The organism is Celeribacter sp., assembly GCF_048270365.1.
In the GTDB taxonomy this organism is placed as follows: domain Bacteria; phylum Pseudomonadota; class Alphaproteobacteria; order Rhodobacterales; family Rhodobacteraceae; genus Celeribacter.
This window is the reverse complement of record NZ_JBLWTA010000002.1, coordinates 107,899-161,286: the sequence shown is the minus strand read 5'-3', so window position 1 is coordinate 161,286 and position 53,388 is coordinate 107,899. Positions and strand designations below refer to the sequence as shown.

The following is a 53,388-nucleotide window of genomic DNA, read 5'->3' as shown; positions in this document are numbered from 1 at the left end:
TCCCGAAATGCACATGCGGACGCGCCGCGCGGCGCAGGATCGCGACCGGTTTTCCGCTGCTGACCTCCGCGCCCAAAAGCTCGAACGCCGGCAGGGACAGAACCGGGATGCCCCGCGCAAAGCCAAGCGCATTGGCGAAAGCCGCCGCTGTGCGCGTCACCCCCAAACCGCCGGGGCCGATGTCACAGGCGATGAGGCTTAGGTCTGACAGGGCACCGCCACAGGCCGCAAGCCCGGTTTCCAGCAGCATGCGGTACTCGCGCGACCCGCTCAGCGTCTCATCTTTCGATGAGTCGAAGACGATCTGACCGCCGCGCCCCAAAGCCAGCGCAGGCACGCCGTTTGAGGCCTGAATGAGCAGGGTCATCGTCATTTCAGAGCCTCCAAAACCGGCATCCAACGCGGGGCCTCTGCGGTGAATGTCACCTGTCGCTCTGTCTCCTGATCGCCAAAGCCGATGCGGATCGACAGCGGCGCATCGAAGTAATCGGCAATCCGTTCGCCCCATTCGATCACGGATATTCCGGTGTCGAAATACTCTTCCAAACCAAGGTGATAGAACTCCTGCGCGCCTTTCAAACGATAGGCGTCAACGTGCAGAACCGGCCCTTTCGGTGTCTCGTAGATATTCGCAATCGTGTAGGTCGGGCTGGTCACCGCCTCACCTGAGCCGAGCGCACGGACCAAGGCGCGGGTGAAAAACGTCTTACCCGCCGCCAAGGCGCCATCCAAAAGCACGACATCTCCTGGACGCAAGAGACCCGCCAGCGCAGAGGCGATCTGCGCCGTGTCCTCTTCGGATGCGATCTGTTTGACGAGTGTCTGCGCCACGGATGAGCCCTTTCTTTGCAGGCGATTTAGGACAAAGCGCGGCAAAGGTCCATGGGGGAGGCGTCTACGCCCCAGTTTCAGGCGTCCGTATCAAGCCAGATTGTGATCGGCCCGTCATTGATCAGCGAGACTTTCATATCCGCGCCAAAGATGCCCTTTTCAGACGGCACGCCCTCGGCCACCAGACGGTCAGTGAAATAGTCATAGAGCGCCTTGCCCTCGTCCGGGGCGGCGGCGGTGGAGAAACCTGGGCGGTTGCCCTTGGTCTCGGCGGCCAAAGTGAACTGGCTGACGACCAAAGCGGTGCCGCCGATGTCGCGCACGGAGAGGTTCATCTTGCCGGCATCATCCTGAAAAATCCGCAGCTTGGCGATCTTCGCGGCCAATTTATCCGCCTGCGCCTCGGTGTCGCCGCGCATGGCGCAGACCAGCACCAAAAGACCGGGGCCGCTTTGACCGACAGTCTCGCCATCGACGCGCACGGCGGCTTCTGAAATGCGTTGGATGAGGGCTCTCACGACAGGGTCTCCAATTCATGTTGCCAGTTCATGTTGCCATGGCGGATTTGCGCCCGCGCGGGACACGGTGACCGCCGCAGCCTGTGCCCCCAAAGTGAGAGCGGCGCGCAGCGCCTCTTCGTCCAGCGCGGCAATCGCGTCTTTGGTCAATTTACCCGCCCGTTGCAACCCCGCCAAAAGCCCCGCGTTGAAGGTGTCGCCGGCGCCGACAGTGTCGACCACCTCGACGCGGGTGCTTGCCACATGGGTGGTGCCGCGCGCAGTGACACCTTTGACGCCATCCGCGCCCATGGTGAGGCAGACAAGTTTCACCCCCATGCCCAAAAGAGTGGCGATATGGGCGTCGATGTCACCCTCGCCCATCAGCCAGATGAGGTCCTCGTCGGAGAGTTTCACAATATCGGCGTGGGCCAGCATATGTTCCAATCGTGCACGATAACGGGCCTCATCGCGGATAAAACCGGGTCGAATGTTCGGATCCATCATGGTGACGCGTGTGGCCGCCGCCTGAACAAACAGCGCCTCATAGGCCGCACCACAGGGCTCGACGGGCAGGGAGATGCCACCGCAGAACAGCGCGTCCACAGTGTCGGGCAGGGCGGGCAGATCGGCCTCCGTCAACATCCGTCCGGCGGTGTTTTCATCGTAGAAGGCATAGGTCGCATGGCCATCGACCAGCTTGACGAAAGCGACGGTGCAAGGGCGGTTGGCGGTGACGGCCAGAGATGTGTTCACATGGCTCTCTGCGAGTTTGGCCTTCAAAAGATCGCCAAAGAAATCTTCAGAGAACCCAGAGAAAAAGCCCACTTCCGCCCCAAGCCGCCCCAAAGCGACAGCAGTGTTGAACACGGCCCCGCCTGCGTAGGGCGCATAGGCGTCTTCGCCCTGCGTCGAAGTGCGAGGCAACATGTCGATCAGGGCTTCACCGGCGCAAAGGATCATCTCTTCCTCCATGATTGATCTTTGATAGCGCTAGCATGCAAAGCCCGCCCGAGTAAATGCGCAGCAGAAGCCGCCGCCAGACTTATTGGTTCATCGCGATAATATAGCCGATGACGGCAGCAACAATCGCCCCCGCCAAGACTGCAAAGGCAATCTTCCACGCGGAATAGGGACGTTCGCCCTGCACCCGCCCTGTGCGACCGTTGACGACGAACCGATAGGTTTTGCCGCGATATTTGTAGGCCGCCATCCAGATCGGCAGGAGGATGTGTTTGAAGGTCACCGCAGAAACGGCAGTGTCCATGTCATGCACGCGCTGACGATCCCCACCAATGTCGAATTTCACATCGCGCAAAATCACTCGGTCCATGTAATCGCGCGCGTCCTTGTAGCCGTCTTCCAGAGGCACCGAATAGGCGGTGGCGCGAAAGCCCGCGAGATAATCGGGGATATAGGGTTCAAGTTCCGAGAGATCCCAAGGCTCAAGCCCCTCTGAAAACTGACGCGGCAGGGCGCCGGAGGCCAGCACCAGGACATCATCGAAAAACCGAGAGACACGTCCTGCGGCAGCCCGCCAGCGGGTGTGACGCTTGCGCACGGTTTGGCGTTTGCCGTTTCGGGTGACGCTATGCGAGGTGTAGTAATCGTCGCCACGTTCGCCGCGATACTGCGTGGCCGTTTGAGCATCGAAGGTCCAATAGGGCAGGTAAACACCGGACATCCGGCGCCCTTTGCGGGCATAGGATTTCAACCCGTTGGGCGCGAACCAAAGACTGCCAAGCCAATCAGACATCGCGTCATGCGCCGCCTCTTCGGTCAATCCAAAGGGCAGCAACCCATGCGGTTTGATCTGACGATGTGCGCCGGTGTCCGTGACAACAGGCGTGGCGCAAAACGGACATTCGGTGGCATGCAAATCCGCGTCGAATTCCACCTCTGCCCCGCAGTTCGGGCATTGCGCGACGCGCGTTTCTTCCATGTCTTGCTGGGGGATTTGGGCCGAAAGCGCAGCTTGGAAATCCATCTCACGCGGGGCGCGCGCATTACTGGTGTCCAGCGCTTCGGTGGCGCCGCAATGGTCGCAAGACAACAGCCCCTTCGCCGGATCGAACCGCATATCCGCGCCACAGGTGGTGCAGGGGAACCGATGTTCTACCATGTCGGGTTCGGAGGAAGTGCCTAATTTCATGAGCATTTATCCGGCGTTAAAGAACTTGTGGGATGGAGAGGCAGACCATGGCTCGATTTAGGGAGACAGACAATATGACCGCTCGGGAGATCAAAGGCGAGACGCAGATCAGGGACGCCATTTGTGCGCATACCGCGTGGCGTCGCAAATTGTCGGACTGTATCGACAAGGGGCAATTGGAGAAAACGTCTGACGAGATTTCCTGCAACGACAAATGCGACTTTGGCAAGTGGTTGGCGCAGCTGCGCCCGGATGCGCAAAACCCCGCCATGGAGAAATTCGAGATGATCGCGGGGCTGCACACGCGGTTTCATCACGAGGCGGGGAAAATTGCGGTCGAGGTCGAAAAAAGCGATCGCGATGCGGCGCGCATACTTTACGAGGCGCCGTCTTTTCGGCGTCTGACCAACTCCCTTGTGCTCAATCTCAACGACTGGCGACAGGATTTCAAAACCTTCATGTGAAGGGGGATGGTGTGGAGGCGGTATGAGGCGGCGCATCACCGTTCCTTTTGCTCGACGCTGATGATCTGCGCGATCTGACTGCGCTCCGGTGTTGTGAACCGCAATATCTGGCAAAACAGAAAGAGCCCATGTCCGTCACGGGTCAAACGACCCGTGATCGTGGCGGCTTTGCCCTCCACGGTGATCTGCGTGACCGACAGGCTGGCGGGCGGCGTAAGCTGGCGCAGAGCGTCGAGGATATGCGCACGCCCGACCACGCTTGGGTGGTTCGAGCGTTCCCAACTGGCCATATCCGACAGGGCCTCAGCGGCCAGCGGTCCGGCGCCGCTCATCGCCAGGCCCAGCTCCGCAAGCGCCTGTTCCGAGGGGCTGGGATCGCAGGGATAGCTGACCCGCGGAGACTGGCACCGCGGAGACTGGACACGAGGCGCCGTAACACTGTCTTTTAAGCGTGATTGGCACATTGCGCGCTCCCTCTTCGCAAATTTTGCCCCGCGCAAGGCTGCGTAGGGCGCTCAAATCAGGTGGCTTGGCCAGATTGGCTTAGGCGCCCGGCGGCGGGGGCGGCGGCGCGATGGTGAAGAGCTGAGCCAGCTCCGTGACCTCTTCGGCCTTGAGCCAGCCGTCTTGGCCCGGCGTCCAGACAAAGGTCTCGCGCTTGAGCGCGCCTTTCGCGGCCATTTGACCCATCTCGGCCTTGGAATAAGGCCCTTTGGTCTCGCCGCTCTCTGCGATGTGCCAAACATGTTCGACCGGCGGCGGAGGCGGCGGCGTTTGTGCCGCTGGGGCTGCGGCGGCGGGACGCGCTCCCCAAGGGCCAGTTTGCGCCATACCCATGCCAAGCCCGGCCCCCATGCCAGCCCCCATCGACGCCGCCATGGCGGAGTTTTCCGCACCCATGGCTTCGGCGGCGTTGAACTTCATGTAATTGTCGAGATTTCCGACGATGCCCATCGAGGTGCGCTTGTCCATCGCGGCCTCAACGGCCTCGGGCAAGCTAATGTTTTCAATGTAGAATTCCGGGATGGTCAGGCCGTATTCGGCGACCACTTTGGAGATTTCCGTGGCCACAAGCTTGCCCAGATCGGCGGTGTTCGCCGCCATGTCCAGAACCGGAATGCCCGAGCCCGCAACGATGCGCGAGAAGGACTGCACGATGATGTTGCGGATCTGATAGGAGATCTCGTCCATGGTGAACTCGCCATCCGTGCCGACGATCTCGGTCAGGAACAGCGCCGGATCGGCGACCTTGACCGTGTAGGTGCCATAGGCCCTGAGACGCACCGGACCGAATTCCGGATCCCGGCACATGATCGGGTTTTTCGTCCCCCATTTCAGGTCAGAGAACCGCGTGGTGTTGACGAAATAGACCTCGGATTTGAACGGTGATTTAAACCCGTGATCCCAATGCTGCAACGTCGTCAGGATCGGCATGTTGTTGGTCTCGAGCATGTAAAGACCCGGCGTAAAGACATCCGCCAACTGCCCCTCATGCACGAACACCGCCGCCTGACCTTCGCGCACCGTCAGTTTGGCACCGTATTTGATCTCATGGCCTTCGCGTTCGAACCGCCACACCATCGTGTCGCGTGTGTCGTCTGTCCAATGGATGACGTCGATGAATTCGCCGGAAAGAAAATCGAAAATACCCATGGGGCCTCCTGTTGGTCAAATATCCTCGCCCATCAGCTCATATGCGATCTGGGTCGCAATCGGGCGGGCGGTTTCCGGGCGCATGCCGGGGGCAAGGCGCCGGTCGTAGAGAATGCGCAAAAGCAGCTCGTCGTGCCGCGTCAAAAGCGCAAATTCTTCGTCGTCGTTAAAGATCGAGGGCCGCGCATAGGGGCTATCGTTCGCAAGGCCGAGGCCCTGGGTGATTTCCTCGTGGAAACAGGATTTGCGCAGCAAGTCGGGATGTTCCGCGCGAATGATCGCCACCGCCGAGCGATAGGCACCATCATTGGCCGGATCAGAGGCGACCACCAGACAATAGGACGAACGCGGCATGTTGACGACAGACCGAATGGCGTCCTGACCGATGCCCGGGATCATCTGCGCCAGTCGCGGCCCGATGGCACGGCGTTCGTTTTCATTGAGCACCAGCACGTGGAAATTCGGCTGAGACGAGCGGGTGATCGAATGGCCCGAGGCGCGCGCCAGTCGCGCGATCAGGCTGTTGACAGTGGCTTCGTCCTTGGCCCGGGTCTCGGGCGCAACGGTGGCGCCGAACTCAAGCCCCACACGCACCGGCACCTGCCAACGATGCAGGTTCGAGGGCGTCATCTGCGCCACGAATTGCCCGTTCACCGAGGTGTATTCGTCATTTAAAGCAACAGCTTCGAAATTCGCGGCCAGTTGCCGGGCGTTGAATGGCGTGTCCGGCCCACCGCCATCGGTGCGGAGCAATTCATGGCCCAAAAGATCATTCTCTACCCGCGCGTAATAGCTTTCGAGCGCAAGGCTCTCGCTGCTGCGCTCGGGCGGGGCCTGAACGATCGGCCGCACCGCAGCCGCAGGGCGGGGCAGGGGTTTGACGTCGGGCGCTTGGACGCAGGCGGTGAGCACAGCCAAAGGCGCGAGCAGGGCCAGCCCGCTCACGCCTTTGCCAATCCTATGTCCCACCCGCGTGCGCATTTACGCAGGCACAGAGGGGCCAGAGGCGTTGCCGGTCGCCTTGGCAGAGGCCAGCGTGTCGCGCAGCTTCGTTTCCATCGCCTTGAGCTCGACCTCGGCTTCTGCGCGTTTGCGCTTGCCTTCGTCGGCGATCTGCAGGCTCTCTTCGATGGTGGCGACGAGTTCCTCGTTGGCGGTTTTCACGGCCTCGATGTCGAAGACACCGCGCTCCATTTCCTCGCGCACGACCTTATTGGCCTCGCGCAGGTTCTTGGCGTTGGCGGTGAGCAATTCGTTGGTGAGATCGGTCGCTTCCCGCACGGATTTCGCGGCTTCCGACGAGCGCTGAATGGTCACGGCCTGTGCCAGTTGGGTTTCCCAAAGCGGCACGGTGTTCACCAGCGTCGAGTTGATTTTCGTCACCAGAGATTTGTCGTTTTCCTGCACCAGACGGATTGAGGGCAGGGATTGCATCGTCACCTGACGGGTCAGTTTCAAATCGTGCACCCGGCGTTCAAGGTCATCGCGCGCGGCGCGCAGATCGCGCAGCTCCTGCGCCTTGATCACCTGATCTTCTTCGGGGGCGGCATCGACGGCGGCGGCCAGCGCCGGAATGTCAGTCTCGTCCAGCTCCTTGAGCTTCAATTCGCCCGCCGCGATGTAGATCGCCAACTGGTCGTAGAAGGTCAGGGTTTTGTCATAGAGCATGTCCAACGACTTGATGTCCTTGAGCAATTTATGCTCATGGGTCAGCAGGTTGTCGGTGATCTTGTCGATCTGGCTTTGCACATCTTCGAAACGCGCCACGAATTTCGCCATCGGCGCGGCGCGGCCCAGAAGTTTCTCCCACCAGCTGCGCTCACGGCGCACGTCCAGTTCAGAGACGGAAAAGCCGCGAATGGTCGTCACGATGGAACGCAAGCTATCGCCCGCAGGCCCCACGTCCTTGTTCTTGACGTCCTGCAACATCGCCTGCGAAATCACCTGCAACTCGGCCTGCGCCGCAGAACCGAAGCGCACGATGGAGTTTGTGTCATGCATGTCGATCTCGGATTTCGCCTTTTCGACCTCGGCCGCCACAGGGGCCTCGATGGTCGTCGGGTCGATCAGCTCGCCCTTCGGCTCGGCCAGCACGACGGCGGTGACCTCTTCGACGTCTTTCAAGGCCGCTTCGGCCTGTTGGCGGATGGTGTCGGACATGTTCGGTTCCCCTAATTCAAACTCATGACGTGATATTTTGTGTGACGCCTTCGCGCGCCAAACGGTCGCGCAGCACCTCGATCTCGATGTCGAGGTCCGTTTTATCGTCCAAAAGCAACTTTTTATGACGGGCGTCGAAATTCGCCTCTAGATCGTCCAAAAGCGCGAACCAATCGTCGCGCGCCTCGACATTGCGGCTTTTGCTCCAGAGATCGGCAAATTTCGCCGTCGCATCGCGCGCGCCCAAGAGATAGACGCCAAGATATTTGCGCGCCGCCGTCAGATCGCGCGGGTCGTCCTCGACCGTGCGGAACATGGCCCGTGCGGTGGCGATGAACTTTTCCAACCGATCCTGTGCCTGCCGGTCGCCGGTGCGCTCAAGTGCTGTGCGCATGGCTGTGAGATGTGCCTCGGCCTCATCCACCGCCTTGGCGACACGGTCCTGTTGGAACAGGTCGATTTCGTCGAAGCCCTTGTTTTTCAACGGGTCCAGGCCAAAGGCGAGGCTATGCAAAATGACGCCCAGCACGGCGAAAATCACCGTTTCAAGCGGCCCCCAGCCAAACCAGCCGACGAGGCCCAACCCCAGCCCGGTCAACACGGAGCCAAAGATTTTACGCGGAATGGCCGGGCGGCGAGACACTTTGCGCGCCTCGTAAGCCTCTTCGGCCTTCAACCCCTCGCGGGTCAGGAATGCTGCGCCGACGAGACAGCCAAGCGCCGCCAGATAGCCGGCCATGGTGACAGGCTCCGCCGTAAAAGCCTTCCACGCCAAGGGGATAGCCGCAAAGAACAACAGGTTCGAGCGCGCGCCGACGCGGGTCGGTTTCTTGCCATCGAACGGACGCGCGGCAGGGGCCGCCGTCTCGCGGTCCCCGTCTGTGAGGGGCCTGTCGGACAGATTGCCTTTCGGGGAGTGAGTGGACCCGTAGCGTTTCGCCATCACAGGCCCTGCGCCTTGATCGTCACGTAAAACGTCAGCGCAACCAACAGATAATAGGCGAGTTTTGAAAACACGCTGTCGCTCATGGGCACCCTTTCCAAAGCGGTTCTTGCCTTAAGATATAGAAAGGAATCGCACCCGGTGAAAGGGTGAAGGGGAGCGCTTGTCGCGCTTTCCCCCTCAGTTTTGGTTCAGCGGCCTGATTTCGGCGGTTTGCCGCCTCTGCTACCGCCCGGCTTGCCTGAGAAACCGCCGGGTTTTCCGGAACCGCCAGCAGATCTGCCTGCGCCGCCGCCGTGGGATTTGAACCCGGCCGAGCGCGGTTTGCCGTCGCGCCCGCCGCCGTGGGATTTGAAGCCCTGGGATTTGAAGCTGCCCGGCTTGCCGCCGCGCTCCTCATTCCGATCGTCCCGCTTGCCGCCCGGTTTGCCACCAAAGGGTTTGTCGCCCGGCTTGCCGTCACGTGGCTTGCCCTTGAAGCCTTCGCCGCGCGGTTTGAATTCGCCATCACGATCCCGATTGCCACCCGGGCCGCGTTTGCCTTGGAAGCCTTCGCCACGCGGTTTGAACCCACCGGGTTTCGCATCTCCGTCCTCTCGGCGCTTGAAGCCCTGGCTGCGCGGTTTGAACCCTTCGTCGCCGTCACGTTTGCCTTTGAACGGCGGTTTGCCGCCCCGGTTGCCATCACGCTCGCTGCGGTCCCGATCCCCAAAGGAGGGTTTGCCACCCGGTTTGCCAAAAGGCTTGCCGCCTGGTTTTTCGCCCGGTTTTCCCCCCGGTTTACCACCGCGGGCATCATCGCGACCCCGCACCTCTTTGCGCGGACCGCCCGGCTTGCCACCACGCTCGACGGTGCGTTTGACTTTGCCGCCTTCGCCGATCTCAAGGTCCATGCCAAGCTGATCACGCAGCACACGACCGCGCACTTCCTCGACCTGACCCGGCTGCAAGGTGCCCAAACGGAAGGGACCGTAAGAGAGGCGGATCAGGCGGTTCACGGTGAGGCCGATGTGCTCCATCGCGCGGCGAATCTCGCGGTTCTTGCCCTCGCGCAGACCGACGGTGAGCCAAGCATTGGCGCCTTGTTGACGATCAAAGGCCACTTCCATCGGTTGGAAATGCTCGCCATCAATGGTGACGCCCTTGCGCAGCGGTTCCAACATGGCTTCGGTTGCGGTGCCTTTGACGCGCACGCGATATTTGCGCAGCCAGCCGGTGTCGGGCAATTCGAGTTTGCGCTTCAGCTCGCCATCGTTGGTCAACAGCAAAAGCCCCTCGGAGTTCAAATCCAAGCGCCCGACAGACATCACCCGCGGCAATTCTTTCGGCAGCTGATCGAACACCGTGTCGCGCCCCTTTTCGTCCTTGGACGAGGTCACCAGACCCAGAGGTTTGTGATAGAGCCAAAGCCGCGGCGGCTCCGGTTCGCCAACCTCTTTGCCATCGACGAAAATCTTGTCCTTCGGCAGCACATTGAGCGCAGGCGAGGCGACAACGCGCCCGTTCACCGTGACGCGGCCCTCTTCGATCAAAGCCTCGGCTTCGCGGCGCGAGGAAATGCCGGCGCGCGACAGCACCTTGGCGATGCGGTCGCCGGGAGGGGTCTTTTTCGGAGTGTTGGGCGTGTCAGTCATGGGAATGGCCTTTCGTTGGCGCGCTCATACTCCGCGCGGGGCCTTATGGAAAGAGAAAAGGCGGCCCACACCGGGGCCGCCACACTCAATCCTGCTGGTTTCTGAGCCTTAGAAGCTCATGACGTAGGAGACGCCAAAGACCCAAGGGTCAATCTCGGCCTTGCCGATTTTGGCGCCGTCGAGTTTTACATCGCTGTCGATGTCGATCCAGCGCACATCGGTCCGCAGGGCCCCGCGTTCGCTGATCTGGTAATCGAAACCGGCATGAAGCGCGACGCCCCAAGAGTCGGAGAGATCGAGATCGCGGCCCGCGATGGCGCCTTTGGCGGTCTCGTCGAAGAAGGCGGTGTAGTTCACACCGACGCCGAGGAAGGGGGTCAAGGTCGAGCCGGTGTCGAAGTGATATTGCAAAGAGACCACCGGCGGCAGGTGTTGGGTCGAGCCGATCTCACCCATGCCAGACGCGCGGATGTTATGTTGGAACGGCCAGGCGCCCAGGACTTCGATGCCGAGGTTGTCTTTGATGAAATATTCAAAGGTGACGGTCGGGCGCAGGTTGTCGCCGACATTGAGATCGGTGGTGCCCAAAATGGTGCCATTGTCGGAGTTCGGCATCACGCTGCCGAGACCGAGACCGAGGGTCATCGTGCCAGCCTCTTGCGCGAAGGCAAATGTCGGCAGGGCGAGGGCGAGGGCCACGGTGGCGGCCATTACGGAAGTCTTGTTCATCTTGTATGTCCCAAACTGTCTTGAGCGCGGCGTTGCGCGCCTTTGCACAGATGTCAGGGGCAGTGTCTTAAAACTTTGATGTGCATCAATTTAGGTCCCGCTGCGGCAATCTGTCATGTCCGCGCTCGTCTTGGGCGTGCGGTGGGCGTGCGGCGGGCTTGCGCTCGACAGATTTGCACGGCAGGAAAGGGCATGTCGTTTCGCTCTTATATGGATGAGGCCTTGAAAGAGGCCCGGCTGGCACAGGCCCGTGGCGAGGTGCCCGTGGGCGCCGTTGTCGTGTCGCCCGAGGGCGAGATCGTCGCGTGGGGCGGCAATCGAACCCGGGAAGACAATGATCCGACGGCGCATGCGGAGATCGTGGCACTTCGGGCGGCTTGTGCTGCCTTGGGGCAGGAGCGGCTTCCGGGGTTTGATCTTTATGTCACCTTGGAACCCTGTCCGATGTGTGCAGCGGCAATTTCCAACGCGCGCATTCGCAGGCTCTATTATGGCGCCTCCGATCCGAAATCCGGCGGCGTGGCGCATGGCGCGAAAATCTACACCCATGCGCAGTGCCATCACGCGCCGGAGATTTATGACGGGATCGCGGGGGCGGAGGCCGAGACGATGCTCAAGGCGTTTTTTGCCGCCAAGCGTTAAGCGCCGATCACCATGTAGCGGCCGATGCCGTAGACGTAGAAGCCCGCGAAAAGGATGTTGATCCATTTGAGCTGGCGTTCGCTGTGCAGCCATCCCATCGCCATCCAGATCAGGCAAAAGGGCAGGGACAGGAACAGGTTCAGCGGATACCAATTCTGCACGATCGCCACGGTGGAGGTGATGCCGAGGACGAGGGCGGTGTTTTTCAAAAGCCGCTCGTGGCGCGACAGGAAGATTTCGAACATATTCGGACCTGAGGCAAAGCACAGCAAGACAACGCGCGAGAATGCGGTTGGGCCTGCGGAGGTTTCACGGATGTGGGAGGCGGTTCGCCTGAACGCGTCTTAGCGCAAATGCGGGCCTGTCACAAGGCGAGGGGCGCGGCCAAAGCCTCCCCAAAAACTTCCAAAAAATGCAAAACCCCGCGTAGGGACCCCCTATAGCGCCCGTATTATGAGTATCGACGCCGCAAAGGAGTAACCAAATGCGCATCCGATACCGCGCCCTGATCGGGGCAACATTTTGCGCCACGATCTGCACACTGGGGCTGGCCGTGCCTGCCATCGCCGCGACGAATGTGATGGCCTATGACTCCAACGGCGACAGCGTGCTGACCCGCGCCGAGTTTCAGGAGCTGCAAATCGACAGCTTCAAGGTGCTCGATGCCGATGGCGACGGTTCTGTCACCTTGGCCGAGATCGACAGTCTCGCCGCCGCCAAGGACGTCAATGTCTCCGGTAAACGCGTCATGGTGCGCGACACCAATGGCGACGGGGCGGTGACGCAGACCGAGTATCTCGCCGTCGCCCCCGGGTTCCAAAAGGCGGACGTCAACAACGATGGTGTTCTGGCCGGCAAGGAAATCACCCGCGTTTCGAAGTTTCTCGCGCAGGCCGGATACTAACCGCGGGGGACTAATCACCTCACCCGTCCCGCAAGATAACACCTGAAAGCCGGATCTTGTTTCCTCACCCCCGCGACAGCGGATCAATAGACATGGCCAAATGGCCGAAACCAAAGGACTTTAACGATGAAAACTGTGACCAAATCCCTCTGCGCCCTCTCCCTGATCGTGCCGCTCATGGCCGCCACGCCGGGTTTTGCCCGTGGCCTGACCGTGACCACCAACAACGGCGGCGAAGTGTCGAAAGAACACACCTGCATTCAGGGCAACCAGATCGTGAGCTGTGAATCGGTGACCACCGGCACGACGGCCACGGGCGAAAGCGTCTCGCGCGGTGTGGTGCGCACGACCGACGGCAACGGCACCGATGTCACCGCGACTGTGACGGGCCCCGCAGGGGGGACCACCCGCGAGCGTGGCCTCAACGTATCCCGCTGACGCGGGGTCTGGCCCGGATCGCCATTTCCATCCCCCCTCTACTTCACGGGTGGTCCGGGCCAACATTTTAACGCGTCACTTCTGTGTTTCATGGTACCTCTGTTGACATCTTCTCGCCCCTCTCAACCGGAGCCGCAGTGATGACCGCTCATCAGCCTCCCACGCAGGCAGATGCAAAAGCCGTGATGGCGGCGCTGGCCCGGGGCGAGCGTGCGGCCTTGGCGCGGTTGATTGCGATCTACGGCCCGGGCATCCGGCGCTATGCCGCGCAGTCGCTGACCGTGTCCTCGGAGGCCGAAGATGTCGCACAAGAGGTGTTCTTGCGTGCCTGGCGCTATGCGGAACGCTACGATCCCTCCAAGGGCGCTGTGTCGTCCTGGCTCTACAGGATCGCGGTCAATCTGTGCATTGATCACAACAGGCGGGGGGGCTTTCGGCGGTTTGTCGGGATCGACAGCATGCCGGAGCCGGAAGACGACACGCCGGGGGCGGAGGTGGAATACGGCGCGCGCCAGAGATTGGCGCAGACCCAGGCCGTGATCCGCACATTGCCGACCCGGCAGAAACAGGCGATCCTGCTCAAGGCCGCAGGGGAGCTTTCGGGGGCGGAGATCGCAATGACGCTCGGCACGAGCGAGGGGGCGGTGGAACAATTGCTGGTGCGCGCTCGAGCGACGCTCAGGGCCCGGCTGGAACTGGAGGAGTGATTCATCATGTCGGATCATGACAACACGACGACGGCGAGCGATGCGGAATTTGACCGCGCGCTCTCCGAACTTTTCGCCCACCCCGAGGATGAGGATGTCGCGGAACTGTCCCGCGCGGTCCTGAGCCAGACCGTCACCGTCAACCGAACGCGCCATGATCCCCAAGGCGACGTGCTCTCCGAACCTTTGCCCTGGGCTTTGGGCTTTGGTGGGCTGATGGCGATTGGCGTGGCGCTGGGCTATGTCCTCTCGTCAAGTGCGATCGGCGACGGGGTTCTGGCCTGGTTTGCCTTTGGCGATCTCTTGTCCGTGATGGGGGGCTTCTGATGTCTCATGCAAAACGCCCGCATCGCGTCTCCAAGGGGCGCATCGCCTTGATCGGCGTTCTGGCCGTCTCGCTTTTGGGCAATGCCGTTGCCTTGGGCGCCGTCTGGCGGTTTCAGCAGGTGCGCGTCACCTTGATGGGCGACGACGCCGGACCGCCGCCCGCGTTCCCCAGTGACATCCGCCGCGATTTGCGGGCGCATTTGCAGGACAACCAAGACAGCCTGTCGCCGAAAGTGCGCGCCGTCATCGACGCCCGTCGCGACGTGGTCGAAACCGGCACCGCCACGCCATTTGACAAGGTCGCGACAGAGGCCGCAATGGAAGAGTTCCGACGCGCGCTGGACGAGGCGGTGCGCGAGGCGCAGGAGCTTGTGCTCGACGTGTTAGAGGCGCGCGCGTCGGAACAGTAGAGCTTAGATCTCAATCGGCACCAGAACCTCGGGCACCTTCACCACACCGTCTTTCAGCGCATAAACAAGCTCATCGCAGCTCTGCGCCAAAAGCGGGAAGGTGCCCCAGTGGCACGGGATCACCGTTTTGAAATCAAAGAACTTTTGACACACATAGGCGGCGCGTTTCATGTCCATCGTGTAATGCCCGCCCGCGCACAAAAGCCCGATGTCGGGTTGGTGCAGATCGGCAAACCATTCCATATCGGCCATGATGTCGGTGTCGCCTGAGACATAGATCGTGTGGCCCTCGCCAGAGATCATAAAGCCCGCTGGATCGCCCGCATATTGCGGCGCGCCGTCTTTGAAATCGATGGAGGACGAGTGCACGGCATTGACCATGGTGACGGTGACCGCATCGTCGCCCTCGCCAAGCGTGATCGTGCCGCCCTTGCCAAATCCCGTGACCTGCGCGCCCTCTTTGCCGAGGATGATCGACAGCTCGTGGATGCAATAGATCATCGCATCCGTGGTTTGCGCGACGGGGAGGGTGGTCGAGGCATGATCGCCATGACCATGGGTGAGGAAAATCGCTGTCGCACCCGTCGTTGCCTCTGCCTCGCGGCCCTCGGGGAAGGCCGGATTGCCCGCCAGCCACGGGTCGATCAGAAGGACTTGATCAGAGATCTCGATGCGAAAGCCGGAATGGCCAAGCCAGGTGATTTTCATCAGATGTCTCCCTATGTTTCGCTCAGAAGCTAGCACAAGAAAGCGACAGGTCCATGTGGAACGAACAGATTGATGCCTATTGCGAACGGACGGATTTCACATTCTGGTCGGAGCCGGTCAATGCGCTGACAAATGCGGCGTTTTTGATCGCGGCACTGGTGATCTGGCCGCGCGCGAGGGCCTATCCCATGTCGCGTGCTTTGGCGGTCGTGCTGTTCGTGATCGGCCTCGGATCTTTCGCCTTTCACACCACGGCGACGCGGTGGGGCGCGATGGCGGACACGCTGCCGATCCTTCTGTTCATTCTGCTCTATGTCTTTGCGGCGACCCGGGATTATTTCGGGCTTGAGACATGGAAATCCGTGCTTGTGACGCTGCTGTTCTTTCCCTACGCCGCCGCCACCGTACCGCTGTTCTCGAACCTCGGTCTCGGCAGTTCCGCCGCCTATGCGCCCGTGCCGATGCTCATTTTTATCTATGCGATCCTCCTGCGGCACCGCGCGCCCCGCACCGCACGTGGTCTGACTGTCGGTGCGCTGATCCTTTGTCTCTCCATCGCCATGCGCTGGCTCGATGAGCCGATCTGCGCAGGTCTCCCCTTGGGCACGCATTTCCTCTGGCACATCCTCAACGCGCTCATGTTGGGTTGGATGATCCATGTTTATCTTACGCATATGCTTGAAGGCCGCGCGCTGGGGCGCTAAAGCCTCATGTGACCAAGATTACGGAGCATTGCCCCATGTCCATCGACATCGATACCGCCCGCCGGGTGGCCAAGCTCGCCCGCATCCGCGTCGAGGAAGACGCGCTTCCGGCGCTGGCCTCGGAATTCAACGCTGTGCTCGGCTTTATCGAGCAACTCTCCGAAGTGGATGTCGAAGGCGTTGAGCCGATGACCTCGGTGACGCCGCAGCGTCTCAAACGCCGCGAGGACGGTGTGACGGATGGCAATATGCAGGAGAAAATCCTGAAAAACGCGCCCGACGCGCGCGAGGGCTTCTTTGCAGTGCCGAAGGTGGTGGAATAATGTCTGATCTCAATAAACTCACGCTCTCTGCCGCCCGTGACGGTCTGCGCGCGAAAGATTTCACCTCTACTGATCTGACCGAGGCTTGCCTGTCAGAGATCGAAGGCGCCGGTGCGCTCAATGCCTTTGTGCACAACACGCCCGAGATCGCCCGTGAACAGGCCAAAGCCGCCGATGCGCGCCTCGCCGCTGGCGATGCGCCTGCGATGTGTGGTCTGCCGATCGGGATCAAGGATTTGTTTGCGACCAAAGGCGTGCCGACACAGGCGGCCTCGGCGATCCTCGAAGGCTTCAAACCCGAATACGAGTCCACCATCACGTCGAAACTGTTTGACGCGGGCGCCGTCATGTTGGGCAAGCTCAACATGGACGAGTTTGCCATGGGCTCCTCGAACGAGACCTCGACCTATGGCAATGCGGTCAACCCGTGGCGCCGGGGCAATGAAGAGACCCCGTTGACGCCGGGCGGCTCCTCGGGTGGCTCCTCTGCGGCCGTCTCCGCCGATCTTTGCTTGGCGGCGACCGGCACCGACACCGGCGGCTCGATCCGCCAGCCTGCCGCGTTTACTGGCATCGTCGGCATCAAACCGACCTACGGGCGTTGCTCGCGCTGGGGTGTTGTGGCCTTTGCCTCCTCTCTGGACCAGGCCGGTCCGATGACCAAATCCGTGCGCGATGCGGCGATCATGTTGGAGGCCATGTGTGGTCACGACATGAAAGATTCGACATCCGCCGATCTGCCCGTGCCGAACTTCGAGGCGCTTTTGACCGGCGACATTCGCGGCAAGAAAATCGGTATCCCGAAAGAATACCGCCTCGAGGGCACGCCGGATGAGATCGTCAAGCTTTGGGACGATGGCGCCGCGATGCTCAAGGACGCAGGCGCCGAGATCGTCGATATTTCTCTGCCGCACACCAAATACGCGCTGCCGACTTATTACGTCATCGCACCGGCTGAGGCCTCGTCGAACCTCGCGCGCTATGACGGCGTGCGCTACGGCCACCGCGCCACGCTGGCGGCGGGCGATGGCATCGACGACATGTACGAGAAAACCCGCGCCGAAGGGTTCGGTCATGAGGTGCAGCGTCGCGTGATGGTCGGCACCTATGTTTTGTCGGCGGGCTATTACGACGCCTATTACAACAAGGCGCGCAAGGTCCGCACGCTGATCAAAAAGGACTTCGAAGACGCTTTTGCCGCCGGGATCGACGCGATCCTGACGCCCGCGACACCGTCCCCGGCCTTTGGTCTGGGCGAGGTCTCCGATTCCGATCCGGTCCAGATGTATCTGAACGACGTCTTCACCGTGACCGTGAACCTCGCGGGTCTGCCGGGCATTTCCGTGCCCACGGGCGTCTCGACCTCCGGCCTGCCTTTGGGGCTTCAGCTCATCGGCAAGCCGTGGGAAGAGGGCGATCTGCTGAATATCGCGCATTCGCTTGAAGGCGCCGCAGGCTTTGTTTCCAAGCCTGAAAAATGGTGGTAAGAGGCGGTTCAATTCGCCTCTTTTGGAGCTTTTGCCCCCATGCGCCTGACTGTTGCTCTGATCTCTTTGGCCGCGCTTGCTGCCTGTGAAACCCCGGTTCCCGACAGCGGCTCCGGGGTCGGTTTCGGCTCTTATGCCGACTATCAGGCCAACCGCGAGGCGCAGTTGATTGCGGGCGGAGAAGGCAGCGTGGCAGGGCGGACAGCCTCCAGCCTCGACACTCAAGCGATCTCCGCCGAGGCCTCTGCCGCCATCGACGCCGCAGAGGCCGGAAGTGCCGCGCCCACGGGCCCGGCGCCCTCCGCCGTCACCAATGCGGTCGGCATCTCATCCGAAAATGACTTCTCTGCCGTGTCTTCTGAGCGTTCGATCGAAGAGGACGCCGCCCTCGTCGCCGCCAACAAAGAAGCCTATGTGACGATTCAGCCGACGGCCCTTCCGTCGCGTCCGAATTCGGATGCGGGTATCATTGTGGAATTCGCGCTTTCGACCACCAACAGCGTCGGTCAGGCGCTTTATTCCCGTCTGATCCCCGGCGCCGAATCGCGCGCCGCGCGCAATTGTGCGAAATACCCGTCCCCCGATCTGGCGCAGGAATATTTCCTGAAACATGGCGGGCCTGAAAAGAACCCGCAGGGCCTCGATCCCGATGGCGATGGCTTTGCCTGTAGCTGGGACCCGGCGCCGTTCCGTCTGGCCGCCAAACGCTAAGATGCCCTCTGAACTTGTGATCCAAGAGCACCCGTCGCCGAATTTCGGCGAACGGCGTGACGGCGCGCGACCTGATATGGTGGTGATCCACTACACGGCCATGGCAACCGCCGAGGCGGCTCTGGAGCGGCTGTGTTCCTCTGAGCATGAGGTGTCTGCGCATTATCTGATTTGCGAGCAGGGGCAGGTGTTTCGCCTCGTCGATGAAGAAATGCGGGCTTGGCATGCCGGTGCGGGGCAGTGGGGCGATGTGACAGATGTGAATTCGCGCTCCATCGGGATTGAGCTGGCGAACGCGGGCACGACGCCCTTCGCCGCCGCGCAGATGGACGCGCTGGAGGCGCTTTTGGCGGATATTCTGGTGCGTCACGCGATCCCGCCGGAGCGGGTGATCGCCCATTCCGACATGGCGCCAGAGCGCAAGATCGACCCCGGCCCCCGGTTTGACTGGAAAAGACTGGCTTTGCAGGATTTGTCCGTTTTTCCGAAAGGTGTGGCGGAATTCAAGCCCGATGAAGTTCGATTTGTACAAGACTTGCAGGCCTTCGGATACCCGGAAACGCCACTTGAGGCGCTCTTGCCCGCCTTTAGAAGCCGCTTTCGCCCGCATCATCACGGACCGCTCGATGGTCGCGATATGACACTGGCGCGCGATCTCGCCACCCGCTTTCCCATTGACCATGGCAAGCTGACCGCCTAAGTCGCACTTCGACGCGGATGGCCGGATAACCGCCGCTTCTCTCGGGGTTCGCTTTGGGGGGAGGGGAGGAAAGTCCGGACTCCCTTGAGCAACGGTGCCGGGTAACGCCCGGCGGGGGCAACCCCAGGGACAGCGCCACAGAGAAGAGACGGCCTTCTATACGGAGGTCATGGTGAAACGGTGGGGTAAGAGCCCACCGCGCGAGCGGCAACGTGAGCGGCACGGCAAGCCCCACCGGGAGCAATGCCAAATAGGGGTTCTACGCGGGGTCTGTTGTGCGCAAGCATACCGCCCGCAAGGTCGCTCAAGCCTGAGAACCCGGGTTGGCAGCTTGAGCCGTCTGGTAACAGCCGGCCTAGAGGAATGGTTATCCACGGCGGGTTTCCCGCTGAGACAGAATCCGGCTTACAGGCTGTCCGCGTCATATTTAAGGGCTCTGCCCTCTTGGCCGCTCCGCGCCCAATTCACCCGGGATACTTAGAGACAAAAGAAGGCGGATTTTGCCCGGTTGGCAGATGGAATTTTTCATCGCACTATGGGGCAAGTTGTTTTGAGAAAAGGGAGATCCCCCAATGAGTTTCGTGAAGACATTGACAACCTTGGCGATCGGCTTTGCTGCGGCCAAAGGCGCTGAGAAGATGAAGAAAATGGGGGGTATGGACGGGGTGCGCGAAGCGATGCGCCAGTCTGGCGCCCCCGGCGGCATGGCCGATCAGATGGGCCAGATGGCGGAGAAATTCGGCTTTCCTGGTGGGTCAGAAGCCGTGCGCGACATGATGGGCAAGTTTGGCAATCAGGCCGCAGATATGTCCGAGGCGACCGAAGCGGGGCTTGGCTCGCTGTTTTCTGCTATGTCGGGTGCTGCGGCGACAGGCGCCACGTCGATGTCTGATATGTTCGCCTCCGTGACGGCGGGGACGCCTGTGGGGGCGGCCGCAGAAGAGAATGCGAAACTGATGATCCGCTCGATGATCATGGCGGCGAAGGCCGATGGCGAGATCGACGCCGAAGAGCGCACGAAAATCCTCGATCAATTGGGCGATGCCTCTGAGGAAGAGATCGCCTTTGTGCAGGCCGAGTTGGATGCGCCGGTCGATCCGATGGCCTTGGCTAAGGACGCAGGCACCTCTGCGGGCGCGCAGGTCTATGCGGCGGCTTTGATGGCGATTTCGGTGGATACCGAGGCGGAGAAGACCTTCCTCACAGGGCTGGCGCAATCCTTGATGCTGGATCCGGCGAAGCAGGCGGAGATTCATCAGTCGATGGGCAAGCCAGTCATTTGATGTCTTCACGCGAGATTGCTTTGCAATCCGCTCCAGACGGGGCGGCCTGACCGGCCGGACGACAGTCATCGCCTTCCCGTACAGACCTTTCAAGTGGAGGGGCGGCCTTGGAGCCGCCCTTTTTGTTTATGCAGGCTGTGCGGCGCGGCTTTCTTGGCGCAGCAGGTAGAAGGACGCGGCGAGGATCAGCAGCGACCCGATCCACATCGATCCCGGCGGCACAAAGCCAAAGGCCAAGACACCAAAGCCCACGTTAAGCGGCAGTTTCAGGTGATCGAAGGGCTGCAAATAGGCGGCATCGGCGACGGCATAGGCCTTGGCGATGGCATATTGCGCCAGAGCGGTCAGGAGCCCCGCAGCGACGAGAATGAGCGCTGTGAGGCCGCCGCCCAGGGCGATGCCGTCTCCCAATGCGAGGCCGAAGTTCACCGGGCTCAACACCAAGAGCAGGTAGACGGTGAGGCTCTCCGGCGTCTCGGATCGGGTCAGGCGTTTGGTCAGCAAAGAGGTGAGCGCCCAGAAGGCGGCGGCTCCGACGGGGTAGAGCACGAAGAGCGAAAAGCTTTCCGACCAAGGCGCGAGGATGATCATGCCGCCCGCGAAACCGACGGTGACGGCGATCCAGCGCTCGGGCGTGGCGGCCTCGTCCAGGAACAGATTGGCGCCCATTGTGACGAAGAAGGGCGAAAGCATGATGAGCGCGATCGCCTGCCAGATCGGCACATGGGCGAGGCCCGCGATCCAGAGCTGGACCCCGATGACGGCGGCGGCGATGCGCAGGAGATGAAGCATCAGATTGTGGGTCTTCATCGCGCGCAGACCCTCGCGCACCACCCACGGCAGGGAAAACAGCAAGGCGATGAAATATTGCCAAAACGCCATGCGCGCGGAGGGCACATGGAGCATCATCGTGGCATATTGGGTCAAAAGGTTGATGACGGCAAAAAGCACACCGGCTGCGATCATCAAAAGGGCACCGGCGCGGGCCGGACCAAGGGAAGTGAGAGTCATGTGTCGTCCTTTCTCCACACATAACTCAAGGCACGAGGGCAGGGCGCACGCGGTTAGGCGACGACCTGTCTTCTCTCTTTCATCCGGACTGTGACCGTCGGCTCCGGGATCTCACCGAATCTGCTATCCAAGCGTATCCGGTGAGGATGCGCAAGCGCTCGCGGGCTGATAGGAGGCTTAAACAGGCCCCTAAACACCGCCGGTGGGGAATTTCGCCCCGCCCTGAGAGGTTACACGACCGATTTGGTCGCAGGACCGATTTAGGCGTCGTGCAAAAGTTACGCAAGCCATAGCAGGCGCAGAACCTCTGTGCGTCAGGAAACTCCACGCTTGTGACTGTTTTCTGTCGAAACCCCATTGACTCAGGGGCCGAAGTCCTTAAAAGGCAGGCTTCAAGGATTCCACGGGCTGGCGCTCGAACACAACTGTGCCCCCGTTGCACGCGATAATTGGAGTAATGAAAAATGGCGAAGCCGACGACGATCAAAATCCGTCTCAACTCGACCGCGGACACGGGCCACTTTTACGTGACCAAAAAGAATGCCCGCACCATGACCGAAAAGATGGTCGTAAAGAAATACGACCCGGTTGCGCGTAAGCACGTCGAGTACAAAGAAGGCAAAATCAAGTAAGCCCTTCCGACATACCAAGATGCAAAAGCCGCGCAACCCGAGAGGGAAGCGCGGTTTTTCTTTGCCAGCTTCTCTCGCCAGCGGACCAGAATTCCAACCCGTCCAACATGAGGAGAGAGAGATGTTCGGATGTTTCGATGATGATTTGAGAGAGCCGGAGCGGCCTGACAGCTCCTGCTCGTTGCCCAGTAGCCTGAGCGAGGCTCTGGCGGTGCGCGCGCAGGAGATTCGCAAGAGCGTGCCGTTCACCGTTCGCGTCGCCATGCCGGCCGATACCGCGGAGATCGACACGCTCTTTCGTGCCTCCTACGGTCAGCTCCTGAAACAGCATTATCCGGCTGCCATTCTCGACGCCGCGCTTCCGGCGCTGTTGCATACGGCGCCAAGGCTCTTGAATTCCGGCACGTTTTTTGTCGCCGAAACCGGCGGGGGTGAAATCATTGCTGCAGGCGGTTGGACGCAGGCCACGCCCTTTGGCGGCGTTGGTCCGCGCGAGATCGGCCACATGCGCCGGGTCGCGGTGCACCCGGATCACACTCGGCGTGGTGTGGGTTCGGTTCTGCTTGGGCATATCCTCGAAAACGCGACGCTGACCGGGGTCGAGCGGATGTGTTCGCTCTCGACGCTGACGGCGCGGGCCTTTTATGAGGCGCATGGGTTCGAGGCCTCTGGGGATGTGGATCTGGCACTGAAGCCCGGTGTCTACCTGCCCGCGATCCAGATGGCGCGCGATCTCTAAGACCCTTAAGAAGCAACAAAAAAAGGCCGCTCCGAAGAGCGGCCTTTTCGTTTTGAGTGATCCGATGATCAGTCCCGGTTGCCAAGGAATTGCAGCAGGAACATGAACAGGTTGATGAAATCGAGATAGAGGTTCAGCGCCCCCATGATCGCGGATTTCGCCAGCCATTCCCCGTCCATCGCATGGGCGTGGGAGATGTAGTCGGTTTTGATCTTTTGCGTGTCGTAGGCGGTGAGACCCGCGAAGATCAGCACGCCGATCGCAGAGATTGCGAACTCAAGGCCGGAGGACTTGAGGAAGATATTGACGATCGAAGCGAGGACCAGGCCGATCACACCCATGATGAGGAAAGAACCCCAACCGGAGATGTCCTTTTTGGTGGTGTAGCCCCACAGCGACAGGCCCGCGAAGGCCGCCGAGGTCACGAGGAAGGTCTGCGCGATGGAGGCGCCGGTGAACACGAGGAAGATCGAGCTCAAGGACAGGCCCATCAGAGCGGCGTAGACATAGAAATAGGTCTGGGTCGCGGCAGCGGAGAGGCGGGACACGATGGCGCCAAAGCCAAAGACCATGGCGAGCGGTGCGAACATGATCACCCATTTGAGCGGCGACACGTAAAGCGCGTAGCCGAGGCTCGTCAGGTATTCATTGGCGCCGATCTGATATTCGGTAGGGGTGGCGCTCACGGCGAGGTTGGACAGAGCCCAAGCGGCCAAAGCGGTCACCAGAAGACCCACGGACATCGTGCCGTAGACCTTGTTCATATGGGCGCGAAGGCCGGCGTCGATCTCAGCCGAGCGTGCGCCGACACCAGCGTTGATCGTTCTGTAGTCAGCCATTTTCTATCTGTCTCCTGTGCGTAAAAATGCGTGTTCTCCGCCGCTTGCGGAGATATCTCTCCCGATATTGGCAGTCCTGCCCCGGATTTCAAGCCATGTCAGGGCGGAAAACGCATTGTTTTCGACAGATTTCTAAGGGGGCTTTATGGGACTTGAGGGCAAAAAGTGACCGCGATACCAAGGGCATCGCGGTCGGGGGACCTCGGGAGGCAACTCTGCGACGATCCGACCGGGTCAGTCTGTCGCAGGTTTTATATGTGGCTCAGCGCATCCAGTTGCGCGGGGCATCCCAAACCGGGCGCTGAGATTCCTTGAGCGCTTGTTCGCGGGTCAGACCGATGTCCTTGAGGATCGCATCGTCAAGGCTTGCCAGTGCGCGGCGCTGTTTCGAGAGGGCGAAGATGCTGCGCAGGCGTCCGAAGACGGAACGAGAGGGGCGAGCACAGGCGGCGCCGCGCGCCCCTGCGGAAGTCGGTGCAAAAATCGACGAAGACATCGGCGTTCCTTTCTGTTTCGTTGTGGGTGCCGTTGGTGTAATCATTTTTCTTGATGCTTTATCTCTGATTATGGGAGATAAGTGAAATGAATGATTGTTTGAGATAACATCAAGGATGTTGATGTGGCTAGAAACCTCGACCTGACCGCCCTGCGCTCTTTTGTCACCGTGGCCGACACCGGCGGGGTGACCCGTGCGGCGGGCGCGCTCAACCTGACGCAATCCGCCGTCTCGATGCAGCTCAAGCGCCTCGAAGAGAGTCTGGACGCCAAGCTTTTGGACCGCAGCGCCCGCAAAATCGCCCTAACGGCAGCGGGCGAACAGCTTTTGTCCTACGCGCGGCGGATGCTGGAGTTGAACGACGAGGTCTATAGCCGTTTGACCGCGACGGAATATGAGGGCGAGATTGTGCTGGGGGTGCCGCATGACATCGTTTACCCGTCGATCCCGCTGGTGCTGCAACATTTTCATGCCGATTATCCGCGTATGCGGGTGAACCTGTTGTCGTCCTTCACCATGCAGCTCAAGGAAAAATACGCGCGCGGGGAATGCGATGTGATCCTGACCACCGAGGACGATCTGGATGCAGGTGGCGAGACGCTGGTCGAACTGCCGCTCGTGTGGATCGGTGCGCCCAATGGCGTGGCCTGGCGTCAACGCCCGCTGCGGTTGGCCTTTGAGCATCGCTGTATCTTCCGCAAGGGGGTTCAGGAGGCGCTGGACAAGGCTGGCATCCCTTGGGAAGTTTCCATCGAAAGCGACCAGACCCGCACCATCGAGGCCTCTGTCTCCGCTGATCTGGCGGTGCATGTGATGCTCGAAGACACCGCGCCGCCCTATTCGCAGCCGATCCAACACGGCGGGGCCCTGCCGGAACTTGCTTCGAAAAAGATCAACCTCTACAGCTCCGACATGATGTCCGGCGAGGCAGCGGATCGTCTGCGCGATCTGTTGCGTCAATCCTATCGCAACCACCGGGGCTCACGTTTGGCGGCGCAGTAGAGGCCGGTTGAGGGCGGAGAGGACCCGCATAGAGGGCGTTGGCCACGAGGGTGTGTTGGGCCGTGGGCCGGCGCTGAAACATCTGAACGATGCGCTATTTTCCAAATCCGAAAAGGATGAGATCGTTGTGCGAGGATTGCCTCTTGGATCGCACCACTTTTGCGCTCAGGGCTCCAGCACCACTTTCCCCGTCGCCTTCCGCGAGCGCAATAGCTCCAGCCCCTCGTCGAACCGCTCCAGCGGCAGGTGATGCGAGATATGCGGTTTGATCCGGCCCTCTGCGGCCCAGTCGAACAGCTGCTTAAGCGACGCGCGCAAGGGGGCGGGGTTAAAGCCCAGGTAGCTGCCCCAATAAAAGCCGATGGCGGTGATGTTTTTCACCAGCATGTGGTTGGGTTTCATCTTTGGCAGATCGCCGCCCGCAAAGCCGATCAACAGGATGCGACCATCGGGGTTGGTGGCGCGGAAACAGGCCTCATATAAAGGCTCGCCCACCGCTTCATAGACCACATCGGCGCCGCCAAGGGCCTTGATCTGTTCGCGAATGTCGGGCGCGCTGGCGTCGATCAGGTGATCGGCACCTGCCGCTTTGGCGATGGCGAGTTTCTCTGCGCCGCGCGCAATCGCGATGACCTCGGCGCCCATCAGCTTGCCGATCTCCACCGCCGTCAGGCCCACGCCGCCCGCAGCGCCCGTCACGACCAGACGTTCGCCCGGTTGCAGCCGCGCCTTGTAATCGAGCGCCATATGCGAGGTGCCATAGGCGATCTGAAGAGCTGCGGCTTCGGCAAAGCCCAAGCCCTCGGGGATCGGAAGGCAACGGTCGGCGGGGAAATTGCCCGCATCGGCGAGACCGCCCTGACCGGAATAAACCGCCACACGTTGCCCGAGGCGGAGCCCCGTGACATCGGCCCCCAAGGCGGTGACGTCGCCCGCCAGTTCCAGCCCCAATGTGAAAGGCGGCTCTGGCGTGTCCTGATATTTGCCCGTGCACATCAGCGTGTCCGCGAAATTGAGCGCGCTGGCGTGGATCGCGACGCGCACCTCCTGCGGTCCGGGCGGTGGCAGAACGATGTGCTCAAGGGCAGGGGCGCGATCAAACCCAGCGACGCGGCAGGCGCGGATGGTGGGAGAGGGCGGTGCGTCGGCGATGGGTGTCTTGCTCATGGTAAGGTTTTGGCGACTTGCGGGCGCTCTGTCCATGTGAAATCCCATGTGCGGCGGGTGATCGCGGCGAAATCGACGTGTCAAAGCGAGTCGTTTCGAGGCGTCGAGAGAGTCGAAAACTGTCTTTTAGTATGTGTGGTAAGGTGTATACAATTCGCAAAATGCAAAAAGTGATCAAAAAACACGCGTGGGTTTAGCGCTTATATTGATGCCAAATGGCGGTACTCACCATATTGTTACGAATTAAGGCTCTGTTTACGCGATGAAATACAATGTCTTATGGGCATTTTATCAAATCCTATCGAAAAAGACAGGTTGAGAGATCAAGCCGAGAGATAGAAATGTGCTATACACGCATAGGTTATTGCGCGCAGAACGATTACGAAGGAGCGGTCAGAATGAAACACCCCGTGGACGTCCACGTTGGCAAGCGGATCCGCCATCGCCGTTGGATGGTTGGCATGACACAACAGCAGCTTGCTGAGAAAGTCGGGATCAAATTCCAACAGATCCAGAAATACGAAACGGGGATGAACCGGGTGTCTGCGTCTCGCCTTTGGGATATCGCCGAAGCACTGGCTGTGCCGGTCGCCTTCTTCTTCGAAGGTATGGAAACGCCGATGCCGTCTCAGATTGTGGCAGATGCGAATGAGGCCAGCGTGCCCGCCGACATCCTCGCCGACAAGGAAGCCCTCGAACTCGTGCGCTCCTACTACGCGATCCCTGAAAATCAGCGTCGCCGCCTGTTTGAACTGGCGCGTGTTCTGTCCGACGTGGCCTGAGGTCAACTCGGCCGAACGCCTGGTCCAGGTTGCGCCTGACGATATACGACCCCCGCGTTTCGACGTCGGGGTCGTTTCTTTGTGGGCGCGTGCTTTTTGAGCGCTGCCGATCTTGCAGGACGATGTGGCATGAGCAGGCAGGCCCCGTTTTTGACCTGCCCTTGACCTGTCCTTGACCCGCACCTCCGGACAGGCTACCCGCGAAGGCAAAGCCTACAGGAGTTCCCATGTCCACGACCGGCCTTTCCCCGCAAGACCACGCCTCGATCATCGCCACCGCCGAGGCCGCCGCAGAGGCCGCGCGTGAGATCACGCTGCGGTACTTCCGCGGCACGGCGCTCGACACCACATCCAAACTCGACGCCGGTTTCGATCCGGTGACGGTGGCGGATCGCGGATCCGAACAGGCGATGCGGGCGGTGATCGAAAGGATGCGTCCCGAGGATGCCATCTTAGGCGAAGAATTCCCGATGAAACCCGGCACCTCCGGTCTCACCTGGGTGCTCGATCCCATCGACGGCACGCGCGGGTTCATCTCCGGCACGCCGACCTGGGGCGTGCTGATCGCGGTGCGGGACGCTGACAATGTGCTCTACGGCGTGATCGACCAGCCCTACATTGGCGAACGCTTCGTGGGCGGGCTGGGCACGGCCACTCTCACCGGGCCGCATGGCGCCCGCGATCTGGGTGTGCGTCAGGGCGTTTCTCTGGAAGATTCAGTGATCTTTTCGACCTTCCCCGAAGTGGGCAGCGAGACCGAAGGCCAAGCCTTCCAATACCTCGCCGCGCGCTGCAAACTCACCCGCTACGGCATGGATTGCTACGCCTATGCGCTTTTGGCCGCCGGTCAGATCGATCTCGTGGTCGAGGCCGGGTTGCAGAGCTACGACATCCTGGCCCCCATCGCGGTGATCGAGGCGGCGGGTGGCATCGTCACCGATTGGCAGGGCGGGCCTGTTTTGGAAGGTGGGCGTGTTTTGGCGGCGGCCAGCAAAGAGTTGCATCACGCGGCATTGGCGGTACTCTCGGGGTATTGATGCCGCCTTCGGAGGTAAGCCCATGCACCGTTGTTTCCTGATCCGCAATGCCGATGTCATCCTGACGATGGACGACGACCAACAAGAGATCAAAGGTGGCGACATTCTGGTCCGTGACGGCGTAATCGAAGCGGTCGGCAAAGGGCTTTACGACGATGACGCACAGATCATCGATGCCGAGGGCTGTCTCGTCACGCCGGGCCTCGTCAACACCCATCACCATCTCTATCAAACGCTGACCCGCGCCGTGCCCGAGGCGCAGGATGCGCTGCTGTTCGGTTGGCTCAAGACGCTTTACCCGATCTGGTCTAAATTCGGCCCCGAACATATGCGGGTCTCGGCGCTTGTAGGTCTGGCGGAGCTGGCGCTCTCGGGCTGTTCGACCACCTCGGATCACCTCTATCTCTACCCCAATGGCGCGCGGCTCGATGACACGATCGAGGCGGCGCAGGCCATCGGGATGCGGCTTCACGCGACGCGTGGGTCCATGTCCATCGGCGAAAGCGCGGGCGGTCTGCCGCCGGACAGTCTGGTCGAGCGCGAAGCGGATATTTTGAACGATTGCATCCGGGTGATCGACGCCTTCCACGACCCGAACCCCGGCGCGATGATCCGTGTGGGCGTCGCGCCCTGTTCGCCCTTTTCCGTTTCACGTGAGCTGATGCGCGACAGCGCCATTCTGGCCCGCGACAAGGGCGTGATGATGCACACCCATCTGGCCGAGAATGACGAGGACATCGCCTATTCCTTGGAAAAATTCGGCATGCGGCCAGGGCAATATGCCGAGGAGCTGGGCTGGGTAGGCCCCGATGTCTGGCACGCCCACTGTGTGAAACTCGACGTGTCGGAAGTGGAGTTGTTCGCCAAGACCGGCACCGGCGTGGCGCATTGCCCCTGTTCGAACTGTCGTCTCGGCTCTGGCGTGGCGCCGGTGCGCGGCATGCGGGATGCGGGGGTGAAAGTGGGGCTTGGCGTCGATGGTTCGGCCTCCAACGACAGCGGCAATCTGATCATCGAGGCCCGCACGGCGATGCTGTTGCAACGCGTGACATTCGGGGCCGACAAGATGAGCCCGCGCGAGATGCTCTGGATCGCCACGCGCGGCGGCGCGGAGGTGCTTGGGCGGCATGACATCGGCATTCTTGCGCCCGGCAAACGCGCGGACATCGCCGTATGGGACATGGCGGATGTCGAAGCCGCCGGAAGCTGGGACCCGGCCGCTTTGCTTTTGGCGGGGCCGATGATGGTGAAAGACCTGTTTGTCGAGGGCCGCCATGTGGTGGCCGACAGCTGGGTGACGACGATGGATGTGCCTTCGGTGGTGCGGCATCAAACGCGTTTGGCGCAGGGGCTTATGGACGGCTGAGCGCATTCCGAATTGAAGAAAACTGCAATCGAGTGGGGAAAATATGAAAACGACACTTTGGGCTATGGTGCCGATGATATTGCTGGCGGCCTGTGGCCCGGAAACCGGCGCAGGCTTTGGCGAGCTGACACCCGTCACCACGGCGGCCACCGCAGCACCTTCCGCGATGGAGGAAGAGGCGCAGATCCTCGCCATGATCAACGCAGAACGGTCGAAAAAGGGGCTCGTGGCGCTGAGCTACAATGCGCAACTGGCAAAGGCTGCGGAGCGGCATGCCAATGACATGGCGGCAAAGAACTACTTTTCCCACACCAGCAAAAATGGCGCCAAGGTCGGCGATCGCGTGCGCGCGGTGGGCTATTGCTACGGCTACCTGTCGGAAAATATCTCCGGCGGCTACCCGACCGCGCAACAGGCGGTGCAGGGTTGGATGAAATCCGACGGCCACCGCAAAAACATCCTCTCCTCGCAGGTCAATGAGATCGGCATCGGCACTGGCGCGGGCGGTATGCGTGTGGCGGTCTTTGCACGCGGCTGCTGAGGATCGTTAAAATCCGCGGGGAGTGTCACGTGACCGGGCGGGATATGCCGTGATCTCGCCCGAAAATCGTCCATTTGACGGCGCAAAACAGGGCAACCACAGGAGGCCCTTATGACAATTTTGCGCGCACTTATGATGACACTGGCGGTTGGGATCGGCGCAGGCGCGGCCCAGGCCGCCGATGTGCGCCCCTTGCCGAAAGCAACGGTTTCGGTGGCGGTGAGCAATCCGCAGACGACGACACAGGATTTGCTGACCGCGATGAATGCAGAGCGGCGCGCGAAAGGCCTGCGCAAGCTGCGGCTTGATCCGGCGCTGTCAAAGGCGGCGCAGGCCCATGTCAACGACATGATGCGGCGTCAGTATTTCGCGCATATCTCGCCCGAAGGCGCCCGCCCGATCCACCGCGCGGCGGAACAGGGTTATAAGGGATGCCTTGTGGCCGAAAACCTGTCCTACAGTTGGAAATCCGTCGATCTGGCCATGGCGGGCTGGATGAGGTCCGACGGCCACCGCGCCAATCTATTGAATCGCGACATGCGGGACGTGGGTATTGGCATCGGGCCGAACAATCTGTTTGTGGCGGTCTTTGCCAAGCCCTGTCGGTGAAAGGGACGGTGAGGTCGCAGCGGCTTAAACCGCCGCCCGTTCTCCCATGACATAGCTTGCAATCACCGCGCGGTCGTCGCCCATCATGATGGTCGGGAAGATCTCTTCCCAGATCGTATTCGCGGTGATGGCGCGTTGGGCGATGGCGGGGGTGGACGCCAGGTCGATCACCGCGAAATCCGCTTCCATGCCGGGCGCGATGGAGCCGATTTTATCTTCCATCCGCAGGGCCTCCGCCGAGCCGCGCGTGGCGAGCCACAAAAGCTGCGCGGGGTGGAGCGCGTTGTGGCGGAGCTGGCCGATCTCATAGGCGGCCGCCATAGTGCGCAGCATCGAGAACGACGAGCCGCCGCCGGTGTCGGTGGCAAGCCCCACACGTAGCCCGTCGGCCTTGCGCGCGCCCATGTCGAAAAGGCCGGAGCCGATGAAAGTGTTCGACGTCGGGCAGTGAATGAGCGAACAATCCATGGCCCGAAGATGCGCAATCTCGCGCGGTTCGAGGTGGATGGAATGGCCAAACAGCGCGCCTTCGCGCACCAGCCCGAAGTGTTCATAGGTATCGAGATAATCCCGCGCCTCGGGGTAGAGGCCTTTGACCCATTCGATCTCGTCGGTCTGCTCGGAAAGATGCGTCTGCATCAGGCACGTAGGGTGTTCGTCCCAAAGTCGCCCCAAAGCGTCCAACTGCTCCGGCGTCGAGGTCGGCGAGAACCGCGGCGTGATCGCATAGGTGGCGCGGCCTTTGCCATGCCAACGCGCGATCAGGGCCTTGCTGTCGTCATAGGCGGATTGCGGCGTGTCGCGCAGGAATTCGGGCGTGGTTTCCCAACGGTCCATACAGGTCTTGCCCGCAACGATCCGCATATTGCGGCGTTCTGCGGCCTCAAAGAGCGCATCGACCGAACCGGGATGCACCGTGCAAAAGGACGTCACCGTGGTGGTGCCATTCGCCAGCAGGAGATCGAGATAGCGCCCGGCGATGTCATCGGCATAGCCGCGATCCGCGAATTTCGCTTCCTCGGGGAAGGTGTAGGTGTTGAGCCAGTCGATCAGCCGCTTGCCCCAACTCGCGATCATCGCGGTCTGCGGGTAATGCGCGTGCGCATCGATAAATCCCGGCACGATGAGCGCGGGGCCATGATCGAAGACCTCGGCGTCGGCATGTTTCGCCCGCATGTGATCGCATCCGCCCAGAGAGACCACCTTGCCGTCCCGCACCAGAATCGCAGCGTCTGAAAGGACCTGAACGGCCTCCTCGGCGGGAATGTCGAAAGGGTCACCGTGATAGGTGACGACCTGTCCTGCAATCAGCTTGTCCATCGGGATCCTTTTTGGCAAACGCGCTCTTAAGTCTATGGGCAGATTAGGCACTGGATTGGGGAAGGTAAATCAATCTTGCCCCTGTTTCTCGCGGGAAACCTGTCTTATGGTCGCCACGAAACACGATTGGGCAAGCGATGGTCGAAGAAGAAACGCAGATCGAGGATGAGGCCGAACACGAAGATGGCTACGCGTTGAGTGCGAAAGCGCTCAGTGCCATTCTCTATGCGGTCGACACCGGCGATCGAGCCAAGCTCATTGAGCTGATGGAGCCGCTGCACGCGGCCGACATCGCCGACTTGCTCGAACAGGTGAATGCCTTTGACCGGCGTCGGCTGATTCTTCTCTATGGTGCGGAATTCGATGGCGAAATCCTCTCGGAACTCGATGAGGGCATCCGCGACGAGGTGATCCACGTCCTGCGGCCTGACGTTCTGGCCGAAGCGGTCCGGGACATGGAATCGGACGACGTGGTCGATCTGGTCGAGGATCTCGACGAAGAGGCGCAGGAGGCGATCCTTGCGACGCTCGAAGACGCGGATCGCGTCGCGGTTCAGCAGTCGCTGTCCTACCCGGAATATTCCGCCGGTCGTCTGATGCAGCGCGAAGTCGTCATGGCGCCGGAGCATTGGAGCGTCGGTCAGGCTATTGATTTTATGCGCAAATCCGAAAGCCTACCGGACGATTTCTACCACGTCGTGCTGATCGACCCGAAAATGCACGCGGTGGGGCACGTCACGCTGGGCAAAATCCTTGGCGCGCCACGGGCGCAGCCTTTGACGGAACTGTTGGAGCCGGGCTTTCGCACCTTCCGCGTCGATGAGAGCGAAACCGACGTCGCCTATGCCTTTAACCAATATCACATGATCGCCGCCCCAGTGGTGGATGCGGACGACCGTGTCGTCGGCGTCATCACCATCGACGACGCGATGAACGTGTTGGACGAAGAGCACGAAGAGGACATCATGCGCCTCGCCGGTGTGGGTGAGGGCTCTCTGGCCGACCGCGTGATGGACACGGTGAAACAGCGCATTCCGTGGCTCGCTGTGAACCTCGTGACGGCGATCCTCGCCTCCTTGGTGATCGCGCAATTCGAAGACACCATCGCGGAATTCGTGGCGCTTGCGGTGTTGATGCCGATTGTGGCCTCCATGGGCGGCAATGCGGGCACGCAGGCGCTGACGGTCGCGGTGCGCGCCATCGCGACGCGCGATTTGACCGGCGCCAACGTCTGGCGGGTCATTCGACGCGAGGTGCTTGTGGGGCTTGCCAATGGGATCGTCTTTGCCGTGATCATGGGGGTGGTCGGCATCCTCTGGTTCGGCTCTCCTGCGCTGGGCGCGGTGATTGGCGCGGCCATGGTGATCAATTTGGTGATCGCGGGGCTTGCGGGCATCGGCATCCCGGTCGTTTTGGAACGTCTGGGCGTCGACCCGGCGCTGGCCTCGGGGGCCTTTGTGACCACGGTGACGGATGTCGTTGGCTTTTTCGCCTTCTTGGGACTGGCGGGGGTGGTGCTTCTGTGACGGGTTTGAACGGTACAACCACGGCCCTAAAGACGGCATTGAGGACGCGCGCCAAAGCGGCACGCGACGCGGCGCATGCGCAGAGCGAAGCCCTAGGCGGGGCAGCGGCACGGCAAGCGACCCAGCTTTTGCTCGGATTTCTGACGCCCCATGCGGGCAAGTTGACGGCGGGCTACATGCCCTTGGGCAGTGAATTGGACCCGCGGGCGGCCATGGCACGGCTGCACAGCCGTGGCCTCGTCGCGGTGCCGGTGGTGGAGGCCAAGGCGCAGCCTTTGCGCTTTGATCGCTGGACGCCGGACATGGAGATGGTGTCGGGCGCTTTTCGGGCGCTGATCCCAGCGCAGTCTGAACCGGTGGTGCCCGAGGTGGTCATTGTGCCGCTTTTGGCCTTTAATCGGGACGGGCATCGTTTGGGCTATGGCGGCGGGTTTTACGACCGCACGCTCGCCAAGCTGCGCGCCAGTGGACCAGTTTTTGCCGTGGGCCTCGCCTATGCGGGACAAGAGGCGCATGACCTGCCGGTGGAGCCGACCGACGCGCCGCTGGACGCGATTGTGACCGAGAGAGAAGTGCTCACCTTTTGAGGGGGCAAAGAGACCAAGAAAGGCTATGGCCCTATGAAAATCCTGTTCCTCGGAGATATTGTCGGCAGCGCGGGCCGCAAGGCGGTGATCGAACGCATGCCGGCGCTTCGCAAGGAGTGGGGCCTCGATTTCGTTGTGGTCAATGGCGAGAATTGCACCAATGGCATGGGCCTGTCGGGCGATCACGCCAAGCTGCTTTTGGAGGCCGAGGTCGATTGTCTGACGCTGGGCGATCATGCCTTTGACCAGAAAGACATGATGCAGTTTTGCGAACGCGAGACCCGCATCGTGCGCCCGATCAATTTCGCCAAGGCGGCGCCGGGACGCGGTGTGCGGATTTTTGAGGACGCCCGTGGTCGGCGCATTCTCGTGGCGCAGGTGCTGGGGCAGGTCTTTATGAAACGCGCCTTTGACGATCCGTTCTCCGCCCTCGATCAGGTCTTTATGAGCCACAAATTGGGCGGTGCCATTCAGGCTGCGCTCATTGATGTGCATTGCGAGGCGACGTCGGAGAAAATGGCGATGGGGCATTTCTGCGATGGCAAGGCCTCGGTTGTCGTCGGCACCCACACCCATGTCTGCACGGGTGACGCGCAAATCCTGCCCGGCGGCACGGCTTATCTGACGGACGCGGGCATGTGTGGCGATTACAATTCGGTCATCGGTATGGACAAGGCCGAGCCGCTGCGCCGTTTTGTGACCGGCATGGCCAAAGGCCGCTATGAGCCCGCGAAAGGCGAGGCAACGCTGTCGGGGGTTTATGTCGAAACCGACGACCGCACTGGGCTTGCCACGCGGGTGAAGCAGATTCGGGTCGGTGGCCGCCTAGAGCAAAGCGCGCCGTAACCCTCAGGGCGCTAAATGCACGAATTTTATTCCACTTTTGATCAATTGGCTGAAATATCCTTTTGATCTCAGGGCATTTTGTCGCTTGTGATAACGGGCTCCGACAAGGCATATTGGTGCCAACCGGAACAAGCACGTGAGACACGATGGACCTTTTTCAGTTCAGTCCGATGACAGAGGCGGTGATCGCCCTCGTGGTCGTGGGCTTTATGTTCGTGCTCTTCATGCGAGAGGTTTTTCCGACCGAGGTCGTCGCGATCACCGGCGCCGCGCTGATGATGGTCTTGGGCATTTTGCCCTATGACGCGGCGCTTTCCGTCCTGTCGAACCCGGCGCCCTGGACCATTGCCGCGATGTTCATCGTCATGGGGGCGATGGTGCGCACTGGGGGGCTTGAGTGGTTCACGCGTCAGGCCGGGAATTACGCCGAGACACACCCGTCCGTGGCCATCGCCATGTTGCTGGTCGTGGTGGTGGTGCTATCGGCTTTCGTGGCTAATACGCCGGTTGTTGTCGTGATGATCCCCGTGTTTATCCAGCTTTCGGGGAAACTGGGTGTTTCCCCCTCCAAGCTTTTGATCCCTTTGAGTTATTCGGCCATCATGGGCGGCACGATTACGCTTTTGGGCACCTCCACAAACCTGTTGGTCGATGGTGTCGCGCGGGCGCAGGGGCTTGAGCCCTTCACGATTTTCGAAGTGTCCCTTTTGGGCCTCGCGGTGACCGCATGGGGCATGGCCTATCTGTTGCTCTTCGGGCGCCATCTTTTGCCGGAACGCGACAGTCTGGCTGCCATGCTGTCCTCCGGCCGCTCGAAAATGAAGTTCTTCACCGAAGCCGTGATCCCGCCGGACAGCAACCTGATCGGGCGCGAAGTCTCCGGCGTGCAGCTTTTCAAACGCGAGGGCGTGCGCCTGATCGACGTTATTCGCGGCGACAAATCTTATCGCCATGAGTTGGAGGGCTTCACTCTCGATGTTGGCGACCGGGTTGTGCTGCGTTCGAGGATCACGGAGCTTCTGAGCCTTCAGCGTGACAAATCCCTCAAACGCGTCGATCAGGTCTCTGCGGTGGAAACCACCACGATGGAGGTGCTGATCACGCCGGGCTGTAAAATGGTCGGGCGCGCGCTGTCGTCCATGCGGCTGCGCCGTCGCTATGGTGTCTACGTTCTGGCCGTGCACCGCCGAAATCAGAACCTTGGTCAACAAATTCAAGACCTTGTGGTCCGTGTCGGCGACACGCTTTTGCTCGAAGGTACGCCCGCCGATATTCAGCGCCTCGCCTCTGACATGGACATGGGCGATGTGTCGAAACCCACGGAACGCGCCTATCACCGCAGCCACGCGCCGATCGCGCTGATCGCGATGTTCTCCATCGTGGTGCTGGCCGCTCTGGGTGTAGCACCGATCCTCATGCTCTCGGTGATTGCCGTGGCGGTGGTGCTGACCACCCGCTGCATCGACGCGGACGAGGCGTTTTCCTTTGTCGAAGGGCGGTTGCTGGCGTTGATCTTTGCCATGCTGGCGGTAGGGGCAGCACTCGATGCCTCGGGCGCTGTCGAGCTGATCGTCGATGCCGTGGCGCCTCTGCTGCAAGGTCTGCCGGTGTTCTTCGTGGTCTGGGCGATCTTTTTGATGACCTCATTCCTGACCGAGCTTGTGTCGAACAACGCGGTCGCCGTCGTGGTGACGCCGATTGCCATCGGGCTCGCCAACACCATGGGGCTCGACCCGCGCGGGCTTGTGGTGGCCGTGATGATCGCGGCGTCCGCCTCTTTCGCGACGCCCATCGGCTATCAGACCAACACGATGGTTTACGGTCCCGGCGGCTATAAGTTCACCGATTACATGAAGGTCGGCATCCCGTTGAACCTCTCGATCGGGGTTTTGTCGGCTGCGCTGATCCCGCTTTTGTGGCCCATGTGAGGTCCATGTGAGGTCCATGTGAGGCTAACGTAGGCGATTTGAGTATTTTTCCCACGGAAAAGACTGCCTCAAAGCCATGTGGTGGCCTTGCAGGTCATGGGGGCGCTGCTTTATAGAGGCGCGTAATCTGACTTTATCGACATTTCCGGAGGCGCCACATGGCCGGCCATTCTAAATGGGCAAACATCCAGCACCGCAAAGGGCGTCAGGACGCCGTGCGCTCGAAGCTGTTTTCGAAACTCGCCAAGGAGATCACCGTGGCGGCGAAAATGGGCGACCCGGATCCTGAGAAGAACCCGCGTCTGCGTTTGGCGGTGAAAACCGCGAAAACCCAATCCGTGCCGAAAGATGTGATCGACCGCGCGATCAAAAAGGCTTTGGGCGGTGATGCGGAGAACTACGATGAGATCCGTTACGAGGGCTATGGCCCGGAAGGCATCGCTTTCATCGTCGAGACCATGACCGACAATGTGAACCGCACCGCGTCCAACGTGCGCTCGGTCTTCACCAAGGCGGGCGGCAATCTGGGCACTTCCGGTTCCGTGGCTTTCATGTTCGACCGCGTGGGCGAGATCACCTACGACGCCGAAGTGGGCGATGCGGACACGGTGATGATGGCCGCGATCGAAGCCGGCGCCGAGGATGTCGAAAGCGACGAGGAAGGTCACTGGATCTACACCGCCGATGGCGATCTGGCAGCTGTCTCCGATGCGCTGGAAGCCGAGTTGGGCGAGTCCAAGGAAAGCAAACTGATCTGGAAGCCGCAGAACCGCACCGAGGTGAACCTTGAGACCGCGCAAAAGCTGATGCGTCTGGTTGAGGCGCTGGAAGACGACGATGACGTGCAATCAGTGACGGCGAATTTCGATGTGCCGGACGATGTCGCCGCGCAACTCTGAGCCTCGCGTTTAGAACAGATAAAAGCCCCGTCTTTTCAGGCGGGGTTTTTCTGTTGCACGAGATGGGTTTTTGCGGCGCGTTTTACGGCCTCGGTGAGGTCCGTGAGCCTCGGCGCGCTCAGCCGCGAGACGTGCCAGTAAAGCGGGATGTCCCAAGGCTCAGGCGAGAGGGCCATAAGGCGCCCGCTGTCCAGATGCGGCCGCAACAGCGTCAGAGGGTTCAATCCCCAACCCAACCCCGCAAGCGCTGCATCGACAAAGCCGTGCGTCGACGGGATGCGATGGGCGGGCAGGGGGATGCGCCGCCCGGCCTGATGCGCCGCCCATGTGTCTTGCAGCCGGTCCTTTTCATCGTAGATCAGCGAGGGGGCGCGGGCGAAGGCCTCTGTCGTTAGCCCCTCCGGGAAATGCCGGGTCACGAAGTCGGGCGTCGCCACCGGCAGATAACGCAACGCGCCCAGAGGCAGGAGATCACAGCCCGAGACAGGCGTGTCGCGAGACGAAACGGCGGCCATCACCTCGCCGCGTTTGAGCCAATCGGCGGAGTGGTCCTGATCGTCGATCTGAAGCTGAAACAACATGCCGGAGACGGGCGCCATCGCGGTGCAAAACCAGGTGGCAAGGCTGTCGGCATTGACCGCAATTGGGACGGAAACTGCGGCACTTTCTCTCTGGCCAAGATCGCGGGACAACTGGCGCTCCAAAAGCCCAACCTCTTCCATATGCCGGGCAAGCCGTCGGCCCGTCTCGGTGCCCACGCAGGGCGTGCCACGGATCACCAACACACTGCCCAACCGCTCCTCCAGCGCCTTGATGCGTTGCGAAATGGCGGAGGGCGTGACGGAGAGCCGCTCCGCCGCGCCTTCGAAAGAGCCACTCTGCAAAACGGCGGCGAGGGCGGTGAGCGCGGGGTAGTCGGATGAGTTAAGCATATCTAATTTAGACATAGTAAGATTAATTTGTCTAATTCATTTAAGCCGCGTAACTCCGCCTGACAAAGGAGTTTTCATGACACAAGACATGCTGCACGCCGCCCTCACAGGGCTTCTCACCGGGCTGAGCCTCATCGTCGCCATCGGCGCGCAGAATGCCTTTGTGCTGCGCCAAGGCCTCAAGCGCGCGCATGTGCTGCCCGTCGTGCTGATCTGCGCGCTCTCGGATGCGGTGCTGATCAGTTTGGGCGTTTTCGCCTCGGCGCAAATTTCCAAGGCCTTTCCGCCTTTATTGCCACTCCTGCGCTGGGGCGGTGCGGCGTTTCTGATCTATTATGGCGCCAAGGCGGCCCTCTCTGCCTGGCGTGGTGGCGCGCATCTTGAGGCCGCGACGGGAGAGGGGCAAAGCCGCACGGCTGCCATGCTCACGGCACTGGCGCTGACCTGGCTCAACCCGCATGTCTACCTCGATACGGTGGTGCTTTTGGGGGCGATCTCCGCGCGGTTCGGTGAGGCGCGAGCGGGCTTTGCGATGGGGGCGGCCAGCGCATCTTTGCTGTTCTTCTTCGCTCTGGGATTCGGCGCGCGGTTCCTCGCGCCGATCTTTGCCCGTGACCTGTCCTGGCGCGTGCTCGACGGGGGCATCGCGCTTGTCATGTGGTCCATCGCGATCAGCTTGATCACGGGCGCTTAGAGCCGCGAAAACCGATAGGGTGCGGGATCGACACAGGTTTCGGCGGCCGTCGCCAGGTCCGCCACCAACGCCGTGCCCGCCGCCGCGATGATCCCGCTTTTGGTGCTTGGTATTCCGGGCGAGGCGCTGACCGCGATGATGCTCTCGGTGTTTTACGTGCATAACGTGGTGCCGGGACCCGCGCTGTTTCAGGACCGGTTGGATTTCATCTATGCGCTGTATATTGCGCTTTTGGTGCTGAATGTGATCGTCATCCTGTTCATGCTGGTGTCGTCCAATTGGCTGATCCGCCTGATCCGAATCCCGACGCGGTTTCTGGGCATGATGGTGCTGATCCTTAGCTTTGTGGGGGTCTACAGCCTGCGCAGTTCGGTGGTGGATTGCGCCATCGCCTCTGGGTTCGGGGTGCTTGGGCTGGCGCTCAAACGGCTGAACCTGCCCTCCGTGCCGATCATTTTGGGTATGGTTCTGGGCGGGATGGAGGTCAAACTGCGCGCCGCCATGGCCCGTGTCGACAGCCCGCTGGATGTCGTCAACCGTCCGATTGCGGCGATGCTGGCGCTGGCGATCCTTGGGGTTCTGGTCTCGCATGTTGTGTCTGAGATCCGCGCGAAACGGGCCTGAGGCGTTAGGTGCGGGCCTTTTTGCGGGCCTCGCGCCAGGTGATAAAGGACACCGCGCCGATGATCATCGCTCCGCCCAAAAGCACATAGGGATCAACGCTTTCGCCGAACAAAAGATAACCGAAGCTCACCGACCAGATCAGCTGGGTAAAGGCCACGGGTTGCAGGAGAGACTGCGGCGCACAGGCAAAGGCGCGGGTCATGGCGTAATGACCCATCGTGGCGAAAGCGGCGGTGAGGAAGAGCAAGATCAGTTCATGGAGCGTAGGCGTTTCCCAATGCAAAAGCGCGAAGGGCGCGATCACGATGGGCACCGTCACCGACATGAGAAAGACGACGACGGAGGCGGGGAGCTCTTTTACCAGCCGGTTGGCAATGAGGTAGGAGCCGGCAAAGGCCATGGCCGAGAGCATCATCGACAGATGGCCGGGGTCGATCTCGCGAAAGCCGGGGCGTAAAATCACGAGGCCGCCGAGAAAGGCCACGATGAGCGCGGTGATCCGGGGCAGGGCGATCTTTTCGCCGAACATCACCACCGCGCCGATGGTGATATAGATCGGGTTCATGAAGTTGAGCGAGGTGACTTCGCCCATCGGAATGCGCGTCATGGCGTAGAACCAGCACGTCATCGCCAGCGCATGAAACAGCGCCCGGCCAAAGGTCAGTTTCCAAAGCCGTGGCGTGAAGCGCACCTGACGCACGGCGCCGAGGGCGGGGATGAGGAAAACCAGCCCTAGAAGAAAGCGCAAAAACGCGCTTTCGAGCACCGGAAGGCCATTGCCGACATATTTCACCAGCACGTTTACCATGACGAAACACAGCGTCATAAAAAGCATCCAGAGAATGCCTTTCATCGTATTTGTGGAGGTGTCGGGTGTGCTGGGATGTGTCGTGGACATGCGCGGAGACTGGCGACAATGGCCTCCAAAGGCAATCCACGCAATGCGCACGGCGCGGCCCGCAAATCTGCACTTCTGTCCTCTCGTCGGGCCTTTTGCCGAGAAAACCGCTTTTATTGATCCGCGTCAAAGCCTGCGGTGGCCTGACCGTCCAGACTGGCCACAACAAGGGACAGGAAAGAGGAGACGCGCAATGTCCAACACCCCGCACCAACTGGCCGCCGATTTTCCCGATCTCGCTGACAAGATCAGCGATTTGAAGGCAGCTGATCCGCATTTCGCGCATTTGATGCAAGACTACGACGCGGTGAACGATCAGGTGCATCTGGCCGAAACGGATGTGAAGCCAATGGAAGATCTGGCACTGACCGAATTGCGCAAGAAACGCATGCATCTGAAGGACGAGATTTACAAGGCTCTGTCCGCGGTGGCCTGAGGTCCGATAAGGTCTTTTGAGACTGTTTGATATGCGAGAGGGCGCGTTAACCGAAAGGGGACGCGCCCTCTTGTGTTATGAGAACAAATCGTGCACAAGTCGTGTGTGAGGTTGGGTAAACTACCATATGTTGCGGCTTTCTGGGCTGCGATGGGTCTCGGGGTGACCCTTTTTCCTTTCGAGACGGCCGAGGCCGTGAGCGAAAGGGAGACGGACGAGGTGCAGGCTGTACAGACCGCAAAACGTGCCGCAAATCCTATCGAACACAGCTCTCTCAAAGGCGCGATCCTGTCCGGGCGTGACGGGGCGTTGCGCGTCGTCGATGGGGATACTTTGGCCATCGGGACAGTCAAAATCCGTCTTCACGGAATCGACGCGCCGGAAATGTCGCAAAGCTGTAGCGATATGCGCGGCGACAGCTGGTCCTGTGGCTCCTGGTCGAAGGCCGTGCTGGAGCGGCTGGCGGCGGGGGGTGTGGCCTGCGTGGAAAAAGACCGTGATCGCTATGGTCGCTCGGTGGCCGTGTGTTACGGCGCAGAGGGCGATCTGAATGCCGAAATGGTGCGCGCGGGCGCGGCCTATGCCTACGCCAAATACAGCCGCGATTATGTCGTGGACGAAGAGGCGGCGCGGACTGGCGGTCATGGCCTCTGGCGCGCCGCAAGCCAGCCGCCTTCCGAGTATCGCGCCGAGACCCGCACCGCGCTTGCGCCACAAACACCGCCGTCGGACTGCGTGATCAAGGGCAATATTTCCGGCTCCGGCAAGCTTTACCATATGCCTGGCGGGCGTTGGTACGAGGGCACGCGGATCAATGAAACCTCGGGCGAACGCTGGTTCTGCTCCGAAGACGAGGCCCGCGCCGCCGGTTGGCGCAAGGCTAAGGGATAAAGAGGTGAGGGGATAATGCATTCCCCCCTCTTGCCAGACCGATTTTTTTCCCCTAAATGAGCCGGACTCGGGTCGTTAGCTCAGTTGGTAGAGCGCTTCGTTTACACCGAAGATGTCGGGAGTTCGAGCCTCTCACGACCCACCATTTCCTTCCTTGTTTTACGTTTCCGCGTCGATGCACGTTGCATCTTAAATGTCTGTATGTGCCGTATGACGGAATAGGGAAATTCAATGCCCCGTTATGAAACGTCAGAGTCCTACGCAAACGCGTCTCCGAGCAACTTCTACAAGCTCGCCGCAAAGTGTGGCTTTACGAATTCCTGGAATGTCTATTGGTTTTACTCTGCGACAGAGGGCCTGAATTTCGGTGACTGGATCGGCCCCTATCTTTTCCACAAGATCACGGGACGCAAAGCGCGGCGTGTCAAAGGGAAGGGGTCCTTGGGTGATGTTTTTCTCAGCTGTGGCAGCGTCTTAGGGCATGTGAAGCAGGCACATAAGGCGATTGTCTGGGGGAGCGGCGCTCTGACGGAAAAGACCCGCTTTCCTGAGCCCAAGGAAATCCATGCGGTCAGAGGGCCGCTCTCGCGCGAGATTTGCATCCGTCAGGGCTATGATTGCCCCGCGATTTATGGCGATCCCGGCAGTCTGATGCCGCTCTTTTTCGACCCGGAACGACCTGAGGAGAAAGCCGATCTTGGCATTATTCCGCATCACTCAGAGGTCGAGGATGTCTGCGCGCAGTTTGCGCAGATGGATGGGGTGAATATCATTGATGTGCGGCGGCCCTTGGAGACGGTGATCTCCGACATCTTGGCTTGTCATGCCATTGTGTCGACCTCCCTGCATGGGGTGATCATCGCGGATGCCTATAAGGTGCCAGTCGCCTGGGCGACGTTTCATGGTCAGCTGCGTGGCGGTGATTTCAAGTTCAAGGATTACTTTCTCGGGATCGGGCTCACAGAGATGCCAGTCCCGGTTGATTTGAAAGTGGTTCAGGACAAGGACGCTTTGGTGAAATTGGCGCGTGAGCGAGAAAGTCCCGATCTGACCGAGGTGCAAAAGCGTTTGCTGACACAGTATCCGACGCGCTATGGCCGCGTCGATGAGGTGCTCAATGCGCTTCCTGAAGCAGCAAAAACAGGCGACCTGTGAGGGGGCCTGTTGTGTCATCTGGGGGCTGGCACATCTCCGTCCAAAGTTTTTTCTCGCCCCCGACACTTTTTCGCGATTCCCCGCTTGACGAGGGCGCGCCCCGGCCATAAAACGCCCCTCACGTTCAGGACACGGTCCTGATCGGGCAGCGGGCGGTTGTAGCTCAGTTGGTTAGAGTGCCGGCCTGTCACGCCGGAGGTCGCGGGTTCGAGCCCCGTCAACCGCGCCATCGCTGCCAGACTATAGCCCTTCGGGGCACGCCTTAAAAAAGGCACAGCCTGAAAAGGTAATGCGCGGTTGTAGCTCAGTTGGTTAGAGTACCGGCCTGTCACGCCGGGGGTCGCGGGTTCGAGCCCCGTCAACCGCGCCACTTTTCCTCAAAATATCAGTCTTGCACTCCAATGATCACCATTCCCTCACTGGAATGTTGTCTTTGCCGTCTTGTGCCTTTGCTCCAAAGCGACAGTATGGTCTGAACGGACATGCGGGGGAGCTGGGGGGAGACATGGGGACATCATATGACAGCACGCAGGCCATGCGCGTCATGGGGCTTTTGGCGCTGACCCTCGTGGCCTTCGCCGCCAATTCGCTTTTGACCCGCGCGGCGCTCACCGATCCGGCCAATGGTGCGCTGTCTTTCGCGGGCGTGCGCCTTGCCTCCGGGGCTCTGGTGCTTTTGCTCATTGGCACGTTCCGAGGCGACACGCTGTTGCCAAGACGTCAGGATGCCCCCGCCATCGCAGCCCTCTTCATCTACGCCGCCGCCTTTTCGCTCTCTTACCGTGCCATGTCCGCCGCCAGTGGCGCGCTGATCCTTTTCGCCGTGGTGCAGGTCACCATGCTGGCCGTCGCTCGTGCGCGCGGGATGCGGATCGGCGCCTTGGGCGGGGCAGGGGTCATCTTGGCCATGGCTGGGCTGATCTGGCTGCTGCTCCCCGGTCTGCAAGCACCGACCTTGGAAGCCGCACTGCTCATGGCCCTTTCCGGTGTGGCCTGGGGCGTCTACAGCCTGCTGGGCCAAGGCGCCGGAGAGCCCACCGGGCGCACCATCCGCAACTTTATCGGCACCCTGCCGCTTGTGCTTCTCATCTTCCTCCTCAGTCCGCCACAACTCACCGGTTTCGGCTGGCTCATGGCCTTGCTCTCAGGCGGCGTGGCCTCCGCACTTGGCTACATGCTCTGGTATCGCGTCCTGCCCATGATCGCGGCGCCGCTGGCCGCCAGCGCACAGCTGTCCGTGCCGCTGATCACCGCCTTGGGCGGGGTGCTCTTTCTCGGTGAGACATTGGGGCTGCGGTTCGTCCTCGCCTCCATCCTGATCCTCGGCGGCATCTACCTGACCAGCAAACGGCGCATCTAGTCGATCCGATAGGGCAGCGTCCCGCGGTCGTTCGGGTCGATGTTCAGGCGTCGCTCCAGAGGCGGGATCGAACGTTGGTGACAGTCGCGGCGTTCGCAAATCCGACAGGAAATCCCGATGGGCTCAAAGGCCGCCGGTTTCGACACGTCGAGATCGTCGGCATAGACCAGCTCCGAGGCGTGGGTGACCTCGCAGCCCAGCCCAATCGCGTAGCGACGCACCGGCGCATGAAAGGCGCCGCCGGGTTTCGAGACATCGCGGGCAATCGACAGATAGCGCACCCCGTCCGGCGTCTCCGCCAGTTGACGCAGGAAATGTCCGGGTCTTTCAAAGGCTTGGTGCACATTCCACAACGGGCAGGCGCCGCCATAGCGGGCGAATTGCAGCCGTGTCGCGGAGTGGCGTTTGGTGATCGTGCCGGCCTGATCGACGCGGACGAAATAAAACGGAATCCCCTTGGCGCCCGGGCGTTGCAGGGTCGACAGCCGGTGCGCGACCTGTTCGACAGAGGCGCCAAACCGCTCGGCCAGCATTTCAAGATCGTGCCGGGTTTCCTGCGCCGCTTCCAAAAACGCGCCATAGGGCAAAAGGGCGGCCCCCGCGAAGTAATTGGCAAGGCCGATGCGCGCGATTTGGCGGGATTCCTCGCTTTGGAGACGCGCCAAATCAAGCGTCGCGTCGAGCAATTTGCCCTGCGTGACCAAGGCCAGTTGGTGCAGGATCTGGAACCGTCGCGTGGCGGTCGAGACGCGCGAAGATATCGTCAACTCGCCGGCGCGCTCGTCATAGCGGCGCAGTTCCTTCGTGCCACTGCGCAGCGTGATGCCCTTTTGCTCGAGCGTCTCGATCGCGGCGCGGACCACGTCCCGGGCCTCGCCGTGCGGGCGGGCAAAATTCTCGGCGGCGCGGTCGATGGCATCGAGGTAGTTGTCGCAATAGTGAAAGAAATCGCGGACCTCTTCCCAGGGGCTCGCGCGCGCAGGGCTGTCTTCGCGGTCCAGCGCTTCGTCCATCGAGGCGAGGCGCTCGGTGGTCTGGCGATAGGCGCGGTGCAACTCAAGAAAGGCGCGGGCCAGTGCAGGCGCGTTCGAGGCCGCAAGCCGCAGATCGGCCAGAGGCGGCGCGCCATCGGCAAAGACCGGATCGGCCAGCGCCTCGCGCATATCTGTGACCATACGTTCCGCGTCGCCCGAGGACAGCTCGGTGACGTCAAAGCCAAATTCCTGTGCGAGCGCCAGAACCACGCCGGTTGAGACCGGGCGGTTGTTGTTCTCCATCTGGTTGAGATAGGGCAGGGAGACGCCAAGCTTTTCGGCAAAGGCACGTTGCGTGAGGCCGAGCCGTGTGCGGGTCTCGCGCAATTTTGCGCCGGCATAGAGTTTCTGCTGGGCCATTTTTCCTCACTTTTGCCCCTCAAGAGGGGGCGAGACGCCTTTTGCAAAACAAGATTTGCCACTGCAAACCCCGTCTGGCAAGAGGAGAAACGCCGCAGCACAGGTGTGCAGTGTGTGGCGATGAGGTCAGTTGTCCACGAAGCTGCGTTCGCGGTGAATGACCCAGAGTGCCGCCAGAATAGACGAGAAAGACGCACAGAGCATGATGACCAAAAGCGGCATCGCGCCGCCGTCTTCGGTCAAAACCGTGCCCGCAAAGGCCGACAGGATGGCGCCGCCACCGATGAACATCGAACCTCCCAATCCCGCCGCGGTGCCCGCCAAATGGGGGCGGACAGAGAGCGATCCGGCGATGGAATTTGGTAGCTGCATGCCGTTGCCCAGGCCCAAAAGTGTGATGAGCGCAAAGAAACTTTCGGCGGTTGCGCGGTCGATCAGAAAGAGCACGAGCGAGGCAAAGACGCCCAGCGAACAAATGCCCGCGCCAATGAGGATCATCGTGTTCATGCCAAGACGGGCGGAGAATTTCCCGGCGAGGAAATTGCCGAAGAAATAGCCCACGGCGGGGGCCGCCATGTAAAGGCCAAGGCGGTCCTCGGTCAGGTGGAAAATATTGGAGCCCAGAAAGGGCGCGCCGCCCAAAAAGGCGAAATAGGCGCCAGAGGCGGTGGCGGCGGAGATGGCGTAGCCGAGAAAGCGTTGCGAGCGCAGCAATTCGGGAAAACCACGCAGGGTGTCGCGTACCGATCTACCGGATTTGGGCGCGGTTTCGCCCGAGTCGAAGATGACAATCACCAGCAAAACAAGGCCAACGGCGAACAAAAGCCAAAAACTGCTCTGCCAGCCGAAGAGCTTGGTCAGATAGCCGCCCACGGTCGGCGCGACCATCGGCACAAGCGACATGCCCATCGTGACATAGGCGATCATCTGCGCGGCCTCTTCGCCGGGCACGATGTCGCGCACGATGGCGCGGGACAAGACCATGCCTGTGACGATCCCGGCCTGAACCGCCCGCATCAACAGAAAGATCTGCGCTGATGGGGCATAGATCGCACCGAGGGTTGCGGCGAGAAAAATTACGATGCCGCCAATCAGAACCGGGCGGCGTCCAAGGCGATCGGAGAGCGGCCCGACCACCAATTGCAACGCAGCATTCACGGCGAGAAAGATCGCGATGGAGAGCTGCATCACACTATACTCCGTGCCGAAATACTCGGTCATTTCCGGCAGTGCAGGCAGGAAGACGTTCATGGTCATGGCGGGGATACCGGCCATTAGGACGAGCGTGAAAATATGCGGCGGCGTGCGCCTGTCGAGAAAGCGTGAGATCGGTTTTTGAGCCATTGCGTCACCATAGGTGGGTCTGTTTTTCTGTCTACGGAGATTCTGGCGCAGCGCGGATTGGTTTTTGCACAGGTTGCGAGAGATGCTGCGCACAGGCATGGGACTGCGCTGCGCGACAAGGGTGTTTCGAGGAGCTAAAATTTGCATTTTTGCGATTTTCAGTCGCTATGCTTTGCATCTTTTGCAAATCTGCCAGACTCCGCTATGAAATATTATTGCTTCCGCCTATGGTGCGGATGAAATGACGAGGAGGCCTACCCGTGAAAGACATCATCAAAGAACTTCACGATCGCCGCGATGACGCCCGCCTGGGAGGGGGGCAGCGTCGCATCGACAGCCAGCACGCCAAGGGCAAGCTGACCGCGCGCGAACGCATCGAATTGCTGCTCGACGAAGACAGCTTCGAAGAGTTCGACATGTTCAAAACCCACCGCTGCACCGATTTCGGCATGGAAGCCAGCAAGCCCTATGGCGACGGTGTGATCACCGGCTGGGGCACGATCAACGGGCGGATGGTCTATGTCTTTTCGCAGGATTTCACGGTCTTCGGCGGGTCTTTGTCGGAAACCCACGCCGAGAAAATCGTCAAGATCATGGATATGGCGGTGCAAAACGGCGCGCCGGTCATCGGTCTCAACGACTCGGGTGGTGCACGGATTCAGGAAGGCGTCGCCTCGCTCGCGGGCTATGCCGAAGTGTTCCAGCGCAACATCATGGCCTCCGGCGTCGTGCCGCAAATCTCCGTCATCATGGGGCCGTGCGCCGGTGGGGCGGTCTATTCGCCCGCGATGACCGACTTTATCTTCATGGTGAAAGACACGTCTTATATGTTCGTGACCGGCCCCGACGTGGTGAAAACCGTGACGAATGAGGTGGTGACCGCCGAGGAACTGGGCGGGGCCTCCACCCACACCAAGAAATCCTCCGTCGCCGACGGCGCGTTTGAGAATGACGTCGAAGCGCTCTCCGAAGTGCGTCGCCTCGTCGATTTCCTGCCGCTCAACAACCGCGAAAAAGCGCCGGTGCGCCCGTTCTTTGATGAGCCAAACCGGATCGAAGCCTCGCTCGACACGATCATCCCGGACAACGCGAACACGCCCTATGACATGAAAGAAGTGATCCACAAGATCGCGGACGAGGGCGATTTCTACGAGATTCAGGAAAACCACGCCAAGAACATCATCACCGGTTTCATCCGCCTCGAAGGCCAGACGGTCGGCGTGGTGGCGAACCAGCCGATGGTGCTGGCGGGCTGTCTCGACATCGACAGTTCGAAAAAAGCCGCCCGTTTTGTGCGCTTCTGTGATGCTTTCGAAATTCCGGTGCTGACGCTGGTCGATGTGCCGGGCTTTTTGCCGGGTACGTCTCAGGAATATGGCGGCGTGATCAAACACGGTGCGAAACTCCTGTTTGCTTACGGCGAAGCCACTGTGCCGAAAGTGACCGTGATCACCCGTAAGGCCTACGGCGGGGCCTATGACGTGATGGCATCGAAACACCTGCGCGGCGATTTCAACTACGCCTGGCCGACCGCCGAGATCGCGGTGATGGGCGCCAAGGGGGCGACCGAAATCATCCACCGTGCCGACCTTGGCGATGCCGACAAAATCGCGGCCCACACGCAAAACTACGAAGACCGGTTCGCGAACCCCTTTGTGGCGGCGGAACGCGGGTTCATCGACGAGGTGATCCAACCGCGCTCGACCCGCAAACGTGTGGCCCGGGCCTTCGCGAGCTTGCGCAATAAAAAGCTCGAGAACCCGTGGAAGAAACACGACAATATTCCGCTCTGAGGCGGAATGCTATGAGCCGTTCTCGCTGGCATATGTCCGAGGTGGACGGCGCGCTCATCGTGGCGCGCCGGAGCCCCGCGCATTTCGATGTCGCGGCCACGACCGTGATCGAAGGCGGGGCGGATCTGCGTAAATCCCGCGTGGCGCATCAGGTGCGTCAGGACATGTGGCGGGCGCTGCAATCCCTGCGCGGGCTGGCGCCCGTGGTGCGGGTGGCGGTGCAAGGCGCAGATTTGGAGATCACCGCAGGCGGCATGATCGCGGGGCGGTTCCCGAAACAAGACAGCGAAGCCCGCATTCAGGCGGTGCTGGATAATCCCGACAACCGCGCCCGTTGGGTCCGGTTCGCTCAAAGAAATACCGTGAGAGACACGAAGACAGAGGAGGCCATGACATGATTGCAAAACGGATCACATCTGCGGCTTTGGCCTCTGTCGTGGGCTTTGCCGCCTTGGCGGAATTGACGCCTGTCGAGGCCGAAGGTTTGACCGTGCCCTCCGGCCAGCCTGTGACATTCTATGACACGGTGATGGATCAGCCCGCCATGGGGCTGACCGCGCGGTTTCGGTTTTTGGCGCCTGAGCTTCCACGCTATTTAAAAGATCTGTCTTATGAAGAGCTTGAGGCCGATCTTTCGGCGCTATGCGTGAGCTACGCCTTGCCGCGCCTCAGCACGCCCACGCCTGCGATGATCATTATTTCGCTCTCCGAGGCGCCCGCCGAATTCGGCTCCACCGACCCGGAGGTGGCGCAGGTCTTTGAGGCCTACCGCCCGGTGGATGGCCTCTGTGAATGGGAGGCATTTTGATATGGCGCCGAAGTTCCACATGTTCTCCAATGGCCCGCGTCCCGTCGCGCCGTTTTCGCATGCGGTCGAGGACGATGGTTGGGTCATTCTCACCGGCCAGATGCCGACCGACCCGAACGCCCCCGACGCGCCTCTGCCCGAAGGCATCGAGGCGCAGACCCGGCGCGTGATGGACAATCTTCTGCTCATTCTGGGCGAATTGGGGCTTGGCGCCGCGCATATTATGCAATGTCGCTGTTTCCTGACAGAGTTCGAACGCGACTACGCCCTGTTCAACGACACCTACAAAAGCTACTTCCCTCTCGATCGGCTTCCGGCGCGCACCACAGTGGGCGTGACCGCGTTGGCCGTGGGCGCACTGGTCGAGATCGACCTGATTGCGCGCAGACCTGATGAGGGAGACAGCTGATGGCACGCGACTACATGCTCAAACACAAGGGGTTTCCGGGGCGTTTGCCCGGCTCCGATTATCAATTCGTCATTCGACGCGCCAACCCGAAAGGGGTGACGCCTCTGAAAGCGTTGGAGCGTTACAAGGACCGCAAACCGGCCGACAAACGCGCAGATGCCGGATTCATGAAAGCGCTCTGGGAGCATTTCGGTGAAGAACAATTCGAACGCGGCAATCTCGATGCCGGGCGTCTGTCCTGGCTTTTCGGGCGCGAAGTGGTGCCGGCTGACGCGGAAGATTTCGATCCGGCGTCCTATGAGGCGCTTTTGCAGATCGACCTGCGCCGCGCCATGGCCTCTTTCCCGGAAATCTTCGCCGAAGGTGAGGACGAAGAGATGCCCGATTGGGACGAAATGTGGAACGGCGACAATGATGAGGACATGAGGGACTGATGCGCGGGTTTTCGCTTGGCATACCGGCATTTGCGCGAACTGCTGCCCATATGGACGGGCAGGGCGGGCATGGCCTTGTGAGCGAGCGGATTACATCCCATCCTTTCCTCATGGCAACGACGACCAGCAACGTCGGAGCCTGTTCTGAAAACCGTTACCCTTCCCCTCTGGCGAGGTCCGTGCCCCCCCCGCGCGGCCCTCGCCACTCTTTCTTTTCAGGCCGCGTTCTGAACGGGGATGTGATTGGCGATGAGGCTGGGCATGGACTTGGGCGTGGTTTCGCCCATCCCCGCGGTGCTGGCGAAATTCTCTTTTCGATGGGGTTGACCTGGGCTAGCATTGGCTCAGTCATAACCACATCAAGAGCAGAAAAATGCGCAAATCCATTCTTATCCTTTCCCTCGTTTCCGTCTCCGCCCTTGCGGGCTGTTTGCAGACAGACGGCGAACGTGCCCTCGCAGGTGCCGCCGCTGGTGCCGTCGTCGCCGATGCGACCGACAACAACGCGCTCACTGGCGCGGCTCTCGGTGCGCTCGCAGGCACCTACTGCGACGACGCAGGCATCTGTAACTGATCATAACCGTCTGAACGGCCGTCTGACGCGGCCTTTGGATCGGAGTGTTGAGAGCTTCTCGGACGTAACTGTCCGGGGAGCTTTTTCGTGTTTGAAACTGACGATCCGGCAGCGGGCAGCCGCCCGTCGGGACTGATTTAAGAAAGGGAGAGGGCAGGACATGTTCGACAAGATCCTGATTGCGAACCGCGGCGAGATCGCTTGCCGGGTGATGAAAACCGCCAAGAAAATGGGGATCAAGACGGTCGCCATTTATTCGGATGCGGACAAACACGCGTTGCATGTGCAGATGGCGGACGAAGCGGTGCACATCGGTCCGCCGCCGGCGAACCAGTCCTATATCGTCATCGACAAGGTGATGGACGCGATCAAACAGACCGGCGCGCAGGCCGTGCATCCGGGCTATGGCTTTTTGTCCGAGAACTCGAAATTCGCCGAGGCGCTGGCTGCCGAAGGCGTCGCCTTTGTCGGCCCGCCGAAAGGCGCGATCGAAGCCATGGGCGATAAGATCACCTCGAAAAAACTCGCTCAAGAGGCGGGTGTCTCGACGGTTCCCGGCTACATGGGCCTCATTGAGGATGCCGACGAGGCGGTGAAAATCTCCAACGAGGTCGGCTACCCGGTGATGATCAAAGCCTCCGCCGGCGGCGGTGGTAAAGGCATGCGGATCGCGTGGAACGACGAAGAGGCCCGCGAAGGCTTTCAGTCGTCCAAGAACGAAGCCGCAAGCTCCTTTGGAGACGACCGGATTTTCATCGAAAAATTCGTGACCCAGCCGCGCCACATCGAAATTCAGGTGCTCTGCGACGCGCATGGCAACGGCATTTACCTCAACGAACGCGAATGTTCGATCCAGCGCCGCAACCAGAAAGTCATCGAAGAGGCGCCGTCGCCCTTCCTCGATGAGGCGACCCGCAAAGCCATGGGCGAACAGGCCGTGGCACTCGCGAAAGCCGTGGATTACACCTCTGCGGGCACGGTCGAATTCATCGTCGATGGCGACCGCAATTTCTACTTCCTCGAAATGAACACCCGCCTTCAGGTGGAACACCCGGTGACCGAGCTGATCACCGGCGTGGACCTTGTGGAACAGATGATCCGCGTCGCCAATGGCGAACCGCTTTCGATCACCCAGGACGATGTGAAAATCAACGGCTGGGCGATGGAAAGCCGCCTCTACGCCGAGGACCCCTATCGCAACTTCCTGCCCTCCATCGGGCGTTTGACCAAATACCGTCCGCCGGAAGAAATCGTCACGAAAACCAATGTCGTGCGCAATGACACCGGCGTCTATGAGGGCGGCGAAATCTCGATGTATTACGACCCGATGATCGCCAAACTCTGCACCTGGGGCCCGGATCGTGCGACGGCCATCGAAAACATGCGCAACGCGCTGGACGCGTTCGAGGTCGAGGGCATCGGCCACAACCTACCGTTCCTTTCCGCCGTTTACGATCACCCGAAATTCGTCTCCGGCGACATGACCACGGCCTTCATCGCCGAGGAATATCCCGAAGGTTTCGAAGGCGCGGAGCTGCCCTATGAGGACCTCGAGCGCATCGCCGCCGCCGCCGCCGCCATGTACCGTGTCGCGGAAATCCGTCGCACGCGCATCTCGGGCCGGATGGACAACCACGAGCGCACCGTGGGCACCGATTGGGTGGTTCAGATCGGCGATCACGATTTCCCGCTGACCATCGAGGCCGACAAAAACGGCTCCACCGTGTTGATCAACGACAAGAAACATCGTTGCGAAAGCACTTGGGTGCCGGGCGACACTTTGGCGCTGATCGATATGGATCACGGCACTTTGACGCTGAAAGTCGGCAAAATCCCCGGCGGGTTCCGCATCCGCAACCGGGGCGCCGATCTCAAGGTCTACGTCCGTAGCCCGCGTGCCGCAGAACT

The 53,388-nt window shown here is 60.9% G+C and carries 61 protein-coding genes, 3 tRNA genes, 1 other RNA gene, 1 pseudogene and 1 riboswitch (2 of these 67 cut by a window edge); of the genes and pseudogenes, 43 read left to right on the top strand and 23 right to left on the bottom strand.

The annotated features are described in order from the left end of the window. The 5 genes from ACN0X0_RS03430 to ACN0X0_RS03410 form a co-directional block, all read right to left on the bottom strand. Positions 1-373, bottom strand: partial view of a hypothetical protein gene (locus ACN0X0_RS03430; protein ID WP_417278012.1) — the 5' portion only. It extends 230 nt beyond the left edge of the window; 373 of the gene's 603 nt are visible here — the first part of the coding sequence; its start codon is at positions 371-373; its stop codon lies beyond the left edge, outside the window. Next, complete coding sequence (gene tsaE / locus ACN0X0_RS03425) at positions 370-831, bottom strand: tRNA (adenosine(37)-N6)-threonylcarbamoyltransferase complex ATPase subunit type 1 TsaE (RefSeq protein WP_417278011.1); 462 nt, start codon at positions 829-831, stop codon at positions 370-372. Before tsaE ends, ACN0X0_RS03430 begins: the two co-directional genes overlap by 4 nt. A gap of 77 nt (positions 832-908) precedes the next feature. Next, entirely contained in the window at positions 909-1,349 is a 441-nt protein-coding gene (dtd, locus tag ACN0X0_RS03420; RefSeq protein WP_417278010.1) for a D-aminoacyl-tRNA deacylase, read from the bottom strand. 15 nt (positions 1,350-1,364) lie between these two features. Continuing rightward, positions 1,365-2,291: a carbohydrate kinase family protein gene (locus ACN0X0_RS03415; RefSeq protein ID WP_417278225.1), complete on the bottom strand. Its 927-nt coding sequence runs from the start codon at positions 2,289-2,291 to the stop codon at positions 1,365-1,367. An 82-nt stretch (positions 2,292-2,373) separates the two neighbouring features. Further along, positions 2,374-3,480: a primosomal protein N' (replication factor Y) - superfamily II helicase gene (locus ACN0X0_RS03410; protein WP_417278009.1), complete on the bottom strand. Its 1,107-nt coding sequence runs from the start codon at positions 3,478-3,480 to the stop codon at positions 2,374-2,376. Between the two features lie 74 nt (positions 3,481-3,554). On the opposite strand from ACN0X0_RS03410, the gene ACN0X0_RS03405 reads away from it, so the two are divergent. Further along, a complete protein-coding gene (locus tag ACN0X0_RS03405) occupies positions 3,555-3,944 on the top strand; it encodes a CZB domain-containing protein (protein WP_417278008.1) in 390 nt (129 codons plus the stop codon). 35 nt (positions 3,945-3,979) lie between these two features. On the opposite strand, the gene ACN0X0_RS03400 is transcribed toward ACN0X0_RS03405, so the two are convergent. The 7 genes from ACN0X0_RS03400 to ACN0X0_RS03370 form a co-directional block, all read right to left on the bottom strand. Next, positions 3,980-4,408, bottom strand: coding sequence for a hypothetical protein (locus ACN0X0_RS03400; protein WP_417278007.1), 429 nt, complete (start codon positions 4,406-4,408; stop codon positions 3,980-3,982). 79 nt (positions 4,409-4,487) lie between these two features. Continuing rightward, positions 4,488-5,597, bottom strand: a complete 1,110-nt coding sequence (locus tag ACN0X0_RS03395) for an SPFH domain-containing protein (RefSeq protein ID WP_417278006.1) — start codon at positions 5,595-5,597, stop codon at positions 4,488-4,490. A 15-nt stretch (positions 5,598-5,612) separates the two neighbouring features. Then, positions 5,613-6,578, bottom strand: a complete 966-nt coding sequence (locus ACN0X0_RS03390; protein ID WP_417278005.1) for a DUF2927 domain-containing protein — start codon at positions 6,576-6,578, stop codon at positions 5,613-5,615. Continuing rightward, positions 6,579-7,757, bottom strand: a complete 1,179-nt coding sequence (locus tag ACN0X0_RS03385; RefSeq protein ID WP_226549445.1) for a toxic anion resistance protein — start codon at positions 7,755-7,757, stop codon at positions 6,579-6,581. A gap of 22 nt (positions 7,758-7,779) precedes the next feature. Further along, positions 7,780-8,700 (bottom strand): 5-bromo-4-chloroindolyl phosphate hydrolysis family protein, encoded by a 921-nt coding sequence (locus ACN0X0_RS03380; RefSeq protein WP_417278004.1) that lies wholly within the window; start codon positions 8,698-8,700, stop codon positions 7,780-7,782. 191 nt (positions 8,701-8,891) lie between these two features. Beyond that, positions 8,892-10,334, bottom strand: coding sequence for a pseudouridine synthase (locus ACN0X0_RS03375; protein WP_417278003.1), 1,443 nt, complete (start codon positions 10,332-10,334; stop codon positions 8,892-8,894). Positions 10,335-10,442: 108 nt separating this feature from the next. After that, on the bottom strand, positions 10,443-11,063 hold the full coding sequence (locus tag ACN0X0_RS03370; protein ID WP_417262749.1) for an OmpW/AlkL family protein: 621 nt from the start codon (positions 11,061-11,063) through the stop codon (positions 10,443-10,445). Positions 11,064-11,255: 192 nt separating this feature from the next. On the opposite strand from ACN0X0_RS03370, the gene ACN0X0_RS03365 reads away from it, so the two are divergent. Next, positions 11,256-11,705 carry a nucleoside deaminase gene (locus ACN0X0_RS03365; protein ID WP_417278002.1) on the top strand — a complete coding sequence of 150 codons (450 nt, stop codon included), beginning with the start codon at positions 11,256-11,258 and terminating at the stop codon, positions 11,703-11,705. Here ACN0X0_RS03365 and ACN0X0_RS03360 read toward each other — a convergent pair. Then, on the bottom strand, positions 11,702-11,950 hold the full coding sequence (locus ACN0X0_RS03360; protein WP_417262751.1) for a peptidase: 249 nt from the start codon (positions 11,948-11,950) through the stop codon (positions 11,702-11,704). The two genes, ACN0X0_RS03365 and ACN0X0_RS03360, sit on opposite strands and share 4 nt — an antisense overlap. 239 nt (positions 11,951-12,189) lie before the next feature. Here ACN0X0_RS03360 and ACN0X0_RS03355 point away from each other — a divergent pair, with 239 nt between their 5' ends. The 5 genes from ACN0X0_RS03355 to ACN0X0_RS03335 all read left to right on the top strand — a co-directional run bounded on the left by ACN0X0_RS03355 (position 12,190) and on the right by ACN0X0_RS03335 (position 14,491). Next, positions 12,190-12,609 (top strand): EF-hand domain-containing protein, encoded by a 420-nt coding sequence (locus tag ACN0X0_RS03355; RefSeq protein WP_417278001.1) that lies wholly within the window; start codon positions 12,190-12,192, stop codon positions 12,607-12,609. Between the two features lie 126 nt (positions 12,610-12,735). Further along, positions 12,736-13,047, top strand: a complete 312-nt coding sequence (locus ACN0X0_RS03350) for a hypothetical protein (RefSeq protein WP_417278000.1) — start codon at positions 12,736-12,738, stop codon at positions 13,045-13,047. Between the two features lie 140 nt (positions 13,048-13,187). After that, entirely contained in the window at positions 13,188-13,754 is a 567-nt protein-coding gene (locus ACN0X0_RS03345) for an RNA polymerase sigma factor (RefSeq protein ID WP_417277999.1), read from the top strand. Positions 13,755-13,760: 6 nt separating this feature from the next. Then, complete coding sequence (locus ACN0X0_RS03340) at positions 13,761-14,081, top strand: hypothetical protein (protein WP_417277998.1); 321 nt, start codon at positions 13,761-13,763, stop codon at positions 14,079-14,081. Next, entirely contained in the window at positions 14,081-14,491 is a 411-nt protein-coding gene (locus ACN0X0_RS03335) for a hypothetical protein (protein ID WP_417277997.1), read from the top strand. Before ACN0X0_RS03340 ends, ACN0X0_RS03335 begins: the two co-directional genes overlap by 1 nt. Before the next feature lie 3 nt (positions 14,492-14,494). On the opposite strand, the gene ACN0X0_RS03330 is transcribed toward ACN0X0_RS03335, so the two are convergent. Further along, positions 14,495-15,199: a metal-dependent hydrolase gene (locus tag ACN0X0_RS03330; protein WP_417277996.1), complete on the bottom strand. Its 705-nt coding sequence runs from the start codon at positions 15,197-15,199 to the stop codon at positions 14,495-14,497. Between the two features lie 53 nt (positions 15,200-15,252). Here ACN0X0_RS03330 and ACN0X0_RS03325 point away from each other — a divergent pair, with 53 nt between their 5' ends. The 7 genes from ACN0X0_RS03325 (at position 15,253) to ACN0X0_RS03295 (ending at position 20,407) form a co-directional block, all read left to right on the top strand. Next, entirely contained in the window at positions 15,253-15,903 is a 651-nt protein-coding gene (locus ACN0X0_RS03325) for a ceramidase domain-containing protein (protein WP_417277995.1), read from the top strand. A 35-nt stretch (positions 15,904-15,938) separates the two neighbouring features. Next, positions 15,939-16,226: an Asp-tRNA(Asn)/Glu-tRNA(Gln) amidotransferase subunit GatC gene (gatC, locus tag ACN0X0_RS03320; protein WP_417262759.1), complete on the top strand. Its 288-nt coding sequence runs from the start codon at positions 15,939-15,941 to the stop codon at positions 16,224-16,226. Then, the gene (gene gatA / locus ACN0X0_RS03315; RefSeq protein ID WP_417277994.1) at positions 16,226-17,713 is read left to right on the top strand and encodes an Asp-tRNA(Asn)/Glu-tRNA(Gln) amidotransferase subunit GatA; all 1,488 of its coding nucleotides are present in this window, start codon (positions 16,226-16,228) and stop codon (positions 17,711-17,713) included. The genes gatC and gatA overlap by 1 nt, the downstream gene beginning before the upstream one ends. 39 nt (positions 17,714-17,752) lie before the next feature. Then, positions 17,753-18,424 (top strand): hypothetical protein, encoded by a 672-nt coding sequence (locus ACN0X0_RS03310; RefSeq protein WP_417277993.1) that lies wholly within the window; start codon positions 17,753-17,755, stop codon positions 18,422-18,424. A gap of 1 nt (position 18,425) precedes the next feature. Further along, positions 18,426-19,124 (top strand): N-acetylmuramoyl-L-alanine amidase, encoded by a 699-nt coding sequence (locus ACN0X0_RS03305; RefSeq protein WP_417277992.1) that lies wholly within the window; start codon positions 18,426-18,428, stop codon positions 19,122-19,124. A gap of 13 nt (positions 19,125-19,137) precedes the next feature. Further along, positions 19,138-19,548: RNase P RNA component class A (rnpB, locus tag ACN0X0_RS03300), an RNA gene on the top strand. Positions 19,549-19,696: 148 nt separating this feature from the next. Then, positions 19,697-20,407, top strand: a complete 711-nt coding sequence (locus ACN0X0_RS03295; protein ID WP_417277991.1) for a DUF533 domain-containing protein — start codon at positions 19,697-19,699, stop codon at positions 20,405-20,407. Positions 20,408-20,533: 126 nt separating this feature from the next. Here ACN0X0_RS03295 and ACN0X0_RS03290 read toward each other — a convergent pair whose 3' ends face one another. Continuing rightward, the gene (locus ACN0X0_RS03290) at positions 20,534-21,418 is read right to left on the bottom strand and encodes a DMT family transporter (protein ID WP_417277990.1); all 885 of its coding nucleotides are present in this window, start codon (positions 21,416-21,418) and stop codon (positions 20,534-20,536) included. Between the two features lie 67 nt (positions 21,419-21,485). Beyond that, positions 21,486-21,652, bottom strand: a riboswitch (FMN riboswitch). A gap of 230 nt (positions 21,653-21,882) precedes the next feature. Between ACN0X0_RS03290 and rpmG the strand changes: the two genes are divergently transcribed. Both rpmG and ACN0X0_RS03280 read left to right on the top strand, forming a co-directional pair. Next, a complete protein-coding gene (rpmG, locus tag ACN0X0_RS03285) occupies positions 21,883-22,050 on the top strand; it encodes a 50S ribosomal protein L33 (RefSeq protein WP_009572866.1) in 168 nt (55 codons plus the stop codon). 121 nt (positions 22,051-22,171) lie between these two features. Further along, a complete protein-coding gene (locus ACN0X0_RS03280) occupies positions 22,172-22,789 on the top strand; it encodes a GNAT family N-acetyltransferase (RefSeq protein ID WP_417277989.1) in 618 nt (205 codons plus the stop codon). A gap of 68 nt (positions 22,790-22,857) precedes the next feature. Here ACN0X0_RS03280 and ACN0X0_RS03275 read toward each other — a convergent pair whose 3' ends face one another. Together ACN0X0_RS03275 and ACN0X0_RS03270 are read right to left on the bottom strand one after the other, a co-directional pair. Beyond that, on the bottom strand, positions 22,858-23,628 hold the full coding sequence (locus ACN0X0_RS03275; protein WP_321364221.1) for a Bax inhibitor-1/YccA family protein: 771 nt from the start codon (positions 23,626-23,628) through the stop codon (positions 22,858-22,860). Between the two features lie 262 nt (positions 23,629-23,890). After that, positions 23,891-24,124: a DUF1127 domain-containing protein gene (locus ACN0X0_RS03270; protein ID WP_417262766.1), complete on the bottom strand. Its 234-nt coding sequence runs from the start codon at positions 24,122-24,124 to the stop codon at positions 23,891-23,893. Positions 24,125-24,247: 123 nt separating this feature from the next. Between ACN0X0_RS03270 and ACN0X0_RS03265 the strand changes: the two genes are divergently transcribed. Then, positions 24,248-25,126, top strand: coding sequence for a LysR family transcriptional regulator (locus tag ACN0X0_RS03265; protein ID WP_417277988.1), 879 nt, complete (start codon positions 24,248-24,250; stop codon positions 25,124-25,126). 165 nt (positions 25,127-25,291) lie between these two features. Here ACN0X0_RS03265 and ACN0X0_RS03260 read toward each other — a convergent pair whose 3' ends face one another. Beyond that, on the bottom strand, positions 25,292-26,251 hold the full coding sequence (locus ACN0X0_RS03260) for an NADPH:quinone oxidoreductase family protein (RefSeq protein WP_417278224.1): 960 nt from the start codon (positions 26,249-26,251) through the stop codon (positions 25,292-25,294). Positions 26,252-26,691: 440 nt separating this feature from the next. Between ACN0X0_RS03260 and ACN0X0_RS03255 the strand changes: the two genes are divergently transcribed. The 5 genes from ACN0X0_RS03255 to ACN0X0_RS03235 all read left to right on the top strand — a co-directional run bounded on the left by ACN0X0_RS03255 (position 26,692) and on the right by ACN0X0_RS03235 (position 30,628). Continuing rightward, positions 26,692-27,075 (top strand): helix-turn-helix domain-containing protein, encoded by a 384-nt coding sequence (locus ACN0X0_RS03255; protein WP_417277987.1) that lies wholly within the window; start codon positions 26,692-26,694, stop codon positions 27,073-27,075. Between the two features lie 227 nt (positions 27,076-27,302). Further along, positions 27,303-28,112, top strand: coding sequence for an inositol monophosphatase family protein (locus tag ACN0X0_RS03250; RefSeq protein ID WP_417277986.1), 810 nt, complete (start codon positions 27,303-27,305; stop codon positions 28,110-28,112). Positions 28,113-28,134: 22 nt separating this feature from the next. Further along, on the top strand, positions 28,135-29,478 hold the full coding sequence (locus ACN0X0_RS03245; protein ID WP_417277985.1) for an 8-oxoguanine deaminase: 1,344 nt from the start codon (positions 28,135-28,137) through the stop codon (positions 29,476-29,478). Positions 29,479-29,521: 43 nt separating this feature from the next. After that, complete coding sequence (locus ACN0X0_RS03240) at positions 29,522-30,019, top strand: CAP domain-containing protein (protein WP_417277984.1); 498 nt, start codon at positions 29,522-29,524, stop codon at positions 30,017-30,019. Between the two features lie 111 nt (positions 30,020-30,130). Beyond that, the gene (locus ACN0X0_RS03235) at positions 30,131-30,628 is read left to right on the top strand and encodes a CAP domain-containing protein (protein ID WP_417277983.1); all 498 of its coding nucleotides are present in this window, start codon (positions 30,131-30,133) and stop codon (positions 30,626-30,628) included. Between the two features lie 24 nt (positions 30,629-30,652). Here ACN0X0_RS03235 and guaD read toward each other — a convergent pair whose 3' ends face one another. After that, positions 30,653-31,948: a guanine deaminase gene (guaD, locus tag ACN0X0_RS03230; RefSeq protein WP_417277982.1), complete on the bottom strand. Its 1,296-nt coding sequence runs from the start codon at positions 31,946-31,948 to the stop codon at positions 30,653-30,655. Positions 31,949-32,085: 137 nt separating this feature from the next. Here guaD and mgtE point away from each other — a divergent pair, with 137 nt between their 5' ends. From mgtE to ACN0X0_RS03205, 5 genes are all read left to right on the top strand, one after another. Then, a complete protein-coding gene (mgtE, locus tag ACN0X0_RS03225; RefSeq protein ID WP_417277981.1) occupies positions 32,086-33,474 on the top strand; it encodes a magnesium transporter in 1,389 nt (462 codons plus the stop codon). Further along, positions 33,471-34,061, top strand: coding sequence for a 5-formyltetrahydrofolate cyclo-ligase (locus ACN0X0_RS03220; protein ID WP_417277980.1), 591 nt, complete (start codon positions 33,471-33,473; stop codon positions 34,059-34,061). The genes mgtE and ACN0X0_RS03220 overlap by 4 nt, the downstream gene beginning before the upstream one ends. A gap of 33 nt (positions 34,062-34,094) precedes the next feature. Next, on the top strand, positions 34,095-34,907 hold the full coding sequence (locus tag ACN0X0_RS03215; RefSeq protein WP_417277979.1) for a TIGR00282 family metallophosphoesterase: 813 nt from the start codon (positions 34,095-34,097) through the stop codon (positions 34,905-34,907). 146 nt (positions 34,908-35,053) lie between these two features. Beyond that, the gene (locus tag ACN0X0_RS03210; protein WP_417277978.1) at positions 35,054-36,835 is read left to right on the top strand and encodes an SLC13 family permease; all 1,782 of its coding nucleotides are present in this window, start codon (positions 35,054-35,056) and stop codon (positions 36,833-36,835) included. 158 nt (positions 36,836-36,993) lie between these two features. Next, positions 36,994-37,734, top strand: coding sequence for a YebC/PmpR family DNA-binding transcriptional regulator (locus ACN0X0_RS03205; RefSeq protein WP_417262778.1), 741 nt, complete (start codon positions 36,994-36,996; stop codon positions 37,732-37,734). A gap of 35 nt (positions 37,735-37,769) precedes the next feature. Here the strand turns inward: ACN0X0_RS03205 and ACN0X0_RS03200 are convergent, their stop codons facing one another. Beyond that, entirely contained in the window at positions 37,770-38,666 is an 897-nt protein-coding gene (locus ACN0X0_RS03200; RefSeq protein ID WP_417277977.1) for a LysR family transcriptional regulator ArgP, read from the bottom strand. A gap of 76 nt (positions 38,667-38,742) precedes the next feature. On the opposite strand from ACN0X0_RS03200, the gene ACN0X0_RS03195 reads away from it, so the two are divergent. After that, positions 38,743-39,360, top strand: a complete 618-nt coding sequence (locus ACN0X0_RS03195) for a LysE/ArgO family amino acid transporter (RefSeq protein WP_417277976.1) — start codon at positions 38,743-38,745, stop codon at positions 39,358-39,360. A gap of 18 nt (positions 39,361-39,378) precedes the next feature. Then, a pseudogene (locus ACN0X0_RS03190) lies at positions 39,379-39,984 on the top strand (tripartite tricarboxylate transporter permease); the annotation flags it as partial. Between the two features lie 4 nt (positions 39,985-39,988). Here ACN0X0_RS03190 and ACN0X0_RS03185 read toward each other — a convergent pair. Continuing rightward, the gene (locus ACN0X0_RS03185; protein WP_417277975.1) at positions 39,989-40,882 is read right to left on the bottom strand and encodes a DMT family transporter; all 894 of its coding nucleotides are present in this window, start codon (positions 40,880-40,882) and stop codon (positions 39,989-39,991) included. 193 nt (positions 40,883-41,075) lie between these two features. Here ACN0X0_RS03185 and ACN0X0_RS03180 point away from each other — a divergent pair, with 193 nt between their 5' ends. The 7 genes from ACN0X0_RS03180 to ACN0X0_RS03150 all read left to right on the top strand — a co-directional run bounded on the left by ACN0X0_RS03180 (position 41,076) and on the right by ACN0X0_RS03150 (position 44,724). After that, positions 41,076-41,318, top strand: coding sequence for a YdcH family protein (locus ACN0X0_RS03180; protein WP_417262782.1), 243 nt, complete (start codon positions 41,076-41,078; stop codon positions 41,316-41,318). 162 nt (positions 41,319-41,480) lie between these two features. Continuing rightward, complete coding sequence (locus tag ACN0X0_RS03175) at positions 41,481-42,209, top strand: thermonuclease family protein (protein ID WP_417277974.1); 729 nt, start codon at positions 41,481-41,483, stop codon at positions 42,207-42,209. A 69-nt stretch (positions 42,210-42,278) separates the two neighbouring features. After that, a tRNA-Val gene (locus ACN0X0_RS03170) sits at positions 42,279-42,354 on the top strand. Positions 42,355-42,440: 86 nt separating this feature from the next. Beyond that, positions 42,441-43,364 (top strand): polysaccharide pyruvyl transferase family protein, encoded by a 924-nt coding sequence (locus ACN0X0_RS03165; RefSeq protein ID WP_417277973.1) that lies wholly within the window; start codon positions 42,441-42,443, stop codon positions 43,362-43,364. Between the two features lie 152 nt (positions 43,365-43,516). Beyond that, positions 43,517-43,593, top strand: a tRNA-Asp gene (locus ACN0X0_RS03160). Positions 43,594-43,657: 64 nt separating this feature from the next. Further along, positions 43,658-43,734 (top strand) — tRNA-Asp (locus ACN0X0_RS03155). A gap of 135 nt (positions 43,735-43,869) precedes the next feature. After that, positions 43,870-44,724, top strand: a complete 855-nt coding sequence (locus ACN0X0_RS03150; protein WP_417277972.1) for a DMT family transporter — start codon at positions 43,870-43,872, stop codon at positions 44,722-44,724. On the opposite strand, the gene ACN0X0_RS03145 is transcribed toward ACN0X0_RS03150, so the two are convergent. Further along, positions 44,721-46,118: a helix-turn-helix domain-containing protein gene (locus ACN0X0_RS03145; protein WP_226549619.1), complete on the bottom strand. Its 1,398-nt coding sequence runs from the start codon at positions 46,116-46,118 to the stop codon at positions 44,721-44,723. The two genes, ACN0X0_RS03150 and ACN0X0_RS03145, sit on opposite strands and share 4 nt — an antisense overlap. A 126-nt stretch (positions 46,119-46,244) precedes the next feature. Then, positions 46,245-47,462, bottom strand: coding sequence for a multidrug effflux MFS transporter (locus ACN0X0_RS03140; RefSeq protein ID WP_417277971.1), 1,218 nt, complete (start codon positions 47,460-47,462; stop codon positions 46,245-46,247). Between the two features lie 260 nt (positions 47,463-47,722). Here ACN0X0_RS03140 and ACN0X0_RS03135 point away from each other — a divergent pair, with 260 nt between their 5' ends. From ACN0X0_RS03135 to ACN0X0_RS03105, 7 genes are all read left to right on the top strand, one after another. After that, the gene (locus ACN0X0_RS03135) at positions 47,723-49,255 is read left to right on the top strand and encodes an acyl-CoA carboxylase subunit beta (protein WP_417277970.1); all 1,533 of its coding nucleotides are present in this window, start codon (positions 47,723-47,725) and stop codon (positions 49,253-49,255) included. 11 nt (positions 49,256-49,266) lie between these two features. After that, positions 49,267-49,653 (top strand): hypothetical protein, encoded by a 387-nt coding sequence (locus ACN0X0_RS03130; protein ID WP_417262798.1) that lies wholly within the window; start codon positions 49,267-49,269, stop codon positions 49,651-49,653. Beyond that, positions 49,650-50,063: a DUF6497 family protein gene (locus ACN0X0_RS03125; protein WP_417277969.1), complete on the top strand. Its 414-nt coding sequence runs from the start codon at positions 49,650-49,652 to the stop codon at positions 50,061-50,063. The genes ACN0X0_RS03130 and ACN0X0_RS03125 overlap by 4 nt, the downstream gene beginning before the upstream one ends. A gap of 1 nt (position 50,064) precedes the next feature. Next, a complete protein-coding gene (locus tag ACN0X0_RS03120; RefSeq protein WP_417277968.1) occupies positions 50,065-50,472 on the top strand; it encodes a RidA family protein in 408 nt (135 codons plus the stop codon). A gap of 14 nt (positions 50,473-50,486) precedes the next feature. Beyond that, entirely contained in the window at positions 50,487-50,906 is a 420-nt protein-coding gene (locus tag ACN0X0_RS03115; RefSeq protein WP_417278223.1) for a hypothetical protein, read from the top strand. 373 nt (positions 50,907-51,279) lie between these two features. After that, complete coding sequence (locus tag ACN0X0_RS03110) at positions 51,280-51,480, top strand: glycine zipper 2TM domain-containing protein (RefSeq protein WP_167599947.1); 201 nt, start codon at positions 51,280-51,282, stop codon at positions 51,478-51,480. A gap of 160 nt (positions 51,481-51,640) precedes the next feature. Then, positions 51,641-53,388: the 5' portion of an acetyl-CoA carboxylase biotin carboxylase subunit gene (locus ACN0X0_RS03105; RefSeq protein WP_417277967.1), read on the top strand. The gene runs 250 nt beyond the window's last position; only the first 1,748 of its 1,998 coding nucleotides appear in the window; the start codon lies at positions 51,641-51,643; its stop codon lies beyond the right edge, outside the window.

Excerpts from the sequence above, each read along its gene's own strand:
- ACN0X0_RS03280 (WP_417277989.1), top strand. The coding sequence starts at position 22,172 with ATGTTCGGATGTTTCGATGATGATTTGAGAGAGCCGGAGCGGCCTGAC.
- ACN0X0_RS03405 (WP_417278008.1), top strand. The coding sequence starts at position 3,555 with ATGACCGCTCGGGAGATCAAAGGCGAGACGCAGATCAGGGACGCCATT.
- ACN0X0_RS03240 (WP_417277984.1), top strand. The coding sequence starts at position 29,522 with ATGAAAACGACACTTTGGGCTATGGTGCCGATGATATTGCTGGCGGCC.
- ACN0X0_RS03390 (WP_417278005.1), bottom strand. The coding sequence starts at position 6,578 with ATGCGCACGCGGGTGGGACATAGGATTGGCAAAGGCGTGAGCGGGCTG.
- ACN0X0_RS03350 (WP_417278000.1), top strand. The coding sequence starts at position 12,736 with ATGAAAACTGTGACCAAATCCCTCTGCGCCCTCTCCCTGATCGTGCCG.
- ACN0X0_RS03110 (WP_167599947.1), top strand. The coding sequence starts at position 51,280 with ATGCGCAAATCCATTCTTATCCTTTCCCTCGTTTCCGTCTCCGCCCTT.
- ACN0X0_RS03380 (WP_417278004.1), bottom strand. The coding sequence starts at position 8,700 with ATGGCGAAACGCTACGGGTCCACTCACTCCCCGAAAGGCAATCTGTCC.
- ACN0X0_RS03165 (WP_417277973.1), top strand. The coding sequence starts at position 42,441 with ATGCCCCGTTATGAAACGTCAGAGTCCTACGCAAACGCGTCTCCGAGC.
- ACN0X0_RS03210 (WP_417277978.1), top strand. The coding sequence starts at position 35,054 with ATGGACCTTTTTCAGTTCAGTCCGATGACAGAGGCGGTGATCGCCCTC.
- ACN0X0_RS03235 (WP_417277983.1), top strand. The coding sequence starts at position 30,131 with ATGACAATTTTGCGCGCACTTATGATGACACTGGCGGTTGGGATCGGC.
- ACN0X0_RS03140 (WP_417277971.1), bottom strand. The coding sequence starts at position 47,462 with ATGGCTCAAAAACCGATCTCACGCTTTCTCGACAGGCGCACGCCGCCG.
- ACN0X0_RS03270 (WP_417262766.1), bottom strand. The coding sequence starts at position 24,124 with ATGTCTTCGTCGATTTTTGCACCGACTTCCGCAGGGGCGCGCGGCGCC.
- ACN0X0_RS03125 (WP_417277969.1), top strand. The coding sequence starts at position 49,650 with ATGATTGCAAAACGGATCACATCTGCGGCTTTGGCCTCTGTCGTGGGC.
- gatC (WP_417262759.1), top strand. The coding sequence starts at position 15,939 with ATGTCCATCGACATCGATACCGCCCGCCGGGTGGCCAAGCTCGCCCGC.
- ACN0X0_RS03245 (WP_417277985.1), top strand. The coding sequence starts at position 28,135 with ATGCACCGTTGTTTCCTGATCCGCAATGCCGATGTCATCCTGACGATG.
- guaD (WP_417277982.1), bottom strand. The coding sequence starts at position 31,948 with ATGGACAAGCTGATTGCAGGACAGGTCGTCACCTATCACGGTGACCCT.
- ACN0X0_RS03120 (WP_417277968.1), top strand. The coding sequence starts at position 50,065 with ATGGCGCCGAAGTTCCACATGTTCTCCAATGGCCCGCGTCCCGTCGCG.
- ACN0X0_RS03185 (WP_417277975.1), bottom strand. The coding sequence starts at position 40,882 with ATGTCCACGACACATCCCAGCACACCCGACACCTCCACAAATACGATG.
- ACN0X0_RS03410 (WP_417278009.1), bottom strand. The coding sequence starts at position 3,480 with ATGAAATTAGGCACTTCCTCCGAACCCGACATGGTAGAACATCGGTTC.
- ACN0X0_RS03310 (WP_417277993.1), top strand. The coding sequence starts at position 17,753 with ATGCGCCTGACTGTTGCTCTGATCTCTTTGGCCGCGCTTGCTGCCTGT.
- ACN0X0_RS03360 (WP_417262751.1), bottom strand. The coding sequence starts at position 11,950 with ATGTTCGAAATCTTCCTGTCGCGCCACGAGCGGCTTTTGAAAAACACC.
- ACN0X0_RS03325 (WP_417277995.1), top strand. The coding sequence starts at position 15,253 with ATGTGGAACGAACAGATTGATGCCTATTGCGAACGGACGGATTTCACA.
- ACN0X0_RS03375 (WP_417278003.1), bottom strand. The coding sequence starts at position 10,334 with ATGACTGACACGCCCAACACTCCGAAAAAGACCCCTCCCGGCGACCGC.
- ACN0X0_RS03415 (WP_417278225.1), bottom strand. The coding sequence starts at position 2,291 with ATGATCCTTTGCGCCGGTGAAGCCCTGATCGACATGTTGCCTCGCACT.
- ACN0X0_RS03295 (WP_417277991.1), top strand. The coding sequence starts at position 19,697 with ATGAGTTTCGTGAAGACATTGACAACCTTGGCGATCGGCTTTGCTGCG.
- ACN0X0_RS03130 (WP_417262798.1), top strand. The coding sequence starts at position 49,267 with ATGAGCCGTTCTCGCTGGCATATGTCCGAGGTGGACGGCGCGCTCATC.
- ACN0X0_RS03365 (WP_417278002.1), top strand. The coding sequence starts at position 11,256 with ATGTCGTTTCGCTCTTATATGGATGAGGCCTTGAAAGAGGCCCGGCTG.
- ACN0X0_RS03395 (WP_417278006.1), bottom strand. The coding sequence starts at position 5,597 with ATGGGTATTTTCGATTTTCTTTCCGGCGAATTCATCGACGTCATCCAT.
- ACN0X0_RS03205 (WP_417262778.1), top strand. The coding sequence starts at position 36,994 with ATGGCCGGCCATTCTAAATGGGCAAACATCCAGCACCGCAAAGGGCGT.
- ACN0X0_RS03385 (WP_226549445.1), bottom strand. The coding sequence starts at position 7,757 with ATGTCCGACACCATCCGCCAACAGGCCGAAGCGGCCTTGAAAGACGTC.
- ACN0X0_RS03345 (WP_417277999.1), top strand. The coding sequence starts at position 13,188 with ATGACCGCTCATCAGCCTCCCACGCAGGCAGATGCAAAAGCCGTGATG.
- gatA (WP_417277994.1), top strand. The coding sequence starts at position 16,226 with ATGTCTGATCTCAATAAACTCACGCTCTCTGCCGCCCGTGACGGTCTG.
- rpmG (WP_009572866.1), top strand. The coding sequence starts at position 21,883 with ATGGCGAAGCCGACGACGATCAAAATCCGTCTCAACTCGACCGCGGAC.
- mgtE (WP_417277981.1), top strand. The coding sequence starts at position 32,086 with ATGGTCGAAGAAGAAACGCAGATCGAGGATGAGGCCGAACACGAAGAT.
- ACN0X0_RS03370 (WP_417262749.1), bottom strand. The coding sequence starts at position 11,063 with ATGAACAAGACTTCCGTAATGGCCGCCACCGTGGCCCTCGCCCTCGCC.
- ACN0X0_RS03275 (WP_321364221.1), bottom strand. The coding sequence starts at position 23,628 with ATGGCTGACTACAGAACGATCAACGCTGGTGTCGGCGCACGCTCGGCT.
- ACN0X0_RS03340 (WP_417277998.1), top strand. The coding sequence starts at position 13,761 with ATGTCGGATCATGACAACACGACGACGGCGAGCGATGCGGAATTTGAC.
- ACN0X0_RS03200 (WP_417277977.1), bottom strand. The coding sequence starts at position 38,666 with ATGCTTAACTCATCCGACTACCCCGCGCTCACCGCCCTCGCCGCCGTT.
- ACN0X0_RS03145 (WP_226549619.1), bottom strand. The coding sequence starts at position 46,118 with ATGGCCCAGCAGAAACTCTATGCCGGCGCAAAATTGCGCGAGACCCGC.
- ACN0X0_RS03355 (WP_417278001.1), top strand. The coding sequence starts at position 12,190 with ATGCGCATCCGATACCGCGCCCTGATCGGGGCAACATTTTGCGCCACG.
- ACN0X0_RS03330 (WP_417277996.1), bottom strand. The coding sequence starts at position 15,199 with ATGAAAATCACCTGGCTTGGCCATTCCGGCTTTCGCATCGAGATCTCT.
- ACN0X0_RS03335 (WP_417277997.1), top strand. The coding sequence starts at position 14,081 with ATGTCTCATGCAAAACGCCCGCATCGCGTCTCCAAGGGGCGCATCGCC.
- ACN0X0_RS03255 (WP_417277987.1), top strand. The coding sequence starts at position 26,692 with ATGAAACACCCCGTGGACGTCCACGTTGGCAAGCGGATCCGCCATCGC.
- ACN0X0_RS03305 (WP_417277992.1), top strand. The coding sequence starts at position 18,426 with ATGCCCTCTGAACTTGTGATCCAAGAGCACCCGTCGCCGAATTTCGGC.
- ACN0X0_RS03150 (WP_417277972.1), top strand. The coding sequence starts at position 43,870 with ATGGGGACATCATATGACAGCACGCAGGCCATGCGCGTCATGGGGCTT.
- ACN0X0_RS03180 (WP_417262782.1), top strand. The coding sequence starts at position 41,076 with ATGTCCAACACCCCGCACCAACTGGCCGCCGATTTTCCCGATCTCGCT.
- ACN0X0_RS03195 (WP_417277976.1), top strand. The coding sequence starts at position 38,743 with ATGACACAAGACATGCTGCACGCCGCCCTCACAGGGCTTCTCACCGGG.
- ACN0X0_RS03215 (WP_417277979.1), top strand. The coding sequence starts at position 34,095 with ATGAAAATCCTGTTCCTCGGAGATATTGTCGGCAGCGCGGGCCGCAAG.
- ACN0X0_RS03250 (WP_417277986.1), top strand. The coding sequence starts at position 27,303 with ATGTCCACGACCGGCCTTTCCCCGCAAGACCACGCCTCGATCATCGCC.
- ACN0X0_RS03400 (WP_417278007.1), bottom strand. The coding sequence starts at position 4,408 with ATGTGCCAATCACGCTTAAAAGACAGTGTTACGGCGCCTCGTGTCCAG.
- ACN0X0_RS03115 (WP_417278223.1), top strand. The coding sequence starts at position 50,487 with ATGCTCAAACACAAGGGGTTTCCGGGGCGTTTGCCCGGCTCCGATTAT.
- ACN0X0_RS03290 (WP_417277990.1), bottom strand. The coding sequence starts at position 21,418 with ATGACTCTCACTTCCCTTGGTCCGGCCCGCGCCGGTGCCCTTTTGATG.